At 61.2% G+C, this 41,555-nt stretch carries 38 protein-coding genes and 1 tRNA gene; 9 read left to right on the top strand and 30 right to left on the bottom strand.

Annotated elements, in window-relative coordinates:
• Positions 1-107 precede the first annotated feature (107 nt).
• The 8 genes from DXC52_RS03845 to DXC52_RS03810 form a co-directional block, all read right to left on the bottom strand.
• Positions 108-455, bottom strand: coding sequence for a 4Fe-4S dicluster domain-containing protein (locus tag DXC52_RS03845; RefSeq protein ID WP_117746206.1), 348 nt, complete (start codon positions 453-455; stop codon positions 108-110).
• 7 nt (positions 456-462) lie between these two features.
• Positions 463-1,551: a nickel-dependent hydrogenase large subunit gene (locus DXC52_RS03840; protein ID WP_117746205.1), complete on the bottom strand. Its 1,089-nt coding sequence runs from the start codon at positions 1,549-1,551 to the stop codon at positions 463-465.
• Between the two features lie 5 nt (positions 1,552-1,556).
• The gene (locus DXC52_RS03835; protein ID WP_117746204.1) at positions 1,557-2,255 is read right to left on the bottom strand and encodes an NADH-quinone oxidoreductase subunit C; all 699 of its coding nucleotides are present in this window, start codon (positions 2,253-2,255) and stop codon (positions 1,557-1,559) included.
• The gene (locus DXC52_RS03830) at positions 2,255-2,872 is read right to left on the bottom strand and encodes an NADH-quinone oxidoreductase subunit B family protein (RefSeq protein WP_233504791.1); all 618 of its coding nucleotides are present in this window, start codon (positions 2,870-2,872) and stop codon (positions 2,255-2,257) included. Before DXC52_RS03830 ends, DXC52_RS03835 begins: the two co-directional genes overlap by 1 nt.
• Positions 2,873-2,884: 12 nt before the next feature.
• Positions 2,885-5,767 (bottom strand): proton-conducting transporter membrane subunit, encoded by a 2,883-nt coding sequence (locus tag DXC52_RS03825; protein ID WP_117746203.1) that lies wholly within the window; start codon positions 5,765-5,767, stop codon positions 2,885-2,887.
• A 287-nt stretch (positions 5,768-6,054) separates the two neighbouring features.
• A complete protein-coding gene (locus DXC52_RS03820) occupies positions 6,055-6,435 on the bottom strand; it encodes a helix-turn-helix domain-containing protein (RefSeq protein ID WP_117746202.1) in 381 nt (126 codons plus the stop codon).
• Positions 6,436-6,884: 449 nt separating this feature from the next.
• A complete protein-coding gene (gene bilR, locus DXC52_RS03815) occupies positions 6,885-8,915 on the bottom strand; it encodes a bilirubin reductase, long form (protein WP_233504789.1) in 2,031 nt (676 codons plus the stop codon).
• Positions 8,916-9,363: 448 nt separating this feature from the next.
• Positions 9,364-9,440: transfer RNA gene (locus DXC52_RS03810), tRNA-Met, on the bottom strand.
• A 196-nt stretch (positions 9,441-9,636) separates the two neighbouring features.
• On the opposite strand from DXC52_RS03810, the gene DXC52_RS03805 reads away from it, so the two are divergent.
• Positions 9,637-10,410: a type III pantothenate kinase gene (locus DXC52_RS03805; protein ID WP_158554584.1), complete on the top strand. Its 774-nt coding sequence runs from the start codon at positions 9,637-9,639 to the stop codon at positions 10,408-10,410.
• 105 nt (positions 10,411-10,515) lie between these two features.
• Here the strand turns inward: DXC52_RS03805 and DXC52_RS03800 are convergent, their stop codons facing one another.
• From DXC52_RS03800 to DXC52_RS03785, 4 genes are all read right to left on the bottom strand, one after another.
• Positions 10,516-11,712: an ATP-binding protein gene (locus DXC52_RS03800; protein ID WP_117746199.1), complete on the bottom strand. Its 1,197-nt coding sequence runs from the start codon at positions 11,710-11,712 to the stop codon at positions 10,516-10,518.
• A gap of 251 nt (positions 11,713-11,963) precedes the next feature.
• Entirely contained in the window at positions 11,964-12,665 is a 702-nt protein-coding gene (locus tag DXC52_RS03795) for a hypothetical protein (protein ID WP_117746198.1), read from the bottom strand.
• Positions 12,666-14,408: a dihydropteroate synthase gene (gene folP, locus DXC52_RS03790; RefSeq protein ID WP_117746197.1), complete on the bottom strand. Its 1,743-nt coding sequence runs from the start codon at positions 14,406-14,408 to the stop codon at positions 12,666-12,668.
• Positions 14,409-14,503: 95 nt separating this feature from the next.
• Positions 14,504-15,256: an NAD-dependent protein deacylase gene (locus DXC52_RS03785; RefSeq protein ID WP_117746196.1), complete on the bottom strand. Its 753-nt coding sequence runs from the start codon at positions 15,254-15,256 to the stop codon at positions 14,504-14,506.
• Between the two features lie 136 nt (positions 15,257-15,392).
• Here DXC52_RS03785 and DXC52_RS03780 point away from each other — a divergent pair, with 136 nt between their 5' ends.
• The gene (locus DXC52_RS03780) at positions 15,393-16,211 is read left to right on the top strand and encodes an exodeoxyribonuclease III (protein ID WP_117746195.1); all 819 of its coding nucleotides are present in this window, start codon (positions 15,393-15,395) and stop codon (positions 16,209-16,211) included.
• A gap of 148 nt (positions 16,212-16,359) precedes the next feature.
• Here the strand turns inward: DXC52_RS03780 and DXC52_RS03775 are convergent, their stop codons facing one another.
• From DXC52_RS03775 to DXC52_RS03765, 3 genes are read right to left on the bottom strand one after another with little or no spacing between them, the layout of a single operon-like run.
• The gene (locus tag DXC52_RS03775; RefSeq protein WP_117746194.1) at positions 16,360-17,073 is read right to left on the bottom strand and encodes a DUF6580 family putative transport protein; all 714 of its coding nucleotides are present in this window, start codon (positions 17,071-17,073) and stop codon (positions 16,360-16,362) included.
• A 4-nt stretch (positions 17,074-17,077) separates the two neighbouring features.
• Complete coding sequence (locus DXC52_RS03770) at positions 17,078-18,721, bottom strand: ABC transporter ATP-binding protein (protein ID WP_117746193.1); 1,644 nt, start codon at positions 18,719-18,721, stop codon at positions 17,078-17,080.
• Complete coding sequence (locus tag DXC52_RS03765) at positions 18,721-19,608, bottom strand: energy-coupling factor transporter transmembrane component T (RefSeq protein WP_233504788.1); 888 nt, start codon at positions 19,606-19,608, stop codon at positions 18,721-18,723. The genes DXC52_RS03770 and DXC52_RS03765 overlap by 1 nt, the downstream gene beginning before the upstream one ends.
• 199 nt (positions 19,609-19,807) lie before the next feature.
• Between DXC52_RS03765 and glmU the strand changes: the two genes are divergently transcribed.
• Both glmU and DXC52_RS03755 read left to right on the top strand, forming a co-directional pair.
• Positions 19,808-21,220 (top strand): bifunctional UDP-N-acetylglucosamine diphosphorylase/glucosamine-1-phosphate N-acetyltransferase GlmU, encoded by a 1,413-nt coding sequence (gene glmU, locus DXC52_RS03760; protein ID WP_117746192.1) that lies wholly within the window; start codon positions 19,808-19,810, stop codon positions 21,218-21,220.
• Positions 21,221-21,412: 192 nt separating this feature from the next.
• Entirely contained in the window at positions 21,413-22,399 is a 987-nt protein-coding gene (locus tag DXC52_RS03755) for a ribose-phosphate pyrophosphokinase (protein WP_089573682.1), read from the top strand.
• Between the two features lie 93 nt (positions 22,400-22,492).
• Here DXC52_RS03755 and DXC52_RS03750 read toward each other — a convergent pair whose 3' ends face one another.
• Entirely contained in the window at positions 22,493-22,696 is a 204-nt protein-coding gene (locus DXC52_RS03750; protein WP_117655732.1) for a hypothetical protein, read from the bottom strand.
• Between the two features lie 266 nt (positions 22,697-22,962).
• Between DXC52_RS03750 and DXC52_RS03745 the strand changes: the two genes are divergently transcribed.
• From DXC52_RS03745 to gltA, 4 genes are all read left to right on the top strand, one after another.
• A complete protein-coding gene (locus DXC52_RS03745; protein ID WP_233504786.1) occupies positions 22,963-23,979 on the top strand; it encodes an endonuclease domain-containing protein in 1,017 nt (338 codons plus the stop codon).
• 351 nt (positions 23,980-24,330) lie between these two features.
• Entirely contained in the window at positions 24,331-24,960 is a 630-nt protein-coding gene (pth, locus tag DXC52_RS03740) for an aminoacyl-tRNA hydrolase (RefSeq protein WP_199409443.1), read from the top strand.
• Positions 24,961-25,334: 374 nt separating this feature from the next.
• Positions 25,335-26,174 carry a sulfide/dihydroorotate dehydrogenase-like FAD/NAD-binding protein gene (locus DXC52_RS03735; protein ID WP_006235793.1) on the top strand — a complete coding sequence of 280 codons (840 nt, stop codon included), beginning with the start codon at positions 25,335-25,337 and terminating at the stop codon, positions 26,172-26,174.
• The gene (gltA, locus tag DXC52_RS03730; protein ID WP_022094914.1) at positions 26,165-27,574 is read left to right on the top strand and encodes an NADPH-dependent glutamate synthase; all 1,410 of its coding nucleotides are present in this window, start codon (positions 26,165-26,167) and stop codon (positions 27,572-27,574) included. Before DXC52_RS03735 ends, gltA begins: the two co-directional genes overlap by 10 nt.
• Positions 27,575-27,700: 126 nt before the next feature.
• Here the strand turns inward: gltA and DXC52_RS03725 are convergent, their stop codons facing one another.
• The 11 genes from DXC52_RS03725 to DXC52_RS03675 form a co-directional block, all read right to left on the bottom strand.
• Positions 27,701-28,324 carry an AAA family ATPase gene (locus DXC52_RS03725; RefSeq protein WP_117746190.1) on the bottom strand — a complete coding sequence of 208 codons (624 nt, stop codon included), beginning with the start codon at positions 28,322-28,324 and terminating at the stop codon, positions 27,701-27,703.
• Between the two features lie 48 nt (positions 28,325-28,372).
• Positions 28,373-29,011, bottom strand: coding sequence for an amino acid ABC transporter permease (locus DXC52_RS03720; RefSeq protein WP_055285379.1), 639 nt, complete (start codon positions 29,009-29,011; stop codon positions 28,373-28,375).
• Between the two features lie 3 nt (positions 29,012-29,014).
• Positions 29,015-29,761, bottom strand: coding sequence for an amino acid ABC transporter permease (locus DXC52_RS03715; protein WP_022094217.1), 747 nt, complete (start codon positions 29,759-29,761; stop codon positions 29,015-29,017).
• A 25-nt stretch (positions 29,762-29,786) separates the two neighbouring features.
• Positions 29,787-30,662, bottom strand: a complete 876-nt coding sequence (locus tag DXC52_RS03710) for a transporter substrate-binding domain-containing protein (protein WP_117746189.1) — start codon at positions 30,660-30,662, stop codon at positions 29,787-29,789.
• Between the two features lie 8 nt (positions 30,663-30,670).
• Positions 30,671-31,402 (bottom strand): amino acid ABC transporter ATP-binding protein, encoded by a 732-nt coding sequence (locus DXC52_RS03705; protein WP_022094215.1) that lies wholly within the window; start codon positions 31,400-31,402, stop codon positions 30,671-30,673.
• A gap of 247 nt (positions 31,403-31,649) precedes the next feature.
• A complete protein-coding gene (locus DXC52_RS03700; protein WP_055310319.1) occupies positions 31,650-32,093 on the bottom strand; it encodes a GatB/YqeY domain-containing protein in 444 nt (147 codons plus the stop codon).
• Between the two features lie 54 nt (positions 32,094-32,147).
• Entirely contained in the window at positions 32,148-33,368 is a 1,221-nt protein-coding gene (locus DXC52_RS03695; RefSeq protein WP_117746188.1) for a peptidylprolyl isomerase, read from the bottom strand.
• Between the two features lie 170 nt (positions 33,369-33,538).
• A complete protein-coding gene (locus DXC52_RS03690; protein ID WP_117746187.1) occupies positions 33,539-34,003 on the bottom strand; it encodes a PTS sugar transporter subunit IIA in 465 nt (154 codons plus the stop codon).
• Between the two features lie 152 nt (positions 34,004-34,155).
• The gene (gene purN, locus DXC52_RS03685) at positions 34,156-34,857 is read right to left on the bottom strand and encodes a phosphoribosylglycinamide formyltransferase (RefSeq protein WP_055285383.1); all 702 of its coding nucleotides are present in this window, start codon (positions 34,855-34,857) and stop codon (positions 34,156-34,158) included.
• Positions 34,847-35,950: a phosphoribosylformylglycinamidine cyclo-ligase gene (gene purM, locus DXC52_RS03680; protein ID WP_117655823.1), complete on the bottom strand. Its 1,104-nt coding sequence runs from the start codon at positions 35,948-35,950 to the stop codon at positions 34,847-34,849. Before purM ends, purN begins: the two co-directional genes overlap by 11 nt.
• A gap of 157 nt (positions 35,951-36,107) precedes the next feature.
• Entirely contained in the window at positions 36,108-37,778 is a 1,671-nt protein-coding gene (locus DXC52_RS03675; protein ID WP_117746186.1) for an amidophosphoribosyltransferase, read from the bottom strand.
• A gap of 294 nt (positions 37,779-38,072) precedes the next feature.
• Between DXC52_RS03675 and DXC52_RS03670 the strand changes: the two genes are divergently transcribed.
• Entirely contained in the window at positions 38,073-39,302 is a 1,230-nt protein-coding gene (locus tag DXC52_RS03670) for a putative ABC transporter permease (RefSeq protein ID WP_117746185.1), read from the top strand.
• Between the two features lie 106 nt (positions 39,303-39,408).
• Here DXC52_RS03670 and DXC52_RS03665 read toward each other — a convergent pair whose 3' ends face one another.
• The 3 genes from DXC52_RS03665 to purE form a co-directional block, all read right to left on the bottom strand.
• A complete protein-coding gene (locus tag DXC52_RS03665) occupies positions 39,409-39,825 on the bottom strand; it encodes a molybdenum cofactor biosynthesis protein MoaE (protein WP_229025831.1) in 417 nt (138 codons plus the stop codon).
• A gap of 67 nt (positions 39,826-39,892) precedes the next feature.
• On the bottom strand, positions 39,893-40,891 hold the full coding sequence (locus DXC52_RS03660) for a class B sortase (protein WP_117746183.1): 999 nt from the start codon (positions 40,889-40,891) through the stop codon (positions 39,893-39,895).
• Positions 40,892-40,926: 35 nt separating this feature from the next.
• Complete coding sequence (gene purE, locus DXC52_RS03655) at positions 40,927-41,391, bottom strand: 5-(carboxyamino)imidazole ribonucleotide mutase (RefSeq protein WP_006235810.1); 465 nt, start codon at positions 41,389-41,391, stop codon at positions 40,927-40,929.
• Between the last annotated feature and the right edge of the window lie 164 nt (positions 41,392-41,555).

Genomic DNA, 41,555 nt, shown 5'->3' with positions numbered 1-41,555 from the left:
CCAGCCCCGTAAACCGGCATAGTTTTGTTTGCGACGGCTCCGCCGCGCGCTATAGCGCGGGGCCGGCGGGGCATTTTTGCCCCGCCGGCCCCTGTTCCAGCTCAATTTCAGCGCAATTCCGGTTTGGTTTCTACCGTGGGAGTCTTGTCCGCCGCGACCGGGGTGCGCGCGGTGTCCATACTCAGGCAGTGCTTGGGGCAGCTTTCGATGCATTCGCCGCACACCACGCAGGCGTACGGGTCGATTGACCAGGTGCCGCCCTTGCGGTCAACCGCCAGCGCACCCGCCGGGCAGCGACGTGCGCACATGCCGCAGCAGATGCACACATCCATGTCGTTAACGATATGTCCGCGCAAGCGCTCGGGCGCTACAAGCTTTTCCTGCGGATAGCACACCGTGACCGGCTGCTTGACCATAGAACCCAAGGCCGTCTTGGCAAATGTCAGTAAACTCATGCCGCGCCTACCTTTCCGTGCAGCTAATGCAGGGATCGATGGTCAGGATAATCATGGGCACGTTGGCGATGAGCACGCCCTGCAGCGCGTGCGTCAGACCGGCCAGGTTTTGCGACGTCGGCGTGCGCACACGGAAGCGGTCCAGATTCTTGGTGCCGTTGCCGCGCACATAGTAATACGCCTCGCCGCGCGGCTGCTCAATCACGACTTCGCCGCGCGCACCGTCGGCCGGCGTGAGCTTGGTACGCCCGCCGATACCGTCGTGCGGAATCTTGTCCACAAGTTCCTTGATAATGTCCATGGCCTGCGTGACCTCGGCGCAACGCACCTGGCAGCGGGCATAGCAATCGCCGTCGGTGGCAACAATCGGCTCAAACGCAGCCAGATCCGCATAAGCACCGTCGCCGAACATGCGCACGTCGTAATCCACACCCGAGGCGCGACCGAACGGGCCGACCATCGAAAGCTCCAGCGCGTCTTTCTTGCTGATCACGCCCACGCCATGCAGACGCTCGCCGCAACTGGCATCGTCCAAAAACGTATGCACCAGAGCCTCGTAGTCGGGGCGCATGGCATCGAGCGTCTGGACAATGCCCGCCAGCTCGGAGGCCTCGATGTCGTGCTTAAGGCCGCCGATCTCGTTGATCGACAGAATCACGCGGCCGCCGCAGGTGCTCTCAAAAATCTTAAGGATCTGCTCGCGCAGGGTCCACGAACGATAGAACAGGGCCTCAAAGCCAAAGGCGTCGGCGAGCAGGCCCAACCATAGCAGGTGCGAGTGGATACGCGAAAGCTCATGCAAAATGGTGCGGATATACTGCACGCGGCCGGGTACCTCGATGTCGAGCATACGCTCGCAGGCGCTGGCATAGCCGTAGCTGTGGCCCACGGCGCAGATGCCGCAGATGCGCTCGGCAATGTAGCCAAACTGATGCATGTCACGTTTTTCGGTAAGCTTCTCGAGTCCGCGATGCACAAAGCCAATCTGAGGAATTGCCTCGATCACGCGGTCGTCCTCGAGCACCAGATCCAGATGGAGCGGCTCGGGCAGCACTGGATGCTGCGGGCCAAACGGAATAACGGAGCGATGTGCCATGGACCTTACGCCTCCTTTTTCTGCTTGTCGCGGGCGGCCTTGGCGGCAAGCGCCGCGCGGACCTTGGCCGCTTTCTCGGGATCCATGGCGGCGAGCTTTGCCTCCAGCTCGGCGGCTTTGAGCGCGGCCTTGGCGGCGGCATCGTCATGCTGAGCATCGGAGCCGGCAGCCGCGGCGGGCTGGACGGCGGCAGCGCCCGCAGCATCGCCGGTGCCCTCCCCCGCAGCGGCGGCCTTCTCGGCAGCTGCCTTGCGCGCCTTGGCCTCGGCAGCGGCGCGGACCTTCATGGCCTTCTCGCGCGCAGCCTTCACCTCGGGCGTGATCACGCTCATGGGCTCGGCCGTCGAGACCTGGTAGAAAAAGCCCTTAAAGTCGATTTGCATATCGGTGATGGCAAGGCCAAACAGGTCGTGCGCCTCGTTCTCAAACGGGAACACCGCCGGATAGTACGAGCTGATGGACGGGATCTCCTGGTACTGGTCGATACCCTCGACCACCAGGTTCTCAATCGCATAGTTTCCGTCCCGCGCGATCTGTTCCTGCGCGGCGCGGACGTTGATAAACGTATAGACCAGGCGATACGAGCCGTCGTCCACGCAGCGCTCGGCGTGCATCTGCACAAAGCGCGCGCCGGCGCCCTTGAGTGCCTGCACATGCGGCAGCAGCCCATCGATCCCGACGGTGGTATAGATTGCCTTTTGCATTACTCGGCCTCCTTTGCAGCGGCGGGCTTCCCGGCGGCGCCGCCAGCAGCGGCGGGCTCGTCGGCAGCGTCGCCAGCCGTGGGCGTATCGTCAGCCCCGGCCCCCGCAGCGGCCACAAACCCGCCCTCGCCCAGCTCAACGCCACCATCCCAGGTAGCGGCGCCGCCCACGGTAAGCGGATCGCCGCCAGCGCGCATCACGGCCTCTTTCTGGTCCAGGATGCCGCACGCCTCCACGATGGCATCGATCACGGTCTCGGGGCGAATGGCGCACCCGGGCGCGTACACATCCACGGGAATCGCGCGGTCCACGCCGCCGATCACGTTGTAGGCATCGCGGAACACGCCGCCCGAACACGCGCAGATGCCGCAGGCCACCACGCACTTGGGCTCGAGCATCTGGTTGTAGATCTGGCGCACGACGGGCAGGTTCTGGGCATTGACCGACCCCGTCACCAAAAAGATATCCGCATGCTTGGGGTTGCCGGTGTTGACCACGCCAAAGCGCTCCGCATCGAACAGCGGCGTGAGCGAGGCCAGCACCTCGATATCGCATCCGTTGCAGCTCGAACCGTCGTAATGAATAACCCACGGCGAGCGCGACATTTTATGATCCATGGATGCCGCCTCCTAAATAAACACGTCGACGAGGATGGGCATAAGGTTGAGCAGGCCAAACACCAGCGCCACGCCCCATCCGAGCCTAAAGCAGCTGCGCCAGGTGCTGCGTGCGAAGGTGTTGTCGATCAGGACCTCGACAAAATACGTCGCGGCCATCACGACCAGGGCTACAACCCAGCTCACGGGGTTGTCCCAAACAAAGAACATGCCCACCCACATCAAAAACAGCACGGTCTCGCACCAGTGCATAAGGGTCATCTTGGCCAGCGTGCCGCCGCTCATCTCGGTGGCGACGCCCTGGACGATCTCCTGATGCGCATGATGCGAGTACGAAAGGTCAAACGGCGACTTGCGCAGCTTGATGGTAAGCACCGCGAGCAACGCGAGGAAAATGGGCGCGCTGTGCACGATGATGGGGACCGACTGCCCCGTCACGGCGATGGAATCAAAGCTGTCGGTGGCAAGGTACAGGCCCACGCTCATCAGCAAAACGGCGGGCTCGTAACTCATAACCTGCAGTAACTCACGATCGGCGCCAACCTGGGCAAACGGGCTTTGCGTCGAGGCGGACGCCAGCACCACAAAGATCGCGGCGAGCGTCACCATAAAAGCGCACAGTAGCGTGTTAGAGCCCGACACAAAGATGCCGCCGCCCACCACGGTAAAGATGAGCGCGCACGCCATATAGGTATCGTCCATGGTGTTTACGCTGGCGGGGGCCTTGCGCAGCAGCTTGGCAACGTCGTAGAAGGGCTGCAGCAGGCGCGGGCCCACGCGGCCCTGCATGCGGGCGGACAGCTTGCGGTCGATGCCGTCGATCATGCCACCCACAAGCGGCGCCAGCAGGGCAAACGCCACGGTGCCAATAAAAATGCCCACGACACCCGAACCTTCAAAATACTTGCCGCGCAGCACCGAGGGCGCACTCATGGCAAGTCTCTCGGGCCCAATCCATGCGCAACACAGCAGCGCAAACAAGATAATGCTGCAGCACACGACGCTACCCGCGGGGCCAATACGCTTCTCGCCAAGGGCGTCCTCCGAGTACCAATTGCGCTTTTCGGCCTTTACCTCGTGTCCCATCGAGCCGCGGAAATGACGATAGCTCTCGGTTCCAACGCCCGAAAGGTACACGTTGACGTGCGGTTTGTTGCTCACGCGGAATGAAGTCAGCAACACCACGGCAATAAAAGCCACGATAACCACCATCAGATACATGGCGTCCTTGCCAATAACGTACGGCACGCGGCCAAACACCATGGCCAAGTAAGGCGACACCAGACCGCTCGAGATAACCGGGAACGCCACGCAGCACAGAATAAGCAGCGCGGCGATGGTGCTGAGGGCCATCCATTCGGTCTTATGGACATTGACCTCAACGTTTTGAGCCGTGGGGTCGACGCCCGAAAGCTTGGCAAGCCACTTGCCCCAGAAGAAGAACGTCGCGGCCGAGCCAAAGGCAAGCACCATGATCATGAGCACGTTGCCGGTCTGCGCAAACGCCACCAGGGCGCCCCACTTGGACACGAGCATGCCAAACGGCGCAACAAACATGCCCATGATGCCCAGCATCATCAGGCGCGTCAGGTGCGGCATACGGCTGAACATACCGTCCATGTCCTCGATATTGCGGCTGCCGATATGATGCTCGGCCGTGCCCACGCACAGGAACAGCAGCGACTTGGCAACCGTGTGGAACAGGATCAGGAAGATGGCGGCCCACACGGCCTCGGGCGCGCCGACGCCCAGGCAGGCGCTGATGAGGCCCAGGTTGGAGATGGTGGAGTACGCAAGCACGCGTTTGGCGTTGCTCTGCGAGATGGCCATGAGGGCAGCGAGCAAAAACGTGATGGCACCCACACTCGTGACCATAAAGCCGGTCACAGGATAGATGGCATAGAGCGGGCTCAGCTTGACCATCAGGAATACGCCGGCTTTGACCATGGTTGACGAGTGCAGCAGGGCGCTCGTGGGCGTGGGGGCAACCATGGCACCCAGCAGCCAAGTGTGGAACGGCATCTGTGCGGCCTTGGTGAGCGCGGCGAGCGACAGCAGAACGACCGGCATCACCAGCAGCGCGGACTGCGCGGTTCCGGCGCCGGAAAGCTCGATCATGCCCGAGATGGTCAGCGGCATGCCATTGACGTGCAGAAACATAAGGCCCGCCAAAAACGCGATGCCGCCCAGCATGTTGAGGATGATCTGGGTGAAGGCGTTTTTGATGGCCTCGGGCGTGCGCGTGTAGCCAATCATAAGGAACGAGCACACGGTGGTGATTTCCCAGCCGCAGAACAGCCACTCAAGGTTGTCACTCGTCACGATGACGAACATGGCCGAGAGGAATAGAAACATAAGCGCCAGGAACTGCGGGCGACGGTCGGGCGCGGTCTGCCCGCGCAGCGCAGCCTCGTGCTCGTCATGGGCCTGGAAGTCCTTCATGTAGCCCAGGGCATACACGCAGATTAGGCTACCGACGATGCCGACGGCGAGGACCATGATCACACTCATGTAGTCCAGGTAGAGCGGCGTCGCCGTGACGGCTTCGACCGCGGGCAGCGTCATGGCTGCAAAGGCGAACGAGCCCACCAGCTGGACTATGCCGAGCACCGTGGCGAGCGCGTTCCTATATTTGTACGCGTTGTACAGGATTACGGCGCACAGGATGACGTCGATGACGGAGCTGATGATCGAGAGCACATGCGAGGTGCCGGAGGCAACCTCAAAGCTCTGCGGACCCATGCCAAAAAACATGACGGCGACTACAACTGTCACCGCCATAATAATGCCGGAACCTATGAGCCCCACCGCATCGCGGGCGCGGTCGCCGCGCGCGAACAGCATGCCCAGCGCCGGTACCAGCGGAAACAGGGTAAGGAAATACAGTAGCGTCATACCATCACTCCCCCATGCAAAAACGCTGCAATTGTTTAACGTTATAGCTCAATTGATGAGTAGCGGCAGCGGGTTTTCGGTCAACTGGGGAGTTTTAGGCGTACGGGGCAAGGAGTCTGTCCGCATTGGAGCAAAGGGGCGACGCTCCCCCTATCGCAGCGGTGGGCGCACGGGCCACTGCGCGCGGTTTATTGGCCATTTTGGAGGATGTCCCGATAGGCTCGCGGCGGTCCAAAAAGTTGGCGCGGCAAGAAAAATGCGCCCCTGTGGGCGCACCATCCCGTTTGCTATTCCGCCTTTTTAACGCGCGGCTTATCGACCAGTGCGGACTCACCGCTCTCGCGGTACTGACGGCACCAAGCCTTGACCGAAGACTCGCTGGGAATCTTGTGTTTGATCATGGCCTCGCGAACCGTCAAGCCGTTTTCCAGACGGTCCTTAACCACAGCGAGCTTTACGTCGTACGAATAGGTGTGATGATGCGAACCGGCGTTGAGAACGGCGTCGGCACCGCCCACAGCATACGCGCGGGCCCACTGACGAGCCGTGGCCTGGGGAATGCCAAGCTCCGCGGCGAGGGCGCGATGACCGACCCCCTCTTGGAGGATCTCGACGGCGCGCTGTCTAACCTCGGGCGCATGCGTGCGAGTCCTAGTTGCTTCCGACATACCTGCCACTTCTTAGCCTTAACCGTTAATCTGCTTTCTTACGTGAAAGTTAGATAGTAGCATTTTACTGTTTGCTCAAAGCAGTTAATTAAAGTAGACGCGGCGTTATCTGGGCATTTGGCACCAAATTACGACATTTCTTTATCGATTATTTACGCTGGTAGCTGACTCGCAGCTAATCGTCATTCGCTTGTCAACAAAATTGGCATCTCTTTACATCCTTTGGTATAGAGGATATAGTTATTAACCCCTCCCCCAATAATTTTGAGTGATCTGCAAGGCAGTAGACGTCCTCACTCCTCATGATTACCGCGCATTGCCATCCACCGGAGCAAAACAAAAAGGGCGGGACCTGCTGCGCTTGCAGACCCCGCACCGATTGACACCCGACGGGACACAGCCGGGCGAGACGGATCCGTGCTACCGTCCCGCCCGGCCGCGATGTTCAACTACAGCTCGTTGGCCGCGTGATATGCCGTGCGAATGGCGCTCGCAATGTCGGCGGTGCGCTCGCCCGAGCAGTCGCCCACGCAGGTCACGGGCACCGTCACGCCATCCAGGTCAAACGCGTTGGCCTTGGAGCCCACGGCCATCACCACGTAATCGCAGGCGATCTTCACCGGCTCCTCGGCGCCGTCCTCGGTAGTGCGAATGGCCTCCACGCCCTCGTCGGTAATGGCGGTCAGACGGGTCTTCACGTGCTGCTCCACGTTGTGCTCGGCAAAGTCGCTCATGATCAGCGGCAGAATGGTCTCGGACTCGCCCGCGGCAATCTTGTCGAGCATCTCCACGATCGCCACCTCGCAGCCGTGCTGCAGCAGGTACTCGGCAGTCTCGGTGCCCACCAGGCCACCGCCAATGACGGCGACGCGCCCGCTGAGCTCCACCTTGCCGGCCAGCACGTCCCAGCTCGAGACGACCTTCTCCGAATCGGCGCCCGGAACGGGGATGACCACGTCGTGTGCGCCCACAGCCACAATCGCGGCGTCGGCGGCGTTGAGGTCCTCAGCTGTAGCGGCATGGTTGAGCTCAACCTTCACGCCCAGGCCGGGCAGAATCTTCTCGTAGTACTCAACCGAGCGCATGATCTCGTCCTTGCGCGGAGGCGCGGCCGCCAGCACAATCTGGCCGCCCAGATGATCGCTCGCCTCGTAGACGGTCACACCGTAGCCGCGCTTGGCCGCCACGCGTGCGGCCTCCAGGCCGGCAATACCGCCGCCCACCACGGCGATCTTCTTGTCGCCCTCGCCCGGCTTGATGGCGATGGTCGCCTCGTCGCCGTTCTCGGCGTTGAGCACGCACGAGATGTACTTGCGATTTTGAATCGCGTCGACGCAGCCCTTGTTGCAGTTGAGGCACTCGCGGATGGGCTCACCCGTAGCGGCCTTCAGCGCAATGTCGGGGTCGCACATGAGCGAGCGGCCATAGGCGATGATGTCGGCCGCGCCGTCTTCCAGAATCTTCTCGCCGGCCTCGACCGAGACAACACGGCCGACGGTTGCCACCGGCACGGAGACCAGGGCCTTGACGCGCTCGGCCACGGGCAGCGTCCAGTTGTAGGGCATGGCGCCCATGGGCGGAATGGTATCGCCCATGTTGCCGGTGTGGTTGGCCTGCGCGACCTGGATCATGTCGATGCCGGCGCCCTCGAGCAGCTTGGCGAACTCGCAGGCCTCGTCGGGCTGCAGGCCGCCCTTGCCGCGCGGCGTGCCGTCGGGGTTCTCCATGATCACGGGAAGCTTGTACTCCACCATCAGCTGCGGCGCGGCTTCCTTAATGGCAGCGACGACCTCCAGCGCGTAGCGGACGCGGCTCTCGAACGAACCGCCGTACTCGTCGGTGCGCTGGTTGAGGATGGCCGAGCACAGCGAACCCACCAAGCGGTCGCCGTGGACCTCGATGGCGTCGATGCCGGCCTGCTGCGCGCGAGCGGCCGAGGCAGCGATGGCCTCCTTGATCTGGGTGAGCTGCTCCACGCTCGCCTCGTTCACAAAGTGCTGCATGTCGTGATGCAGCTTGGCGTAGGCCTGGTTGCGGATCTCGTTGGACTCGACCATCTTGGCGGCAAAGGTCTCCTCGTCGCCGGCGGCCTTGGCCTCCTGCGCGGCCTTGGCGGCGGCCATGGATCCCATGACCATGCGGCCGACACCGGGCACGTCGTACTCGGGGTGGAACAGCTGCAGCGCGACCTTGGCGCCGTGCTTGTGGACGGCATCGGCCAGGGCCTTAAACGTGGGGATCTGGGCGTCGGTCGCCAGCTTGGGCGTGGGGCTTGCGGTCATGACGGGAGCAACGTCGCCGATGACGATGTAGCTCACGCCGCCACGGGCCAAGCGCTCGTAAAAAGCCAGGCTGCGCTCGCCAATGGAACCATCGCGCTCCTCGTAGCCGGTGGTCAGCGGCGGGAACATAATGCGGTTTTTGAGCTCAAGGGGGCCAACCGTAATGGGCTGAAGCAGCTTGGATGCAGGTGCGGTCATGGACATTCCTCTCTTGTAGGCGCGGCGGCGATGATGCCGCGTAGTTGTCTAGAGGATATGGCATGGAGGCACGGCGGCACAACGGAAATCGGCGGACAGCAGGTAGCGGCAGGTGGATGGATGATGAACCGCCTGCCGGTTTGTCTCAATCTGTAACAGTTACGCGGCAAAACCGGGTCTTACTGTTACAGATCGAGACAAACCAAACCCGCCTGCTAGAAAATCTCAATCTATAACAACAACTCGGCAAAATCCGTCCCTCGTGTTACAGATTTAGACAAACACGACCCAACCCACCGGTATATCTCGGTCTGTAACACCTAGCCGCCCAAATCGGGTCTAGATGTTACAGATCGAGATTTTGTTTGAGAGGCCGAGAATTGGACCGAAAACACGGTCCCGAAATAACAAAAAAACTCGCCGGCTAGGCCGACGAGCTGCAAGTTCTTGGTCGCGGGGGCAGGATTTGAACCTACGACCTCCGGGTTATGAGCCCGGCGAGCTACCAGACTGCTCCACCCCGCAATGTCTGGGCGCCTCATGTGCGCAAGAAAGAATATTACGCGGGAGTTCGGTAAACGGCAAGGAAAATCTCGTAGAGCATAATTCCTTCATATTTAAACCTCTCAGCCCCTATCACCGTAAACGAATCGCAGCCGAGCGCCGTCGACGGCGCGTATACAATGGTGCGCGTCCTTTTATGCCAACACTGGGAGTAGACATGCTGCTCGCTATCGATATGGGAAACACGCAGACGGCCATGGGCCTGTTTGACGGAGACGAGCTGGTGCAGTCGTGGCGTATGCCCACCGACCGCTCCTATACCGCCGACGAGATCCACGTGCGCCTGATGGGTTTCTTTAAGATGTACGGCCTTTCGCTCGATGCGGTCGACGCAATCGCCTTTGCGGGCGTGGTGCCGCAGCTCTCGCGCGAGTGGCACGCCGTGGCCGACCGCATTGCCGCGGACGCCATCGTCATCGGGCCGCAGACGGCCGCGGTGACCAAGCTGCGCGCGGCGCGCCCCCAGGCCGTAGGTGCCGATCGCGTCGCCAACGCCGTTGCGGCCGAGACTTTCTACGGCGCGCCGGCAATCGTGGTGGACTTTGGCACCGCGACCAATATCGACGTCATCGATGAGGACGGTTATTACATTGGTGGAGCTATTGCGCCGGGCATCCGCATTTCGATGGACGCGCTCGCCGCCCGAGCCGCCAAGCTCGCCAGCGTTCCGCTCGAGGCGCCCGAGCACGCCATCGGCCGCGATACCGAGGAGTGCATCAAGGTGGGCGCCGTAACGGGCGCCGCCGCCATGGCCGAGGGCCTGGTCGCGCGCATGAAGCGCGAGCTGGGCCGCGAGGATGCCACCGTTATCGCCACGGGCGGTCTCGCCAGCATCGTCGCCGATTCGACCGATGCCTTCGACGTGGTCGACGGACAGCTCACCATCAAGGGTATCTGCGAAATCTACCGCCGTATGCAGGAGCTGGGATAGAACAGGGGCTTAAGTCGAGCACGAACGCGAGCGGCGAACTAGGCAACGCATCGGTCCTATTCCTCAAAATCGAAAATTTATCAGTTTTGAGGAATAGGCTTTCTGCTACGCCTCGCCGCATAGCCACCTCGCCAGGTCCACGATCTGCACCCCATTGCGGTCCGTGGCCTCGTGATGCGTTCGGGCGAGAATCATCTTGGGGTACGCGTCGCCAATGCTCAGCAGTGGCGAAATCTCGCGTTCAAATGTCTTATCCGAGCTGATGTCGTCGCTCACCTGAATGTAGAGCTTCTCGCTTCGCTTGATTGCTATAAAGTCAATTTCCTTTTTATAGAGCACACCGACGTATACCTCGTATCCGCGGCGCAGCAGCTCGATGGCCACCATGTTCTCGTATACGCGTCCCCAATCCATATCACGTGTACCGAGCAGTGCGTATTTGAACGCGTGGTCTGCCAGGTAATATTTCTCGCCGCTCTTAAGGTATTTTTTGCCGCGAATGTCGTACCGACGAACTTTATAGAAGGCAAACGCATCGCACAGGTACCCCATGTACGTGCCGACCGTCTTGTTCGTAATCTTTAGCCCATCCGCATTCAAAACATCTGTAATGTTGCGTGCCGACGTTATGTTGGAGACGTTGTCCATCATGTAATCGGCAATGCGCAGCAGTGCCGATTCGTTTCTCACGTTATGCCGCTGCACGATATCCCTCACGATGAGCGTTTTGAAGACATTGGAGAGATATTGGTAGCGCTGCTCCTGCAGTGGATAAGGGTAAGAGCCGGACATACCGCCGGTTCTCGCGTACTCATCGAAGTCGCGATCGACCTCGCCCTCGTCACTATAGAAGCGATACTCCTCAAACGAGAATGGGAAAACCTCGATCTCGAACGTGCGCCCCGTAAAGAGCGTCGACAGATCGCTCGACAGCAAAAAGGCGTTCGATCCGGTGATGAAGATGTCGTACTGCTCGGATGCATGGAGGCTGTTGATCGCGCGTTCAAAGCCGTCGCACATCTGAACCTCGTCGATAAGCAGGAAGTTTTGCTTGTCGGACACTCGATGCTCTTTCACATAGGCGAGCAGGGCATGATATTCGAGCAGGCCCTCGAACTCGTCGAGGTTGTAATTGATATGGATGACATTCGAATTGGACAGATTTGCCTCCACGTAATCGCGGAGGGCCTCGAGCAATTTTGATTTACCGCTACGACGGATGCCCGTGATGACCTTGATGTCCGGCACGCCAATAAGGCTCGTCAACGTGTCCATATATGACGTTCTATTGATGAGTTTCATTGGGGCCTCCTCGCGGTCTTTTATCGCTATTCCTCAAAATTGAAAAATTTTCAGTTTTGAGGAATAGGCTCTATAGCGAATATACCTCGCGAAAGACCGAGCTGCCTTAATCCTATTCCTCAAAAACGAAAATTTTTCAGTTTTGAGGAATAGGGCGCTGGCAACCCATTCCCCAGATAGGCGAAACCCTCCCCGGCAAGGCCGAGGAGGGTCTTGTTGTCATGTCTATCTTTGGGCGCGAACGCCCCGCGCTACAGCCCGCGAATGCGCACGGCCTCGGGCGGAAACTCCTGCTCGCCGGCATCGGTCTTAATGGTCGCGCGGCCCCAGATGTCCAGGCCCGCAAACACACCGACCGCAAGCGGCAAGCCGTTGGGCGACACCGCCGCAACTTGGCGGCCCAGCAGCGGTACCATGTCGAAATACTCGCCCAGCACGGGAGCCAGCGGCCCTGCGGCGCCTTGCGGCGTGTTGGCAACAACCGCCCAGGTGTCCACACGGGTCAGCACGGCGACGGCCAACGCCTCGACCAGCGCTTCGTCAGCTACGTCCACACCAAGCTCGCTCAACGCCGAATGCTCAATATCCACCGTCACGGCACCGAACATGCCCGCAGCACCGGCACCGCCGTTCACGGCAACACGCGCGAGCGACGTCTCAAACGCAGGCGCACCGCACACGATATCGCTCGGCCACTGGATACCCACCTTACCGGCAAGGCCCAGGCCCGGCGCCGAAGCCGTGCCCACGAGCGCGTCCATCATGCCCATCGCCGCCACAAACGGCAGGCCGTGGAAGGCGTGCATATTCACATCGGGGCGCACAACCAGCGAAAACGTCAGCGAAGCCTCGCCCACGCTCCAAGCGCACCAACCCGCGGACGCACCCTCGCGACCCGCGTCGCGCGCGGCGTCAAGCTCGGTGCCAGCGGCAACAGCATTCATCTCGATCATCTACATGCGCCCCAATTCGCCCACAATATGGCCCACGCGGTCCTCGGGCTCCTTGACCTCGACGCCGTTGTAGCGGAAGAACCGCGCCGGATCGTGCATCAGATCCTCGAGCGGCACCAGCACAAAGTCGCGCTCGCCGATCAGCGGATGCGGCAGGCGCAGCTTTTTGCCGCCGTGGGTCTCGCCGTCCATCCACAGCAGATCCAGGTCGATGGTGCGCGGACCGTTGGCCTTGGCCTTTTTGGAACGGTCGCGGCCCAGCTCGGCCTCGATCTTCATGAGCTCGTCGAGCAGCACCAACGGCGCCAGCTCGGTCTTAATCTCGATGACGGCGTTGGCAAACGCGTCCTGGCGCATCTCGTAGGCCGGCTCGCTCTCGTAGATCTTGGAGGAGTTGGACACGCAGGTGAGTGGAATCTCGGCGATCATGTCGCGTGCGGCGCGGATGTTGTCACAGCGGTGCCCCAGGTTGGAGCCCACGGCCACAAACGCGCGGCGCGGCTGCAGCTTGGCAACCGCCCAGTAGCCGTTCAGGAACTGCGAAAAACCCGCGGCTTCGTGCACGCGCACGATGTTGGCACCGGCCTGGATGGCGCCCAGGCACACGCCAAACGTAGCGGCATCGCGCTCGGCGGCCTCGGTCACGCCCGAGACAGCGCCCACAAAGCGCTTGCGCGATACGGCGCACATGAGCGGATAGCCCAGTGACGCCATCTTGGCAGTCTCGCGCTGGATGACGATGTCCTCGTTGGCCGTCTTGCCAAAGCCCGGACCGGGATCGATGCAGATGCGGTCGCGCGACACGCCGGCGTGGATGAGCGCGCGGGCCTGGTCGGACAGAAAGCCCATGACGCGGCGCATGATGGGTGCCGAATCGGGCAGGGTGAAGCGGCGGAGCTGCGAGGTGGGCACGTAGGCTTCCTCGCGGCGGGCGCTGCGGCGCATCATGGCGGCCAGGTGGTCATTGGGCTCCGATGCGGCCTCGGTGGCTGCGGGCGCGGCCTCGGGCGCGGGTGCGACGGTCTCGGCGGCAGTAGCCTGCTCGGCGGCGGGCGCCTCCTGCTCGCTTGCGGGCTCAGACGTGGGCTCCGGTTCACCAAACGGCAACGAGGGCTGCACCACGCCGCCCGGAAGCTTGGCCTCCGGCTTAGGCTCGCCCAGCAACTTGCCGCGACGGCGGCGAGCCGGCTTCTCAGCCTCACGCGCGGCCTCGGCAGCCGCCTCGCGCGCCTTCTCGGCAACAAACGCCGCAGCCGAGGTATCGAGCTGCACCGTTGCGTGCGTGCGTGCGGGCGCGGCGACCTCGCCGGCATGCATCACGATGACGCCGCAGGTGCTCGTCTTAACAAACTCGACCATCTTGGGGTCGGTGAAGCCGGTCACGTCGTTGACGATCGAGGCGCCGCAGCGCACGGCCGCCTTGGCAACCGCCACATGACGCGTGTCGATCGAGACGATGGCGCCCTCCTTGGCCAGCGCGCGCACCACGGGCAGCACGCGGCGCGCCTCCTCGTCGGGGTTGACCGGGGTAAAGCCGGGGCGCGTGGACTCGCCGCCCACGTCGATGATGTCGGCGCCGGCGTCGAGCATCGCCAGGCCATACTCGATGGCGGCATCCGGGTCGAAGTGCTCCCCGCCGTCGCTAAACGAATCGGGCGTCACGTTGAGGACGCCCATGATGCGCGGACGGTCAAAGCTGAGCTCGTACTTTCCGCACCGCCATGTCTTGCTGTCGTTCGCCATGAACATCCTCCTAAAATGCCCACGCCGCCGAGCTTGGGGAGCTGGCGGCGGGGTCGCTTTGCACTCAGTCTTTCTATTGTATCCGCGCGCGCGGGCTAGAACGCAAACGCGGCCGCGATGTCGCAAGAAATCAGCAGGTCGGCATTTGCATCCTGATCGGTGGGAGCAAGATTGCAAATGGCCAGCGTATCGCCGGTAAAGTAACGCGTAAGGCCCGCCGCCGGATACACCACGAGCGAGGTCCCGCCCACAATGAGGGCATCGGCCGCGGCGATGGCGGCAACGGCACCGGTCAACACATGCTCGTCGAGCGGCTCTTCGTAGAGCACTACATCGGGCTTGATGCGGCCACCGCACGCGGGGCACGCAGGCACGCCCGCGGCATCCTCGTGCTCGCGCGAGCAAATCCACTCGGCGCTATAGACCGCGCCGCACGACTGGCAAATGTTGCGATGGACCGATCCGTGCAGCTCAAACACTCGCTGTGAGCCGGCCATCTGATGCAGGCCGTCGATATTTTGCGTCACCACGGCGTCGAGCTTGCCGGCGCGCTCCAGCTCGACCAGCTTGGTGTGGCAGCGGTTGGGTTTAGCGTTAAGCGCGATCATCTTGGTGCGGTAAAAGTCGAAGAACTCCGCAGGATGCGCCTCGTAAAAGCTATGCGACAGCATGGTCTCGGGCGGATAGGCAAACTGCTGGTGATACAGGCCGTCCACGCTGCGGAAATCGGGAATGCCACTTGCCGTGGAAACGCCCGCGCCGCCAAAGAAGACCACGCGCTTGTGGGTGCCGAACAGCTCCGCCAGCGCGGCGGAGGCCTGTTTGGAGTCCGTTATCGCCTGCGTCATATGAGTCCTCCGTCCTTGTTGGTCGGGCAGCGTCGGGCGATGTCCCAGCATGCGGCCTTTGGGTCAGCACGCGCGGTGCCCACCACCGCCCCTGTTGCGCTAATCTTAAGCCTGCCAACCCCGTCGAAAGGACACCATGCCTCAGACTTACACTTTCGCCTCGTGGAACGTCAACGGCCTGCGCGCCGTGCTCAAAAAGGACCCGAGCTTTATCCAGATCGCGCAAGAACTCGACGTCGATATCCTGGCGTTGCAAGAGACCAAGTTGCAAGAAGGCCAGGTTGATATTGACCTGCCCGGCTATCGCCAAACCTGGAGCTACGCCGAGCGTAAAGGCTATTCGGGCACTGCGGTCTTTAGCCGCCAGGAACCGCTGCGCGTGCTGCACGCCGACGCGCTGTTACCCTACGCCGGCGAGGGCGAGGCGGCCGAGCTCGTCGCCCAAGCCGCAACCGAGGGCCGCGTCTGCGCGTTGGAGTTCGACAAGTTCTGGTTTGTGGATGTCTATACGCCCAACGCCCAAAACGAGCTCGCGCGCATCGATGTGCGCATGGCCTGGGACGATGCCTATCGCGGCTTTTTGAGCGCGCTTGAGCGCGAGACCGGCAAGCCCGTGGTGACCTGCGGCGACTTTAACGTAGCGCACGAAGAGATCGACCTTAAGAACCCCAAGTCCAACCGCGGCAACGCAGGCTTTTCGGACGAAGAGCGTGGTAAGTTTACCGAGCTGCTCGACGCCGGTTTTACCGATACCTGGCGCGCGGCAAACCCCGACGTCGAGGGTGTCTACAGCTGGTGGAGCTATCGCTTTAATGCCCGCAAGAACAACGCCGGCTGGCGCATCGATTACTTCCTGGTGAGCGACGCAATCGCCGGCAACGTGCGCGACGCCGGCATCCGCGGCGATATCTTCGGCAGCGACCACTGCCCCGTCACCCTCACGCTAGAGCTCTAGCGCCAAGCAATTCCTGGGGGACAGAGGAAAACAGATCATGTGACCCCTCTCCCCCTATAAGTTGCGGTGGAGTAGTTCCTGTTTGGGCAGCAAATAGCCAAAAACGAGAACTATTCCACCGCAAGTTCGTGTGGGAACGCGAAATGCCCTACAGTCCGTATTTCACGACGACACGGTTAATGCGACGGCACCAAGGCTTGTACAAGGCGGCCAAAAACACGCAGGTCGCAAGGCCGTGCGTGATATCGAACGGCACCGCCGTGGCAAGACGTGCCACGGCACCCGCCCAAGTAAGCGGCCGTACAAATCCAATGATGTCATACGCGTTGATCACGACGCCATAGAGCAGGCCCGACGCAAAGCCGTACGCCAGCAGCGCTGGCATGCGCACGGTGCCGTCGGCGCGGTCGAACGCACCCGCATACGCCAGCGCACCGCCAACGTATCCCACGAGCCCCCAGGCATACATCTGCCACGGCGTCCACATGCCCTGTCCAAAAAAGAAATTGCTGGTCAGCGCCGCCAGCGCGCCAACCATAAAACCGTTGCGGCGACCAAGCGTCGCCCCCGCGATAATGGCGATGGCGCTCACCGGCTTAAAGTCGGGAATGGGCCCAAACAGGATGCGCCCCGCCGCCGCCAGCGCCGCCAGCACCAGCGTGGGCATAATCTGGCGCAATCCCGGACGAGATGCCTCGTAACCCGCAAAGAACAGCGCGAGCACCAGCGCCACCACAACCAGCATGGCCAATGCTGCCTGCTCAACACCCGACAGCAACGCGGCAGCCATCACCGCCGGCACCGCCAACAACAGCGGGACCTCCAGTTTTGCAAGCAAGCGCGCGACGCGATAATCCGTCATCCCATCACGCCCTATAAAACACGTTATCGGCAAAGAAGTCGGCCGGCGGCTCCATGCAGGCAATCTCGCCGTCAAACATCATGACGACGTCGTCGGCTACCTGCTCGGCAAAGTCCAAATCGTGCGTAGCCATGATGACGGTGCCGCCAGCCTTCGCATGGTCACGCAGGGCGCGGGCAATGATGCGGCGGCTGAACAGGTCTAGACCCTTGGTGGGCTCATCGAGCAATAGCAGTTCGGGGCCGATTAGCAGCAGTTTTGCCAATGCAAGCAGTTGACGCTGCCCGCCCGAAAGATCGTACGGATGGCGTCCATCCAGACCCGACAACCCCAAGCTCGCCGCACGCTCCCGCGCCAAGTTCTCGTCATATCCGCAGGTCGAAGCCCATTCCATCAGCTCGTCGCGAACCGTATCGGCAACCAGCAATGCTTTGGGATTCTGAGGCAGCAGCGCCGCCGAGGCCGCTCCGCGCACCATGCGGCCGCGCTGCAGCTTGGCGGTCTTCGCCAGCACCGAGAGTATCGTCGACTTACCGCATCCGTTGCCGCCCACGATCGCATGCACCGCACCGGCCGAAAACGTCACGTCGAGCCCGCGCAGCACCCAACCGCCCGCGCGATCGTAGCGAAACCAGCCTTCCGACAGGGTGGTAGCCGACCCGCCGTGCATTTTTTGGAGTATTCTGCTTCCATCCGTGCGCGGGAAGGCTTCCGAGCCATTCTCGAGCGACGTTTGCGCCACAAATTCGGACGATTTGTCCAATTCTGAACTTTTTTTCGCGCTCGATACGTCCCCGGGCGGCTCCAGAGAGCCCAAATTGTCCTCACGCCTGCTGAATACTCCGTTTTTTGCACATCGGATGGCACCCCACCCCAACATGTCATCGGAAAACAGCGATTCTCGGCGTCCCAAAGAAGACATATCCGCCACCTCGCGCACGCGACCGCCCTCAATCCGGTACGTACACGTCGCATACTCGAGCATCGGCCGCGGCTGATGCGTCGCCACAACAACTGTGCAGCCCAGCTCGCGATTCACACGAAACAGCGCGTGCAGGAAATTCTTCTCCGCAACCGGATCAAGCTGAGACGTGGGCTCGTCGAGCAGCAGCACGCGCGGGCGCAACGCCAGAACGGCCGCCAACGACAGCAACTGTTTGCGACCACCCGAAAGCGTGTCAGTATCGCGGTGAAGCCAATCTTCCAGCCCAAAGAAATAGCTGGTCTCAGCTACGCGACGGCGCATCTCATCACGTGCTAGCCCCAAGTTTTCCAGGCCAAACGCCATCTCGTGCCACACGGTTTCGCACACGATCTGGTTCTCGGGATCCTGGAACACATAGCCCACGCGCTCCGCCGATGCCCGCACATCCATGTCGGCGACGGGCTCGCCCAGCACGCGCAGCTCGCCGGAGCGCGTACCCGCCGGCGCGATCTCGGGCTTGAGCAGCGACAGCAGCGTCGACTTGCCCGAACCGGTACCGCCAACAAGCAGTGCAAACGCACCTTGGGAAACACGCCAATCAAGCCCCTCGAGCACCGGTGCCTCGGCCCCGGGATAGGCAAAACTAAGGCCTCGCACCTCAATCGCCGGCGCGGCCGAGCCATATGCCACACCCGCCGCCGAGCTCCTATCCAACCGAGCCATCAGCCAAACCTCTTCTCATCAATCGCGTGCGACGCGCAAGGCAGCATCATCCAGGCAGCGTACACGACATAGCCCAGCCACGGCGCCGGCACCGATAGTTGCGGGTAAAACGAATACTGCATCGTCGCAGTCCACGCCACTGCCGTCGTGGCCATGCCAAACAGCGCAAGTCCAACCAGCGCGGCAACATCGCCGCGCCCCAGCCGATACCGCGCATACGTCGTTCGACGCGTCGCGGCGCCCCACCCACGGGAGCGCATGGCGTCCGCGCGCTCCAGCGAATCTTCCATGCCCCAGCCCATCAACACGCTCGACGCCCGCAGGCGCGATCGCACGGGATCGGTGGGCACGCGGCCCGGCACATCAATCGCATCCTGCACCGCCAGCACCGTACGACCGCGGCGTAAAAACTGCGGGATAAGCCTCATGCACATCGAGATCATGAGCGCAATCACCGGTGCGGCATTGCCCAGCAGCGCGAGCACCTTGTCGTATTCGAGCATCGACGCCGCGGCCTCAAACCACAGCACGCTCGCCACAAACAGCCCGCCCATGCACAGGCCGTATACCATGCTTTCCAGATACACCGCGCGCATGCCAATACGGAACAGCTCCGTCGAGCCCGAGGCGCTAAACAGCGGATTGACCAGCGCGATAATCAAAATCACCGGCAGCTGCCAGCGGAGTGCGCCCAGCGTGCGGGCAGCCCCGCGCGTCGCAAATCCATACGCCAGCCCGCCCGCAAGTGACAGCGCAATCAGCACCGGCTGCATCGAGAACATGGTGAGCCCCAGCGTCAGCACCATGTAGAGGGCCGGCACAGCCGGATGCGACATCGAGAATGCCGCGACGGGCTCGCCGCCAAACTCCTCTTGTATGTTGTCCACGGGCACCCCCGTCCCCTCGCTCAAACGACAGCTCCGCAGCACCGCCAACGCCGCACGCAAGCAGCGCAAACGCCACGCCGGCGGCACCGACATCGGCCGCCATGAGCCAATCGCTACGCGCTCAACATATGCCTGCGGTATCATATTGCGCCGTGTATCGTTTCCAAACACACGTCTCTATAACGTAACAGGAGATCACATGGACGCAACCGCAATTATCCTCGCTGCCGGCGAGGGCACCCGCATGAAGTCGAACCACTGCAAGGTTTCGCACAAGATCCTGGGCAAGCCCATGGTCCAGTGGATCGTCGACGCCACCATCAAGGCCGGCTGCAGCCGCGTCGTGGTCGTCATCGGCAGCCACGCCGACGAGATGCGCGCCCTCATCGACGGCGCCTATGCCAACAGCGCCACCAAGGTCGAGTGCGTTGAGCAGACCGAGCGCCTGGGCACCGGTCACGCCGTGAAGGTCGCGCTCGAGGCCTGCGGCATCACGCAAGGCCCCGTCGTCGTGCTCAACGGCGACCTGCCGCTCATCACCGCCGACACCGTCGCCAAGTTCGCGCAGACCGTCGCCACCGGCGAGCTCGCCTGCACCGTCATGACCATGACCCCGCCCGACCCCTTCGGCTACGGCCGCATCAAGCTGGGTGCCGACGGCCAGATCGAACGCATCATCGAGCAGAAGGACTGCACACCCGAGCAGGCCGCCACGCTGCTCGAGTGCAACGCCGGCTGCTACGCCTTCGACGGCGCGCAGCTCGCCGCGCACATTGACGAGATCGGCAACGACAACGCGCAGTCCGAGTACTACCTGCCCGACATGCTCGAGATCCTCAAAGGCCACGGCCAGGCTGTCTCCATCTTCCACTGCGACGACTACCGCGACGGCCTGGGCGTCAACAGCCGCATCCAGCTCGCACAGCTCACCGCCATCGCGCGCGACCGCATCAACGAGCACTGGATGGCCGAGGGCGTTACCTTCATCGACCCCACGCAGGCCTGGATCGGCCCCGATGCCACCATCGGCCGCGATACCGTCGTGTGGCCGCAGACGCACCTGATCGGCCACGTCACCGTGGGCGAGGAGTGCCAGCTCGGTCCCAACAGCCGCCTCACCGACACCACCGTCGGTAGCGGCTGCACCATCGATGAGACCATCGCCATTGAGGCCGTCATCGAGAACGGTGTCGACTGCGGCCCGCGCGCCTACCTGCGCCCGGGCACCCACATGCTCGACGGCTCCAAGGCCGGCACGCACGTGGAGATCAAGAAGTCCACGATCGGCGAGGGCTCCAAGGTGCCGCACCTGTCCTACATCGGCGACACCACCATGGGCTCCGGCGTCAACGTGGGCGCGGGCTCCATCACCTGCAACTACGATGGCGTGCACAAGCACAAGACCGTCATCGGCAAGGACGCCTTCATTGGCTCCGACACCATGATGGTCGCGCCCGCCCAGATTGGCGACGGCGCACTCGTGGCCGCCGGCTCCGTCATCACCGAGCCGGTCCCGGCCGACGCACTTGGTCTGGGCCGCGCCCGTCAGGTAAATATTGAGGGCTGGGCCGCCGATTACCGCCGCCGCCTGCACGAGGACGACGAGGTATAACGTTTTACCAAGCACAAAAGGAGCTGCTCCATGGGGGCGGCTCCTTTTTCTATCGTGACCTGCGCAACCGGATGAGTGGTCGGTTCGTGTCCGTTGGCGGTAAAGACGTTATCAGGACCCGATAAACCCCGTCGCGCGGTTACAATGCAACAAGGCATCTATATGGCATTCGATGTATAAAGGAGAAGGGTAATGCCGATTAATGATCCCGAGAAGTCGGAGAATATGCGCAAGTCCATCCGCGTGTATTCCGGTTCCTCCAACCGTCCCCTCGCTCAGAAGATTGCTGAGTACCTTGGGGTCGAGCTTTCGGGCCTTACGCTAAAGCAGTTCGCCAACGGTGAGATTTACGCCCGCTACGACGAGACCGTCCGCGGCGCCGACGTCTTCCTGATTCAGTCCGTGGCCGGCGGCAACGTCAACGACATGCTCATGGAGCTGCTCATCGCCACCGACGCTGCCAAGCGCGCATCCGCCCGCTCCATCACCGCCGTTATCACCCACTACGGCTATGCCCGCCAGGACCGCAAGGCCGGCCCGCGCGAGCCCATCACCGCCCGCCTCGTCGCCAACCTGCTCGAGCGCGCCGGCGTCAACCGCATCATCACCCTCGACCTGCACCAGGGCCAGATCCAGGGCTTCTTCGATATCCCGGTTAACCACCTGTCCGCACTGCCGCTGTTTGGCCAGTACTACAACGACATGCACTTCGACACCGACAACCTGGTTGTCGTCTCCCCCGACGTGGGTCGCGCCAAGGCCGCCAAGAAGCTGTCCGACATGCTCGGCTGCGACCTGGCCATCGCCCACAAGGGCCGTCCGCGCCACAACGCCGCCGAGGTCATGGGCATCATCGGTGACATCAAGGGCAAGACCTGCATCATCAACGACGACATGATCGACACCGCTGGCACCCTGTGCGCCAACGTCAAGGAGCTCAAGGCTATGGGCGCCGGCGACATCTACGTCTGCGCCACCCACGGCATCTTCTCCGGTCCGGCTATCGAGCGTCTGAACGACGCCCCGATCGTCGAGTGCGTCGTCACCGACGCCATTCCCGTCGAGGTCGGCGGCAAGATCAAGACCATCTCGGTCGCCGAGGAGTTCGCTCAGGCCATCTCCGCCGTTTACCACGAGGAGCCCGTCTCCACGCTCGTCGGCGGCGACTTCGCGCTGTAGTCCAACGCGTATCGCATCATCTTTGATGTTTTTAAAGGGTCGGAAGCTCGCTTCCGACCCTTTTTCTATTCCTCGCCAATCCGCCCTGGAAAGTTAGTTCAGATACGTATTTTTTAAAGCTCCAAAGGTCCGTTCGGAGCCTTCTGAGCTCCCCGGCGGATGCCATGCCGCCCGAAGCTCATCGTTTTCGAGTACAACCGCCGCATATATTATCTTCAAATCGCCCTCGAAGGCCCTTAGAAACACCTCGAACGCCCGCCGCCTTATACGTATCTGAACTAACTGTCCAGTAGCCATCGTCAACCTTCTCGGCAGAGCTCAATTTCCTGCAATCCCCTCAACCGATTCCACCGATTTCCTAACACCCGGCCGTTCATGGCGCCCAGCACCCCGCTGAGCGAAAAGAACGGTATGGCGGTCGCATTCTGCCGCCAACTTAGTACGTTATAGCTATGACGACCGTGATTTCACATTTCTCCGCCCTCCGCGCAATTCGTCGCGCACGACGGGCGTACTCTGCCCTACCCTGGAGCTCCATTGATAGTGAACAGCAAGCACAGGCCTTGGCTAGCTGCATTCCCAATAATGACGCGATAGACTTTGGCGCACTTTCGATACTCGACGCCTGGAATGAAGATGATTCCGAGCTGCTCGATCTTCTCGTTTCAAACGAAGGCAACCGACGCCCCGACAAGCGACTTCTTCAGCATATTCTCTCCGCTCCGCTTCCTGAAGGTGCAATTATGCACGTCGAGGCCGACATCTACGCAACGTCTCCTGCCATGACAGCCATGCTTTGTTCTAAAAATGAATCAGTCGCCAAAACCTTGATGCTTCTCATGGAACTGGTCGGAACTTACTCCCTTCCTCCCGGGGCAACATACCCCATTGCCCATGACGACATCTGGCCCAAGGGCGATGGCTACGAAGCGACGGGCGATCTTGATTGCCTGGGCAACCAGTCAGCGGCCGAACAACAGAACGAAACCCGCTATGAACAGGCGCACTACAAATGCGAGCCCGCCACGACCATCGAAGAGCTCGAGGCGGTCGCACGGTTCGCCAAAAGTAGCTCATACGCCTCGTTTCGCACGGCAGTCAAACTCGCCCGGGCTGGATCCGCATCCCCAGCCGAATCCCTAATGTTTGCCGTTCTCGGAGCGCCCATGCGCTTTGGCGGATTCGGATGTTGCAGCCTGCCCATGGGAGGCCTGCTACTCAACCATCGAATCGACTTCGATACTCTTGCGGTCAACATGTCCTCGGGCATCCCCTATGCCATCTGCGACCTATATTGCCCGGCAGCCGGAGTCGACAACGAATACAACGGAATTGGGCATGAGCTTCAAAACGCTCGCATCCACGATGGCAATCGAAATAATGGCCTCAAGGCCATGGGCATCCACGTCCTGGTTATCAATCGCGACCAAATGAAAGACCTTGTTGCACTCGAAGCCTTCGCCCAAACGATGCATCGACTCGCAGGAGTCCGATTCCGGTACCGTATCAAGGGCTATCGCAAGCGTCAGGCCGCTTGGCTCAACGCTCTGCGGGCCGGAACCGGCCTCGCGCCGGTCTAAACGGCGAATCACCCGTGCGCCGTCGAGCAGGGCTGGGCAGTTAGTTCAAATACGTATAAATGGACGCATTGAATTAGACTGTTTTGCAGCTATCTCTATACCATTCGCCCTATTTGAAGGCAGGGTAGACTTCAAAACAGCGCCATATGGACTAACTAAAGCTCCAAAACAACGTATCGGCATTGAATTGAGTAATTCGAGTCCTCAGAACTTATACGTATCTGAACTAACTGTCCACCTTGGATTTCGACGTCCGTCCAAACGCCCCCAAACGCCCTCAATTACCCTCCATTTGACAGCGGCAACAGGGTCGCTCACCATAGCAGGCGACAAATCAACGAAAGGATGAACATGGCAGCTGCACAGCCGCTTAAGATTCGCATGGTTGCCGGACTTGGCAACCCTGGTGATGAGTATGCCGAGACCCGCCACAACGCTGGCTTCAAAGCGATCGACGAGTTGGCCCGTCAGGCCGGTGTCACGTACTGGAAAAACCAGGCAGGCGCCGAGGTCGCGCTCATCAACATCAACGATCCCGAGGAAGAGGGTGGCAAGCGCCAGATTGTGCTGGTCAAGCCGCAGTCGTACATGAACACCTCAGGCGGCCCCATCTCCAAGCTTTGCCGCGAGTACAAAATCAAGGCCGAGGAGCTGCTCGTAATCCACGACGAGCTCGACATTCCCGCCGGCGACGTGCGTGTTAAGGTGGGCGGCGGCCATGCCGGTCACAACGGCCTGCGTTCCATCATCGACAAGATGGGCAGCCGCGACTTCAACCGCATCCGCACCGGCATCGGCAACCCTCCCGGCAAGATGGCCGTCGCCGACTACGTTCTTAAGCAGCTGCGCGCCCGCGAGGCCGAGGATTTCCAGGACACCTGCGCCCGCGCGGCCGACGCCGCCGGCCTGGCGATCGTGCGCGGCGTGGTCTATGCCCGCGACCATGTCAACGGCGCCGCCTCCGCCAACGGCAAGCACTAAAACCTATCATTTAGGAACAGGTTTATTTTGGCAGGTTTTACCTGCGGAAACGCCCCAGTTGCGGCATCGCAATCAACCGCGCGCCGACATACATGCATAGCACCCCAAATGGGGCCGGCCTCATCACAACCCGAGGCCGGCCCCCTTTGCCGTTTTGCCTGATAAAACCGACCAAAATAAACCTGTCCCTTTTTGGTAGGCCGAAGTGGATAAACCCTTTTCCCACCTGCCAAAGAAACACGTAAGCGACATTGCCATGAGGGTATAATTTGCACCGTATGTCTGCACAACGCCTGTGCGCGTACGGTTTTATTCGGGCTACCGTCCATTTCCGTGGAGGCACGGTTCGGCGGCCCTAACAAGAGAGGGGTTCTATGTATAAGATCCTGGAGAAGACGCAGTTCTCGGAGAAGGTGTTCAAGTTCCGCATCGAGGCGCCTGCAATCGCCAAGCATGCGCACGCTGGACAGTTCCTCATGGTTCGCGCCAACGAGACGGGCGAGCGTGTCCCGTTTACCCTGGCCGGCTGGAACGGTGACGAGGGCTGGGTCGAGTTCATCTTCATGGTGATCGGCAAGACCACCGAGATGCTTTCCACCTACGAGGCCGGCGAGTCGCTGCGCGACGTCGTGGGCCCGCTGGGCGTTCCCACCGAGATGGCCGAGGGCCCCTGCGCCGTCATTGGCGGCGGCGTCGGCCTGGCAATTGCCTTCCCGGTCGCCAAGCACCTGGTCGAGACCGGCCACGAGGTGCACGCCATCATGGGCGCCCGCACCAAGGACCTCCTGCTTATGGAGGACCAGTTCCGCGAGCTCCTCGACGAGGACCACATCCACATCACCACTGACGACGGCTCCTACGGCGAGCAGGGCGTTGTCACCGCTCCGCTGGAGCGCCTGCTGCAGGACAAGGCCGTGAGCCAGGTCTTCTGCGTCGGCCCCGTTCCGATGATGAAGTTCTCGACCCTCACCGCCCAGAAATACGACACCCCCATCACCGCGTCCCTCAACCCCATCATGGTTGACGGCACCGGTATGTGCGGCTGCTGCCGCGTCGAGGTGGGCGGCGTGACCAAGTTCGCTTGCGTCGACGGCCCCGACTTCGATGCCACCCTGGTCGACTGGGATGACCTTCGTGCCCGCCAGGCCGCTTACCGTTCCGAAGAGGGCGAGTCCCTCAAGGCCTATGAGGAAAAGAGCTGCGCATGCCACTAGTTAACGGTCGTTTCGTTGCCGATATGAAGTCGCCCCGCACCCCCGATAACGAGGAGCCGGCTGCCGAGCGCGCCTGCGACTTCCGCCCCGTCGACAAGGGCTTCACCGAGGAGATGGCGCTGGCCGAGGCTGAGCGCTGCCTCAACTGCAAGAAGCCGTTCTGTGTTGAGGGCTGCCCTGTCAACATCAACATTCCCCGCTTTATCGAGCAGATCCGCGCGAAGGACTTCGGCGGCGCTCTCGATACCATCCGCGAGGACTCCATGCTTCCCGCCATCTGCGGCCGCGTCTGCCCGCAGGAGAACCAGTGCGAGGGCAAGTGCATCCGTGGTAAGAAGTCCGAGCCCGTGGCCATCGGCCAGCTCGAGCGCTTCCTGGGTGACCGCCCCGAGCTCGCCTCCACGCCCAAGATGGCCCCCAAGAACGGCAAGAAGGTCGCCGTCGTTGGCTCCGGCCCGTCCGGCATCACCTGCGCCGGCGAGCTCGCCCGCAACGGCTTTGACGTCACCGTCTTTGAGGCCTTCTTCACCGGCGGCGGCGTGCTGGTCTACGGCATCCCCGAGTTCCGTCTGCCCAAGGCAGTCGTCAAGCGCGAGATTGACGGCCTGGAGGACATGGGCGTCAAGTTTGAGTACAACTCCGTCGTGGGCAACATGGCCACGGCCGAGGAGCTGTTCGAGCAGGGCTTCGACGCCATCTACGTGGCGACCGGCGCTGGCCTGCCCAAGTTCCTCAACGTCCCCGGCGAGAACCTGCCCAACGTCTTCTTCGCGAACGAGTACCTCACCCGCGTGAACCTGATGAAGGCCAACAAGTTCCCCGAGTACGACACCCCCACCAAGCACGGCAAGAACGTCGTCGTCTTTGGTGGCGGCAACGTGGCTATGGACGCCGTCCGTACCGCCAAGCGTCTGGGCGCCGAGCACGCCATCATCGCCTACCGTCGTACCGAGGACGAGATGCCCTGCCGTCGCGCCGAGCTGCACCACGCTAAGGCCGAGGGCGTCGAGGTTCTGCCGCTCGTCTCCCCGCTCGAGTTTGTCGCTGGCGAGGACGGCTCCGTGTGCGCCGTCAAGGTCCAGAAGATGGAGCTCGGAGAGCCCGACGAGTCCGGCCGTCGTCGCCCGGTGCCCATCGAGGGCGCCATCGAGGAGATTCCCTGCGACGTCGCAATCTCGGCTATCGGCACCAACGCCAACCCCTTCGCAAAGAAGATCGGCGGCAAGATGGAGCTCAACAAGTGGGGCTACATCGTCGCCGACGAGGAGACCGGCCAGACCACCGATCCCCGCATCTGGGCCGGCGGCGACATCGTCACCGGTGCCGCTACGGTCATTCTGGCGATGGGCGCCGGCAAGAAGGCCGCTGCCTCCATCACCAAGAGCCTGCTGGGCGAGTAATCACCTACAGCGCTAACCACCAAACGGCAAAGTCCCCGTCGAGCACACGCCCGGCGGGGACTTTTTCTATGCCGACCACCCAACCACCACGATGGGGACAGGCACCTTTGTGATGGTTTTGGTCGGTTAGTCTTCGAGCTGCGCTACTTTGTAGCGGTAGGCTGCGGCAATAACGTCTTTGCAACCCTCGCGGCCCAGCTTGGCGCGGTTGACGACGATGTCTTTACCGCTCGTCATCTTCCACTTTCCGGCACTGTAGCGCTTATAGAACGCCTCGCGCGCCTTCTGCTGCTGCTTGACCAGCTTGGCGCCCTTCTTTTTGTTGAGACCGCGCTTCTTGCGCACGATCTCGACGCGGTCCTCAAAGGGCGCAGTCACCAGCACGGCGATGTGGTTGGGGTTGTTGCGCAGCAGATAATCGGACAGACGGCCTTCGATAATGCAGCTCTCGGTCTCACCCAGATCCAAAATCACCTGGCTCATCTTTTGGAACAACTTGTCCGAGTACGAACGCGCATCGTAGCGGTCGGGCAGAAACGCCATGTTCTCCACGGCCAGGCGCTCGTCGTAGGCGGCCATCTTGTCGAGCGACTCGCCCGCGCGCAGCGAAGCACGCACCAGCAGCTCGTTATCGTACAGCGGAATCCCCAGCTCATCGGCGAGGATACGACCAATCTCGTGGCCCTCGGCGCCAAAGTCGCGCGCGATGGTAATGACCACAGGATTCTTCTTATTCTCCAGATCGCTCATCGCGATTCCTTTCTCTATGTGACAAAGGGACAGTCCCTTTGTCACATTCTACGCTGCCACAATACGACGTTGATACGCTCGGACCAGCAGCGAGATACCAAAGTTGAGCACAAAGTACATCGCAAACACCAGGCCGTAGAGCATAAGCACCTGCGACAGATCGATCGCGTGGGCCATCACGACGTTGGCCGTGTACATGAGCTCGGCCACGTTAATGCCCGAAAGATACGAGCTGTCCTTGATGACGGTCGTGCACTGGCTAAACAGCGCCGGAATGATCGTCTTAAACGTCTGGGGCAGAATGATGTAGCGCATGGTGGCAAAGAAGCCAAAACCCTGGCTCTGCGCTGCCTCAAACTGGCCGCGCGGAATCGAGTTGAGGCCTCCGCGCACAATCTCGGCCATAACAGCGCTGGTAAACAGCGTAAAGGCGATGGTCGAAATCACAATGTCCAAACCCTGCACCGTAAAGTAGATAAACAGGATCCACAGCAGGTTTGGCGTGCAACGGAACAGCTCGATATAGGCGCTCACCAAAATACGGAATGGACGGGGCGCATAACTTTTAACGAGCGCCAGCACCGTGCCAAAGATGAGCGAGAAAAAGATCGACAGCGCCGAGATCTCGATCGTCTTAACAAAGCCGCCCCAAATGTAGAGCAGGTTGGTCGCGTTGAAGATTTCCATGCGCTAGGCCTCCTCTACGTTGTCGAGCCCCAGCTCGGCCAGGCTCACACCGCGCGGACGCTCCTTGGAGCGGCGCTCGAGCCACTGCACCAGTATGGCGAGCGGAAAGCAGATGATGAAGTACATAAGGCAGCAGACGATGTATCCCTGCAGGTAACCGTACAGACTCACAAAGTTGTCGGAACGGTACATAAGGTCGCCGCCGGCCACAAGCGCCAGCACCGACGTATTCTTGACCAGGTTGAGCGCCTGGTTGCACAGCGGCGGCAGAATGATCTTGAATGTCTGGGGCAGTACGATGTACCAGTACGCCTGCGCACGGGTGAAGCCCTGGCTCTGGGCCGCCTCCATCTGACCGCGCGGAACCGCCTCGATACCAGTGCGGATGACCTCCGAAATGTAGGCCGCGTGATACAGACCCACGCCCAAGAAGCCCAGCACGAACGGCGCGATGCGCACCGGCTGGTCGGCACCGGTTATGGCCTGCAAAAACTGCGGACCGGCCATGTACATAAAGAGCACCTGCACGGGCAACGGGGTGTTCTGGTAAAACTCCACGTACACGCGGCTTATGGCGCGCAGCACGCGCGAGCGAGTGGTAGAGAACACGCCCAGCAGCGTGCCCAGCACCAGCGACAACAGCAGGCCGGCAACGACCACTTGCAGCGTCACGCCAAAGCCCTCCCAGAAGGGCCCCATATTTTGAAATGTCGTCGACCAACGGTCGGCGTCAAATAATCCTTCGAGCATTTGATTCCTTCCTTGGACGATGCGCCTATACAAGACCCCAGGTCTTGACCTCTTGGTCGAGCCAGCCGTCGGCCAGGCGATCGCAAATCACCTGATCGACCACGGCCGAAAGGTCGCAGCCCTTCTTGGTCGCCACGCCGTAGCCCTGCTCGCCAAACTTGACCTCGGGCTGCAGCAGCTCAACGGTCTCGTTCATGTAACCGGCCAGCGTGGAGCGGTCCATGGCAAAGACGTCGATATTGCCGGCGTCGAGCGAGCTCTTGATGATGGGATAGCCGCTAAAGGCCCTAAACTCTGGCTTGCAGCTAAAGCCGTTGTCCTTGATCATCTGCTCGATCAGGCCCTGCGTGGTAGCACCCTGGCTCACGCCGATGACCTTGCCGTCCAGATCCTCAATCGAGGTAAAGCCCGAACGCTTCTTGACCATGAGCCCCACGTAGTCGGTGCGGTACGGCGTCGAGAAATCCCAGCTCTTCTTGCGCTCGTCGGTGATGGTGTAGGTCGCCGCGACCACGTCAAGCTGGCCGTTATCGATCAGCGGGCCGCGCGTCTTGGGTGTTACGTCGTTAAACTCGACAAGCTCCTGGGCACGGGCCTCCTTGTAGCTCACGCCAAAGACGGCAGCGGCGATCTGGTAGCACAAATCGACTTCCATGCCCTCAAAGCGACCCTTGGCGGTGTCGTAATAGCCGTAGCCGGGAACATCCTTCTTAACGCCGGCATTCAGATGTCCACGCGACTTGATGGCCGCAAGCTTAGAGCCCTTGTCGGAGCCCTCGCCGCTGGTGGAGTTGCCGCAACCGGTAAGCGCGGTCCCCGTCAGCGCAAGCATGCCGGCGCCCGCCAGCCGCAAAAAGTGACGGCGCGACACGGCCGCCCTCGTCATATCCGTCATGTCCATCACCGCGCCTAGTGCAGAATCTTGGACAGGAACTCGCGGCAGCGCGGGTTCTCGGGGTTATCGAAGAAGTGCTCGGGCGTGCCCTCCTCCAGAATGCGGCCGTCCTCCATAAAGATGACGCGGTCGGCCACCTGACGCGCAAAACCCATCTCGTGCGTCACGCAGATCATGGTGATGTCCTCCTGCGCGAGCTCAATCATAACGTCCAGAACCTCCTGGACCATCTCGGGGTCGAGCGCCGAGGTCGGCTCGTCAAACAGGATGATGGGCTGCTTGGTGCACAGGGCACGGGCGATGGCGATGCGCTGCTGCTGACCACCCGAGAGATTCTGCGGATACTCGCCGGCCTTATGTGCCATGCCGACGCGCTTGAGCGCAGCGATGGCGATCTCGGTCGCCTCCTCCTTGCTCTTCTTTTGCAGTTTGATGGGCGCGAGCGTCAGGTTGCCCAGCACCGTCATGTTGGGATACAGGTTGAACTGCTGAAACACCATGGAACTATACTTGCGAGCCATCTCCAGGTGATTCTTTTTGGTGAGCGGCGTACCGTCGATGACAACCTCGCCCGACGTGGGCTCCTCCAGATAATCGACGCAACGGATGAGCGTCGATTTACCCGAGCCGGAAGGCCCGATCATTACGAGCTTCTCGCCACGTTTGACGGTGAGGTTGATATCTTTGAGCACATGCAGGTCGCCAAAGTACTTGTTGAGATGCTTGATCTCGATCATGTCTGCCATGAATGTCCCTTCCCTGCGTTTACATGAGTTGAACTATTGTACGGAAAGAACCACGTTTCCGCAGCCCACACTACATTCCCGTAAAGAACCCGCAACCTTCCACCCACTCATTGGGGACAGACTTAAATGAGTACCTGCTCATTGGGCACTCATTTAAGCCTGTCCCCAATGAGTGCCCAGCCCAGCAAAAAGGGGCGCGACCATGACGGCCACGCCCCCTCCGCCTCAACTGTGTGCCACTCGGCCCCTACGCGAGGCGGGCTCCGACGATCTTTGCTGCGGCCGGCTTATCGAAGTTGCCGCCGGTGGCCTTGCCCAGGGCACCCATGACCTGGCCCATCTGCTTCTTGGACGTGGCGCCCAGCTCGGCGATAACCTGCTCGATCAGGGCCTCGAGCTCCTCGCCCGAAACCTGCGCGGGCAGCAGGCTCTCCAGGATCTTGACCTGCTCGGTCAGGTTGTCGGTACGCTCCTGGTCGGTGCCGGCCTTGATGGACATCTCCAGCGTCTCGCTCGTCTGCTTGATCAGGCGCTTGATCATGCTGTTGACGTCTTCCTCGGTCACATCGCGGCGCTCGTTAACCTCGATATTCTTCACCTCGGCCTTGACCTGGCGAATGATGGACAGGCGAACCTTGTCCTTGGCCTTCATGGCCGCGATCATTTCTTTCTGCAGCTCTTCGTTGGTCATCTGCAAATCCTCTCTAATAGCGTGGGCGGCACTCGTGCGAGCACCGCCCCATGATTACTCAGTCGTCGACGAATCGTCGGTCGAGCTCTTGGTGACGCCCTTCAGACTCACGTTATAGGGTGCGTCCTTGGGCATGGGATTAACGGTGATGTCGGCATCCTTCTTGTACTGCTCTAGCCACTCGCTGTACGCGGTGCTGGCCGCCTGCGTCTTCACCACGTTGGAGACATACTTCTTGATGGCCTTGGGCACCTGGTTGATATCATCAACCTGATTATCGACATGGAAGTAGTCGGTGCACTTGATGACATGGTAACCGTACGTCGACTCGACCACGTCGCTCACGTCGCCCTTGTTGAGCCCCTCGAGCGCCGTCTGGTAGCTGTCGACGAAGGTGGTAAGCTTATCCCAGCCCACATCGCCCTTCTTCTCCTTGGAACCGGTGTCCTCGGAGTACTGCTCAACGGCGTCCTCAAAGCTCAGCTCACCGGAGTTGATCTTGTCCAGGCACTCCTGCGCCTTGGCCTTGGCGGCAGCCTTGTCCTCGTCGGAAGCGTCGGAATCAACCTTGATCAGGATGTTCGACGAGCGGCGGGCGTCGTTGTAGCTGGACAGGTTTTCGTTGATGTAATCGACAATCTCGCTGTCCTTGGGCTTGCTGGTGGGCGCCACGGCGTCCTTGAGCTTTTGCTGTGCCAGACTCTCCTTGAGCGAGTCCTTGTAGGTGTCCTCGGTATAGCCGTAGGTCTTGAGGGTCTTCTTAAAGGCCTTGGCACCGCCCGCGCTCTTGCACGCGTCCTTCCAAGCCTTCTCGACCTCCTCGTCCGACACCGTCACGCCGTTCTCCTTCTGTGCCTGTTGAAGCAGAATCTGCTGCGTGTAGGAGTCGATGAGTTGCTTGCGGTACTTCTTGGGCGTGAGGTCGTTGTCAACCAGATACTGCGCCCAATCCTCATCCTTGGTGTAGCCGTAGGACGTGCGCATGCTCATGATCTGCTTGGTCACGGTGTCCTCGGTAAGGTTGGTGCCGTTGATAGTGGCAGCAACACCGCCGGTCAGCTTGTAGCCCGAGGTGTCCTCAGCCTGCGACATAAGGCCGGAGCACGCCATCGCCGAGACGGAAAGCAGCATCGCCAGCACGCCGATGACCACCAGAACGATCTTGACGGTCTTAGACACGTACGTCTTGCGCTGCTTCTTGCGAGAGCTGGAGGCAGCGCGGGCCTGCTGCTCGGGCGTCGGCGCGGCCTCGGAGTTCTTTTTCTTATTTGCCATAGTTGGCCTTTCGCATAACGAATCGAACAAACGCCATTGTGTCACAACGCAGCCCCCGCGGCACGCTTGGTGCATTGGGGACAGATTAATCTGCACCATTTTGGTGCAAAGGGGACAGCTCTGGCAGCCGGCAGTTAGGGACAGTCCCCAAGTGCCGACTCAGCCCCACCTTAGAAGTGGCGGCGGATGGCGTCGACCATGCCCTGGGACGTGGTCTGGCCGAGCACGTCGGCTGCGGCATCGGCGTCCATAAAGATGTTCATGAGCGCCTGCAGGGCTTCGACCTGGCCTCCCGGCTCGGCGATGCCCAGATTAATGACGATCTGCGCCGACACCGGAGCGCCCATGCCAGCCATAGCGTTAAATGTCACGGGCGCGGCGGGCTTCACCACCGCGATATAGGGCTTGGCCACAAACCCCGGATCGGTATGCGGAATGGCAATGTTTGCCGCCGGCATGGCAAGACCCGTGGGATAGGCATCCTCGCGCGTGCGAACGGCGTCGAGCCAACCGGATGCAATGTAGCCACGTGGTGCAAGCTCGCCCTCGAGCCGCGCGAACACCTCATCCGGCGTCGCACACTCCCAATCAAAAAACACCAGCTCAGGCGTAAACAGCGCTTCGTTATCCGCCATGCGCTCACCTCTCTCACCTAGTCACCTGCGACGTTCTTGAATGACCAGTCGTTAAAGCCCGTTCCCGATGACTACCCAAAACAAAAGGTGGCCACGCGCGCCTTGGCGCCAATGACCACCCTGACTACTCGGCTAAATTGTACTGTGCGCCGCTAGCCGCGAGGCGCGTCAATTGCGACCTTGCCGCTCTCCAGCACGTGGACGCGGCCGTCGGCGAGCATCTGAACAACCTCGGGATACAGCACGTGCTCAATCGCGTGGATGTGCTCCTCGAGCGTGTCGACATCCCAACCTTCCTCGACAGCCAGCGCGCGCTGGGCGATGATGGGGCCGTTGTCGTAGATCTCGTTGGCAAAGTGCACGGTCACACCGGTTACCTTGACGCCGCGCGCAAAGGCATCGTCGATCGCATGCGCGCCGGTAAAGCTCGGCAGCAGTGCCGGATGCAAGTTGACCACGCGGTTGGGAAACGCCGCCAGCAGCGGCGTGTGCACCATGCGCATGTAACCGGCCATGACCACATATTCGCAGCCGCGCTCGAGCAGCTCGTGCGCGATGATCTCGTCGGCGGCGATGGGGTCGGCATAGACATCCTTGGACAGCGTGAGCGTCTGGATGCCCGCGCGCTCAGCGCGCTGCAAACCCTTAGCCGAAGGACGGCTCGACACCACAAGCTCAATCGAAGCGTTGAGCTTGCCGGCGGCGATCAGATCGATCAGCGCCTGCAGGTTGGTACCCGAACCGCTGATGAGCACACCGATCTTGAGCGGCTCGGCCGTATCGGTGCCGGTCGGACGGGTGTAGGGCACAAAGCCCAGGCCCTCGGCAGCAGCCATCTGCTCGTTAGCGCTCATCGGAGTACACGACCTTACCGGAGCCCTCGACGCACTCGCCCACGCGGAACGGCTTCTCGCCCAGCGCGACCAGGGCCTCGGTCACCGCGGCCTCGTCCTCGGGAGCGACGATCAGGCACAGGCCGACGCCCATGTTGAAGGTCTTGCATGCCTCGTTGGGCGCGAGCTCGGCCTGGCGCGACACGTAGGTGATGACGGGAGGAACGTCCCAGCCCATCTCGGCACCGTTGCGGGTGACCACGGCGTCGACGTCGTCGGCGAGCGCGCGGTTGAGGTTCTCGGTAATACCGCCGCCAGTGATGTGGGCAATGGCGTGCACCGGAGCGCCGCCGCGCAGCAGCTCCAGAATCGGCTTGACGTAGATGCGCGTGGGAGCCAGCAGGGCGTCTGCCAGCGAAGCACCGCCGAGCTCCTCGAGCGGACGGCTCAGCTCCTCCGCCTTAGCGGCGGCCTCGGGCGTGCCCGGCTTAATGCCGTCGACGCCGATGACCTTGCGCACGAGCGAGTAGCCGTTGGAGTGCACGCCGGTGGAAGGCAGGCCCAGGATCACATCGCCCGGGCGGACGTTTGCGGGGTCGAGCATCTTGGGACGGTCGACGACGCCCACGGTAAAGCCGGCAAGGTCGTAGTCGGCCGGAGCCATGACGCCGGGGTGCTCGGCCATCTCACCGCCCACGAGCGCGCAGCCCGCGAGCTTACAGCCATCGGCCACGCCCTTGATGATCTTTGCCATGTGCTCGGCCTCGATGTGGCCGATGGCAACGTAGTCCAGGAAGAACAGCGGCTCGGCGCCCGAAGCCAGAATGTCGTTGACGCACATAGCGACCAGGTCCTGGCCCACCGTCTCGTGGCGATCCATGATCTGGGCGAGCACGAGCTTGGTGCCCACGCCGTCGGTACCGCTAATCAGAATCGGGTCTTCCATATCCTTAAGCGCGGCAGCCGAGAACAGGCCACCGAAGCCGCCGATGCCGCCGATAACCTCGGGGCGATTGGTGTCCTTGACCATCTGCTTAATCGCGTCGACGGCGCGGCCGCCCTCGGCGGTATCGACGCCGGCATCCTCATACGTCACATGCTTGCTGTCGCTCATCTGAGCTTTCCTCTCCCACTACCGTGGCGCCGCGCGGGCGCCAAACGGTGCTCATAGTTGCGTTCATTTCGGCGCGCGCCATAACAACGCGCGCCGTCATATCAACAAAACAGCAGGTAAAACCTACCAAAATAAACCTGTCCCTACATGGCAGGCTTTAGGCCTCGCCGTGCTCCTCTTCCCAGCTGCGGTCGTCGTATTTCTCGACCACGGCGTCGTCATCAAAGTGCAGCGGCTTGTCCAGGTTGCGGGGCTTAAAGCCCTCCATGAACTTGTCGCGGCCAAAACTCTCGGGAATCGCCACGGGGTAGCGGCCGGTAAAGCACGCATCGCAGTAACCGCCCTTGGGCATGACCTTAAGCAGGCCCTCGACCGAAAGGAAGGCCAGCGAATCGGCGCCGATATACTCGCAAATCTCGTCGACCGTCTTGTTGGCGCTGATAAGCTGCGACTGCACGTCGGTATCGATACCGTAGAAGCACGGCCAGATAACCTCGGGTGAGTTGATGCGGATATGAATCTCCTTGGCGCCGGCGTTGCGTAGCATCTTGACGAGCTGCACCATGGTGGTGCCGCGCACGATGGAGTCGTCGATGACGACCAGGCGCTTGCCCTCGATGTTGTCGCGCAGCGGGTTGAGTTTCATACGCACGCCCATGGCGCGCAGCTCCTGCGTGGGTTCGATAAACGTACGGCCCACGTAGCGGTTCTTGATAAGGCCCTCGCCAAAGGGAATACCGCTCTCGTGCGAATAACCCTCCGCGGGCGGCAGGCCGGAATCGGGCACGCCGATGACCAGGTCGGCCTCGACGGGCTCCTCGTGTGCCAGCTGACGACCCATGTCATAACGGCAGGCGTAGACGCTCTTGCCGTTCATGATGGAGTCGGGGCGAGCGAAGTAGACCTGCTCAAAGATGCAGTTAGCAGGCTCTTCGGCGGCAGGCACGCCCTGCTCGGACACAAGGCCCTCGGCGCTGATGCGCAAGATCTCGCCGGGACGGACGTCACGAACAAACTCGGCGCCCACAATGTCGAGCGCGCACGTCTCGGAAGCAACGACCCAGCCGCCGGCGCGGGTGACATGGGTGGTGGCGTCGACCGTCGCGGCGCCGTCCTGCGACGGCAGCTGCGAAACGGATGCGGCATCGGCTTGGTCCAGACCCTCGTCCACCAGCTTGCCCAGCACGAGCGGGCGAATGCCGTGCGGATCGCGGAATGCGTAGAGCGCCTGCTCGTTGATGAGCGTCATGGCATAGCCGCCGCGCACGAGCTCCATGGTCTTGCGAATGCCCTCGCGTAGATGGCCTGTACGCTGAGTAAAGTAACCGATAAGCTTAGTCGCGACCTCGGAATCCGAATTGGAAAGGAACGGCACGCCCAGCTCGATCAGCTGGCGGCGCAGCTCGTCGGTGTTGACGAGGGTACCGTTGTGCGCGAGCGCGATAATGACGCTATTGATGGTAGAGAGGTGCGGCTGAGAGGCCTCCCAGCTCTTGGCACCGGCAGTGCCATAGCGCACGTGGCCCACGGCCAGCTGGCCGGAGAGTGTCGACAGGTCGGCGTTGGAGAACACGCGGTCGAGCAGGCCCAGGTCCTTGCGAACCATAACCGTGCCGCCATCACCCACGGCGATTCCCGCCGATTCCTGGCCGCGATGCTGTAGCGCGCGCAGACCAAAGTACGTCAGTCGAGCCACATCGCGATCGGGTGCCCACACACCAAAAATGCCGCATTCCTCATGCAGCTGGTCGGAGTCCGGATCATACGTCGACATGGTCTTCACCTGTCCCGCGGCACGCTCGGCCGCGCGGATGGTTTCTTGAGACATGGCATCCCCTCAGAGCCTCGTTATTTGGCGTTACCTGCCCTATTATACGCACGGCAAGACAAGCACTCCCGCGCATGAACAGCGCTTTTTAAAAGCCCACCGAGCTTATAATCCGTTTTGCAGCCAAACATTTTATTGGGCAACCGCCTCGGGGCCGACGATCCCGCATGCTTCCGTCGCGACGCGTCTCGTCCACCGCTAGGGCTTACATTGCTGCAATTGGGTCGTTTGTCCTGTCTTTTAGCAGGTCGGCGGCGTATCCTTGTACCTACAGCAAAACGAGAAAGGTTATGTATGGATCGAAACGAACTCGACCCCAGCGTCCCCAGCGTCACGGAGGTCAAGAAGATCCCCCTCATCATTAAGGTGTATGCCGTCCTGTGCATCCTGTCCGGTGTTGGTACGCTCCCGTCGGTCGGCGCCTTTATGTGGCAGGTCATCACCGCGCTCATCAACGGCAACGCCGCCGCCAACCTCGGCGACAACACGCTCGTCGCAGTCGGCCTTACCGTCGCCGGCATCATGCTCTCGGCTGCCAGTGCCGTCATCTTGATCATCTTTGGCCTGGACCTCATCAAGAACCAGCGCCGCAACGCCGCCCGTCTTTCCTACATCCTTATCGCGTTTACCGTCGTCGAGCTTTTAGTTGACGTGATGCTCCAGGGCATCGGACCCTTCCTGCTGCGCCCCGCCGTCCAGCTTGTCATCCTCATTGCGCTGTCGGCCACCGTCGACCCCACGCTACGCCAGGAGCGCGAACTGCAGCGCCGTCTGCAAGAGATGCTCGACCGCGATGCCGCCGCCGAGGGGATGCTCGGCCGCGACGAAACCGGCGAGGGCTACATCAAGCTCAACTACTTCAACCTGTTCTGGGTATTCTTCGTCTGCAGCGTGTTAGGTCTCATTCTCGAGGAAGTCTGGCATATGGTCGTCGTCGATCCCGGCGTCTATCAGGACCGTGCCGGTATGCTATTTGGCCCCTTTAGCCCCATCTACGGATTTGGCGCGGTGCTCATGACCATGGCGCTCAACCGCTTCTATAAAAAGAATCCTCTGATCATTTTCCTGGTAAGTGCCCTGATCGGCGGCGCTTTCGAGGTGTTTGTAGGCTGGTTTATGCAGACCTCATTTGGCGTGGTGTCGTGGAGCTATTCACACATTAGGCTATTCGGCATGCCCGATCCCATCGCGGTATTGACCGGGGGACGCACATGCACGCCGTTTGCCTGCATGTGGGGCCTGGGTGGCCTCATCTGGATCAAGGTCTTGCTGCCGCACCTGCTTAAGCTCATCAATATGATTCCATGGAAACGCCGCTACTCTGCTACCGTCATCCTGACCGCCGTCATGTTGATCGACGGCGTCATGACGTTGCAATCGCTCGACTATTGGTATCAGCGCGTCAACGGAACCGTTCGAAATATTCCCGTCGCACAGTTCTATGACAAGCATTTCGATAACGAATATATGGAGAACCGTTTTCAGAGTATGACCATGAGCCCCAAGGACGCCACACGCGTGTAGCAAACGCCAGAGCAAAATAGCTCCAACACATCAAAGCCCGCTGGCAGATCTACATGAACTGCCGGCGGGCTTTCGCTATAGACAGACTCGGATTGCCGACGAGGCCTTACGCCTCGCGCTCGACCTCGCTCACGCACTCGTTCTTGATGGTGCCGACGAGCGACTGCAGCGCATCGACCACATGCGGGCGAATGTCTCCGCCAATGAGCACGAGCATGATGTCGTCGCCCACGGTAAGCTCGCCGCTCGCCAGCCACACGCGCACATAGCCGATACCCGGCATCGTGCGCGTCGCCTCGATAGCGGCCTGCACCTTTTCGGCATCGAAGCCAAACACCATGCCGCCCACCTTGTGGCCTGGCGCCACGCCATCGGTCTCGACTCCGCGCACTTCGGCCTTGGGCGTCGCGCGCACCACACCGTTGTGTGTCAGGTACATCCCACAATCAGCCGCCGAAACATCGGCCTTGGCTTCGCGCAGCCAAGCATCAACCGAAGGCATCGATTTGCCGTTCTCGAGCATCATTTCTCCCTTACCGTCGTCGAGTAGCCAATTTGGAACGGGGCTTTTTTAGCTACTCTCGAACAACTTATTCCTCGACCGGCGTGAGCACCATGACAGCACGCGTGTTGCTCAGCGATAACGAACGACAGGTCACAAGCGTTACGACCTTGGTTGCCGAAGCAGCACGATCGGTGGCATCGCTCGCCACGGCAGAGGCACCGTCGAGCATCTCGGACAGGTAGTTCTTGAGCCCGTCGTCGCCCTCAAAATTGGGTATGCGCGCCTTGGCATACGTGTCCTCGACAACTTTGGTCGCCAGCGGACGCAGCTTATAGGTGGCGTCGCGCGTGATGTAATACACGTACTCTATGCTGTCGAACGTCGCCTGATCGGTCGTGTCCGAGATCACATTGAACATCGATCCGTCGTTCATGTGGTGACCATAGATCGTAGTCTGCTGATCCACCATGCCGGGCGCATTGTCCTCGTAATCCAAGAAGATAGCACCCGATGCGTTGGACGTGCCATCGAACAACGTGTTGAGGTACTTGGAGTTATCAGTAGCCTGCACTACTGGATAGTTAATGTTGGTGCCCGGTGCGTAAATCCAACCGACGACCTCGGGATTTGTCTGGGCAAGGGCATTAAAGTCGATAACCGGCACGCCGCTGGCGTCCTTAGCGGGCGCATATTGCTCTTCGATCTTTTGGTACGACTCGCTCGCCTGCTTGTAACCGATCTGCGCATTGATAAAGATGGCAGCGGCGGCAACAATCAGACCGATACCGATGATGATGAGCAGAATGGGAATGATGGAGCGGCGCTTTTTGCGCGGCGGCTCGGTATAATCCGACGGCGCGGCATGCGATGAAGACCGGGGCGGCTTCTTAGCGGTGCTATAAGACGAAGGGCGATACGCAGCCGGCGTATCCTGACGGCGATGGGACGTCGGCGTTACAGAACGCGGCGCGCGCGGCTGCTGAGGAGAGGATGTCCGACCCTGCTGTGCCGCACGGGCAGCACCTGGCTTCGACGGATCGGGAATCTGAGAAGCCTTGAATCGTTTTCCCTGATAGTCGGACATGGCTCTCCTTATACTGCGGTGAAACGGCGGAACGCCTAGGCGTCGGCCATCTCCTGCTTCATCTTCTCGATAACCTTGCGATACTCGGGGTCGCAGGCGCCCAGGATCTGCGTAGCATAGATAGCGGCGTTCTTGGCGCCGTTGATGGCAACGCAGGCCACGGGCACACCCGAAGGCATCTGCACCATCGACAGCAGCGAATCCATACCGCCCAGGTCACTTGTCTTCATAGGCACGCCGATAACCGGCAGCGGCGTAAAGGCAGCCACGACACCACCCAGGTGAGCAGCCTTGCCGGCGGCGGCGATAATCACTTTGATACCGCGATCGGCGGCAGTCGAGGCCCACTCGTGGACCTTCGCCGGCGTGCGGTGTGCGCTCGCAATGACGAGCTCATAGGGCACACCCAGCGCCTCGAGCTCGGCGGTGCAACCTTCCATAACGCCCAGATCGGACTTGGAACCCATGATGATCCCGACGACCGGCTTTTGATCTGCCATAAACAAAGACCTCCTGTTGAGAGCGGCGACGCGGCGGATCCGCGACCCTTAACTACTGAGAGTAGTATAGCTTCTCCCGTCCCTGCGGTCTGCGGGTGCCCCGCGGCGGTCTGGTGTTTTCATCTTCACTCCGGTTGCTTCGCAAAGTCGTTCAGATGAAAACA

Source organism: Collinsella sp. TF05-9AC, from assembly GCF_003438495.1.
Taxonomy (GTDB): Bacteria; Actinomycetota; Coriobacteriia; order Coriobacteriales; family Coriobacteriaceae; genus Collinsella.
This window is presented reverse-complemented; position numbering and strand designations above follow the sequence as displayed.

Coding starts and splice junctions, on each gene's coding strand:
- DXC52_RS03845 (WP_117746206.1), bottom strand. CDS start 455: ATGAGTTTACTGACATTTGCCAAGACGGCCTTGGGTTCTATGGTCAAG.
- DXC52_RS03840 (WP_117746205.1), bottom strand. CDS start 1,551: ATGGCACATCGCTCCGTTATTCCGTTTGGCCCGCAGCATCCAGTGCTG.
- DXC52_RS03835 (WP_117746204.1), bottom strand. CDS start 2,255: ATGCAAAAGGCAATCTATACCACCGTCGGGATCGATGGGCTGCTGCCG.
- DXC52_RS03830 (WP_233504791.1), bottom strand. CDS start 2,872: ATGGATCATAAAATGTCGCGCTCGCCGTGGGTTATTCATTACGACGGT.
- DXC52_RS03825 (WP_117746203.1), bottom strand. CDS start 5,767: ATGACGCTACTGTATTTCCTTACCCTGTTTCCGCTGGTACCGGCGCTG.
- DXC52_RS03820 (WP_117746202.1), bottom strand. CDS start 6,435: ATGTCGGAAGCAACTAGGACTCGCACGCATGCGCCCGAGGTTAGACAG.
- bilR (WP_233504789.1), bottom strand. CDS start 8,915: ATGACCGCACCTGCATCCAAGCTGCTTCAGCCCATTACGGTTGGCCCC.
- DXC52_RS03805 (WP_158554584.1), top strand. CDS start 9,637: ATGCTGCTCGCTATCGATATGGGAAACACGCAGACGGCCATGGGCCTG.
- DXC52_RS03800 (WP_117746199.1), bottom strand. CDS start 11,712: ATGAAACTCATCAATAGAACGTCATATATGGACACGTTGACGAGCCTT.
- DXC52_RS03795 (WP_117746198.1), bottom strand. CDS start 12,665: ATGATCGAGATGAATGCTGTTGCCGCTGGCACCGAGCTTGACGCCGCG.
- folP (WP_117746197.1), bottom strand. CDS start 14,408: ATGGCGAACGACAGCAAGACATGGCGGTGCGGAAAGTACGAGCTCAGC.
- DXC52_RS03785 (WP_117746196.1), bottom strand. CDS start 15,256: ATGACGCAGGCGATAACGGACTCCAAACAGGCCTCCGCCGCGCTGGCG.
- DXC52_RS03780 (WP_117746195.1), top strand. CDS start 15,393: ATGCCTCAGACTTACACTTTCGCCTCGTGGAACGTCAACGGCCTGCGC.
- DXC52_RS03775 (WP_117746194.1), bottom strand. CDS start 17,073: ATGACGGATTATCGCGTCGCGCGCTTGCTTGCAAAACTGGAGGTCCCG.
- DXC52_RS03770 (WP_117746193.1), bottom strand. CDS start 18,721: ATGGCTCGGTTGGATAGGAGCTCGGCGGCGGGTGTGGCATATGGCTCG.
- glmU (WP_117746192.1), top strand. CDS start 19,808: ATGGACGCAACCGCAATTATCCTCGCTGCCGGCGAGGGCACCCGCATG.
- DXC52_RS03755 (WP_089573682.1), top strand. CDS start 21,413: ATGCCGATTAATGATCCCGAGAAGTCGGAGAATATGCGCAAGTCCATC.
- DXC52_RS03750 (WP_117655732.1), bottom strand. CDS start 22,696: ATGGCTACTGGACAGTTAGTTCAGATACGTATAAGGCGGCGGGCGTTC.
- pth (WP_199409443.1), top strand. CDS start 24,331: ATGGCAGCTGCACAGCCGCTTAAGATTCGCATGGTTGCCGGACTTGGC.
- DXC52_RS03735 (WP_006235793.1), top strand. CDS start 25,335: ATGTATAAGATCCTGGAGAAGACGCAGTTCTCGGAGAAGGTGTTCAAG.
- gltA (WP_022094914.1), top strand. CDS start 26,165: ATGCCACTAGTTAACGGTCGTTTCGTTGCCGATATGAAGTCGCCCCGC.
- DXC52_RS03725 (WP_117746190.1), bottom strand. CDS start 28,324: ATGAGCGATCTGGAGAATAAGAAGAATCCTGTGGTCATTACCATCGCG.
- DXC52_RS03720 (WP_055285379.1), bottom strand. CDS start 29,011: ATGGAAATCTTCAACGCGACCAACCTGCTCTACATTTGGGGCGGCTTT.
- DXC52_RS03715 (WP_022094217.1), bottom strand. CDS start 29,761: ATGCTCGAAGGATTATTTGACGCCGACCGTTGGTCGACGACATTTCAA.
- DXC52_RS03710 (WP_117746189.1), bottom strand. CDS start 30,662: ATGGACATGACGGATATGACGAGGGCGGCCGTGTCGCGCCGTCACTTT.
- DXC52_RS03705 (WP_022094215.1), bottom strand. CDS start 31,402: ATGGCAGACATGATCGAGATCAAGCATCTCAACAAGTACTTTGGCGAC.
- DXC52_RS03700 (WP_055310319.1), bottom strand. CDS start 32,093: ATGACCAACGAAGAGCTGCAGAAAGAAATGATCGCGGCCATGAAGGCC.
- DXC52_RS03695 (WP_117746188.1), bottom strand. CDS start 33,368: ATGGCAAATAAGAAAAAGAACTCCGAGGCCGCGCCGACGCCCGAGCAG.
- DXC52_RS03690 (WP_117746187.1), bottom strand. CDS start 34,003: ATGGCGGATAACGAAGCGCTGTTTACGCCTGAGCTGGTGTTTTTTGAT.
- purN (WP_055285383.1), bottom strand. CDS start 34,857: ATGAGCGCTAACGAGCAGATGGCTGCTGCCGAGGGCCTGGGCTTTGTG.
- purM (WP_117655823.1), bottom strand. CDS start 35,950: ATGAGCGACAGCAAGCATGTGACGTATGAGGATGCCGGCGTCGATACC.
- DXC52_RS03675 (WP_117746186.1), bottom strand. CDS start 37,778: ATGTCTCAAGAAACCATCCGCGCGGCCGAGCGTGCCGCGGGACAGGTG.
- DXC52_RS03670 (WP_117746185.1), top strand. CDS start 38,073: ATGGATCGAAACGAACTCGACCCCAGCGTCCCCAGCGTCACGGAGGTC.
- DXC52_RS03665 (WP_229025831.1), bottom strand. CDS start 39,825: ATGCTCGAGAACGGCAAATCGATGCCTTCGGTTGATGCTTGGCTGCGC.
- DXC52_RS03660 (WP_117746183.1), bottom strand. CDS start 40,891: ATGTCCGACTATCAGGGAAAACGATTCAAGGCTTCTCAGATTCCCGAT.
- purE (WP_006235810.1), bottom strand. CDS start 41,391: ATGGCAGATCAAAAGCCGGTCGTCGGGATCATCATGGGTTCCAAGTCC.